Origin of the sequence: Comamonas sp. w2-DMI, assembly GCF_040187735.1 — a bacterium.
GTDB lineage: Bacteria > Pseudomonadota > Gammaproteobacteria > Burkholderiales > Burkholderiaceae_C > Comamonas > Comamonas terrae.
Genome location: NZ_JBANEL010000020.1, coordinates 1 through 56,720, shown reverse-complemented (window position 1 = coordinate 56,720; position 56,720 = coordinate 1). Strand labels below are relative to the sequence as shown.

Here is a 56,720-nt window from a genome sequence, read left to right as displayed (position 1 = left end):
AGCGGGCGCGAGGTGCCGGTCGAAGTCAGCGTCTCGTTCGAACACCACAACAACGGCGACACCACCACCGTTTTCGCCCGCGACCTGACCAGCCGCAAGAAGGCCGAGGCGCAGCGCGGCGCCCTGGAGTCGCAGCTGCGCGAATCCCACAAGATGCAGGCCGTGGGCACCATGGCCGGCGGTATCGCCCACGACTTCAACAACATCGTGGGCGCCATCCTCGGCAACGTCGAACTGGCCAAGGCCGACTGCAGCGACAACCCGGCAGCGCTGGAAAGCCTGCGCGAAATCGAGAAGGCCGGCCGCCGCGCGCGCGACCTGGTGCGCCAGATCCTGACCTTCAGCCGCAACGATGCGCCCGAGCGCCGCATCGTGCAGGTCAGCGAGGTCATGCAGGACACGGCCCGCCTGCTGCGCGTGACCCTGCCGCCGGCCATCGAGCTGCAGATACGCATGACCGTGCCCGTGCCGCCGCTGCTGGCCGACCCGACCCAGGTCGAGCAGGCGCTGTTCAACCTGTGCAACAACGCCATGCATGCGCTGGGCGAGGCCCGCGGCCTGATCCAGATGGAAGCCCATCTGACCCAACCCGAAGCCCATGCCTGCGCGCGCCTGGGCCTGCCCCATGCCAGCTACATCACGCTCTCGGTACAGGACAACGGCCCGGGCATGGACGTGGCCACGCAGCAGCGCATCTTCGAGCCCTTCTTCACCACCAAGCCGGTCGGCCAGGGCACAGGCCTGGGCCTGTCGGTCGTGCATGGCGTGATGCGGACCCACGGCGGCGCCGTGGACGTGTTCAGCGTTCCGGGCCAGGGCAGCCGCTTCACGCTGTACTTTCCGCTGGTCGACACCGAGATGCCCGCCTCGCTGGGCGGCATCCCTGCCTCCCATGCGCGCCATCCCGCTGCGGATCTCGCTCCGGCGGCAGCACTGCCGGCAGGAGCAGCCACCCCGGATGCGGCCCGGCACATCATGTATGTGGACGACGACCAGGCACTGGTATTCCTCGTGACGCGACTGCTGCGCCGGCGCGGCTATACCGTCAGCGGCTTCACCGATCCACACGAGGCACTGGCCCGGCTGCAGACCGATCCGTCCGGCGTCCACCTGCTCGTGACGGACTACAACATGCCCGGCTACAGCGGCGTGGACCTGGTGCGCGAGGCCCTGCAGGCCCAGCCGGCGCTGCCCGTGGCCCTGGCCTCGGGCTATGTCACGGCGGAGATCGAGCAGGCCGCGCTGAGCGCCGGCGCACGCGCACTGATACACAAGCCCAACGATGTGGAGGAGCTTTGCGCCACCGTCCACCGGCTGCTGCATGAATGAGATTCCAGAGGGTCTGGTCTGCCGGCATGAAGACGAGGATCTGCTGGTGCTGGAAAAGCCCGCGGGCCTGCTGTGCGTGCCGGGCCGCGGCCACGACAAGCAGGATTGCCTGAGCGCGCGTGCCCTGCGGCGCTGGCCCGATGCACTCGTCGTGCACCGGCTGGACCAGGCCACTTCCGGCCTGGTGGTGATGGCGCGCGGCCTGCACAGCCAACGCCTGCTGAGCCAGGCCTTTGCGCAGCGGCAGGTGGAAAAGCGCTATGCCGCCGTGGTTGCCGGCCGGCTCGACCCGCTGGCCGGCCAGGTATCCCTGCCGGCGGCAAGCCTTCCCTACTTCGCGGAGCAAGCACGGCCAGAGCCTGCGCCGCGGCGCGGCATGGCGCGTCCCCCGGAAGGCCGCATACCCGCCGACCCCGTACCCGCCGGCTGGCAAGTAGTTGATCTACCGATTGCCGCCGATTGGGAGCGGCGTCCGCTGCGCATCATCGACGCGCGGCTGGGCAAGCCCAGCCGAACCCTGTGGCAGGCCGTGGCGCAGGAAACCTGGAACTCGCATGCCTGCACGCGGGTGCTGCTCAGCCCCGTCACGGGCCGCACGCACCAGTTGCGGGTGCATATGGCAGCACTCGGCCATCCCATTCTGGGCGACGCCCTCTATGGCGATGAAAACAGCTCCGGCTGGGCTCCCCGCCTGCTGCTGCATGCCTGCCACCTCGCGCTGCGGCATCCCGGCACGCAGGAGCTGCTCCATTTCGAGTCGCCGGCGCCTTTTTGAGGAATGTCTAGACAGGCTTCGTCATTTCGTCGCAAAACCGCAACAAAATCAAGCTGCAAGACGCTCGAAACACTTGCAACCCTGCAGATCGTCAGGCCAATTGCGGCATCGTGCACCGCCCTGTTTCTGCAGGCTTTTCCTTTTGACATCAAAGCGCTGCCAGCGCAGGCCCAGATGGCCCGGCGTGCTATGCAGTGCGTAGCGAAAAGCGCGTAAAAAAACCAGCCCCGGGATACCCTGTTGCCAACGGTAACCGCTGGTTTAATCTGGCAGCCTTCGCAAAGCCCGGCCCCAATTTCGCGGCGGGCTGCGCTTTTTCCGAACACTTACGCATTTGAAGGAAGTCCTCATGAGCATTCCGTTCCGCATGCATACCGTCGTCGCGGCCATCGGCCTGGCAGGTGCTGCATTGCTCTCCAGCGCCCATGCCCAAGTCAAGATCGCCATGGTGGTTCCTACGACCGGCCCTCTGACCCAGTATGGCGACATGGTCAAGGAAGGTGTGAACACCGCCGTGGAAATGGCCAATGCCGCCGGCGGCATCAACGGCAAGAAGATCGAGCTGGTGGCCGTGGACGACGCCTGCGAACCCAAGCAGGGCCCCGTGGCCGCCAACCGCGTGGTCAACAGCAAGATCGGCTACGTGATCGGCCCCGTGTGCTCGGGCGCCTCGATTGCCGCGGCGCCCATCTACAACAACGAAGGCGTGGTCGTGGTGACCCCCTCGGCCACCTCGCCCGCGCTGACCGACGGCAAGAACTACCACTTCATCTTCCGCACCATCGGCCGCGATGACCAGCAAGGCCCCGCCGCTGCCAAGTTCATCATCGAGAAGATCAAGCCCAAGAAGGTTGCCGTGCTGCACGACAAGCAGTCGTACGGCCAGGGCATCGCCTCCTCCGTGCGCGACGACCTGAAGAAGGCCAACGTGCCCGTGGCCCTGTTCGAAGGCATCAATGCCGGCGATAGCGACTACTCCGCGGTGATCACCAAGCTCAAGAGCGCCGGCGTGGACTTCGTCTACTACGGCGGCTACCACCCCGAAATGGGCCTGTTGCTGCGCCAGGCCGCCGAGCAGGGCCTGAAGGTCCGCATGATGGGCCCCGAAGGCGTGGGCAACCCTGAAGTCAACGCCATCGCCGGCCCCGCCGTCGAAGGCATGCTGGTGACCCTGCCCGCAGACTTCTCGGCCAACCCCAAGAATGCCGCCGTGGTCAAGGCCTTCAAGGACAAGAAGCGCAATCCCTCCGGCGCCTTCCAGCTGACCTCGTTCGCCGCCACCCAGGTGCTGCTCGACAGCATCAAGGCTGCAGGCGACAACCCCGCCAAGGTGGCCGACCACATGCACAAGAGCACGTTCGAAACCGTGCTGGGCCCCGTGGCCTGGAACCAGCAAGGCGACCTGAAGTCCTTCGACTTCCAGGTGTTCGAATGGCACAAGGACGGCAGCAAGTCCGTCGCCAACAAGTAATCCACCTCACTCTTCCGGGGTGCGTCGGGCCAAGGCCCGGCGCCCCCGGTTGTTTGCTATTTGGCCCTCGGGCCTTTTCCTGTTTACGGGTGGCATTGCATGTCTGACTTAGTACCCCAGCTGATACAACAGCTATTCAACGGGCTCTCACTCGGAGCCATTTACGCCCTGATCGCCATTGGCTACACCATGGTCTACGGCATCATCGGCATGATCAATTTCGCGCATGGCGACATCTACATGATCGGCGCCTACATCGGTTTGGTCACCCTCTCCGCGGTCGGCACCCAGAGCGGGCTGCCGGTCTGGGCCATCATCGGCCTCATGCTCGTGGTCTCTGTCTTCATCACCGGCGTCTATGGCCTGGTGGTGGAACAGGTGGCCTACAAGCCCGTGCGCAAGAGTCCCCGCCTGGTGGCGCTGATCTCCGCCATCGGCATGTCCATCTTCCTGCAAAACTGGGTGGCCCTGGGCCAGGGTGCGCGCGACATGGCCGTGCCTTCGCTGATTCCCGGCGCCCTGCGCTTCGGCACCGAAGGCGGCTTCGAGGTCTATGTGCCCTATTCGCGCATCCTGATCATCGTGGTCACCGTGGTGCTGATGGTGCTGCTGACGCTCTACATCAAGCGCTCGCGCATGGGCCGCGCCTCGCGCGCCTGCGCCCAGGACATGCACATGGCCAATCTGCTGGGCATCGACACCAACAAGGTGATCTCCTTCACCTTCGTGCTGGGCGCCATGCTGGCGGCCGTGGGCGGCGTGCTGATCGCGCTGGCCGTGGGCAAGCTCAATCCCTTCATCGGCTTTCTGGCGGGCATCAAGGCCTTCACGGCAGCCGTGCTCGGCGGCATCGGCTCCATTCCCGGCGCCATGCTGGGCGGCGTGATCCTGGGCGTGGCGGAAACCTTCGCCGCAGCCTATATCTCCTCGGAATACAAGGACATCGTGGCCTTCGGCCTGCTGGTGATGATCCTGATGTTCCGTCCCACCGGCCTGCTGGGCAAACCTGAAGTGGAGAAGGTCTGATGAAATACAGCTTTTCCGCTTCTTTGCGCGATGCGCTGATTTCCACGGTCATGACAGCCATCGTGGTCGCGCCCATCTTCAGCCTGCACCTGGAGCGCGCCGGCGGGCGCACCGTCGTGGTGCCCGACTGGCGCATGACGGCCTGGGCCTGCCTGGCCGTCTTCATCGTGCAGATGCTCAAGCCCCTGCTCGCCGGCAGGCTGCCCAGGGTCGAGCTGCCGGCCCTGCCGGACGTGAAGCCGGCCACCCGCAACGTCATGATCTTCGTGGCGCTGATGCTGGCGGCCTCGTGGCCCTTCTTCGCGGGCCGCAATGCCGTGGACATCGCGACGCTGGCCATGATCTACGTGATGCTGGGTCTGGGTCTGAACGTGGTCGTGGGCTTTGCCGGCCTGCTGGATCTGGGCTTCGTGGGCTTTTATGCCGTGGGTGCCTATACCTACGCGCTGCTGTACCACTGGGCCGGCTGGTCCTTCTGGGAAGCACTGCCGCTTGCCGGCCTGGCCTCGGCGACGTTCGGCTTCGCGCTGGGCTTTCCCGTGCTGCGCCTGCGCGGCGACTACCTGGCCATCGTGACGCTGGGCTTCGGCGAAATCATCCGCCTGCTGCTGACCAACCTGACCGGCTTCACGGGCGGCCCGGACGGCATCTCCAGCATTCCCAAGCCTTCGGTGTTCGGGCTGGAAATGGCACGCTCGCCCTCGGTCGAGGGCGGCACCACCTTCCACCAGTTCTTCGGCCTGGAATTCAATTCCATGCACATGGTGATCTTCCTGTACCTGATGGCTCTTCTGCTGGCCATGGTGACGCTGTTCATCAGCAACCGCCTGATCCGCATGCCCATCGGCCGGGCCTGGGAGGCGCTGCGCGAGGACGAGATCGCCTGCCGCTCGCTGGGCCTGAACCCCATGAAGATCAAGCTCTCGGCCTTCACGCTGGGCGCCATGTTCGCGGGCTTCGGCGGCGCCTTCTTCGCGGCGCGCCAGGGCATCGTCAACCCCGAGTCGTTCACCTTCATCGAGTCGGCGCTGATCCTGGCCATCGTGGTGCTGGGCGGCATGGGATCGCAGCTGGGCGTGATCCTCGCGGCCATCATCCTCACCACCCTGCCCGAGCTGGCCCGCGAGTTCTCCGAATACCGCATGCTGATCTTCGGCCTGGTCATGATTCTGATGATGATCTGGCGCCCGCAGGGCCTGCTGCCCATGAAGCGCCATCATGTGGAGGTGAAGTGATGAACCGCTGCTTCGCTCTCATTTTGATAATTACAACCGAAGACTGGGCAAGCGCATGAGCGAGTATTTGCTAGAAGTCAAAGACCTGTGCATGCGCTTTGGCGGCCTGCTGGCCGTGGACAACGTGGGCTTCAACGTGCGTCCGCAGGAAGTGTTTGCCATCATCGGCCCCAACGGCGCCGGCAAGACCACGGTGTTCAACTGCATCAGCGGTTTCTACCAGCCCTCGGGCGGCTCCGTCGTCCTGGACGGCAGGAGCATCGCCGGGCAGAGCAGCCACCAGGTGGCCAACCACGGCGTGGTGCGCACCTTCCAGAACGTGCGCCTGTTCAAGCACATGACCGTGCTGGAGAACCTGCTGGTGGCCCAGCATCGCCAGTCGCGCTCCACGCTGCTCGGCGGCCTGTTCAACACGGCGGGCTATCGCCGCTCGGAAGAGGAGAAGATCGAGAACGCGCTCAAGTGGCTGGACGTCATGGGCCTGCGCTCCTTCGTCAACCGCGAAGCCGGCAACCTGGCCTACGGCCACCAGCGCCGCCTGGAGATCGCGCGCTGCATGATCACCAAGCCGCGCGTGCTCATGCTCGACGAGCCGGCCGCCGGCCTGAATCCGCAGGAGAAAAAGGACCTGCAGGGCCTGATCGACCAGCTGCGCCGCGACTACGGCGTGGCCGTGCTGCTGATCGAGCACGACATGGGCCTGGTCATGGGGGTGTCCGAGCGCATCCTGGTCATGGAATACGGCAAGCCCATCGCAACGGGCGTGCCCGATGCCATCCGCAACGATGAACGGGTCATCAAGGCCTATCTGGGAGAAGCCTGATGACGGCCATGCTGCAAGTACAGAACCTGTCCACCCACTACGGCGCCATCTGCGCCGTGGACAACGCCAGCCTGCAAGTGAACCAGGGCGAGATCGTCTCGCTGATCGGCTCCAACGGCGCCGGCAAGACCTCGCTGCTGATGACCATCTGCGGCACGCCGCGCGCCAGCGGCGGCAAGGTCTTCTACGAGGGCGAGGACATCACGCATATGTCCACGCACCACATCATGCGCAAGGGCATCGCGGTCTCGCCCGAGGGGCGCCGCATCTTCTCGGACCTCACGGTCACCGAGAACCTGCAGATGGGCGGCTTCTTCCTCGACAAGGCGGCGATCGAGGCCGGCATCGAGCATGTGTTCGGCCTGTTCCCGCGCCTGCGCGAACGCGCCGGCCAGCGTGCCGGCACCATGTCCGGCGGCGAGCAGCAGATGCTGGCCATCGGCCGCGCGCTCATGAGCAAGCCGCGCCTGCTGCTGCTGGACGAGCCCACGCTGGGCCTGGCCCCGCTGGTCATTGCGCAGATCTTCGAGATCATCCAGACCATCCGCGCTGCAGGCGTCACGGTGTTCCTCGTCGAGCAGAATGCCAACCGCGCCCTGCAGATCGCCGACCGCGGCTATGTGCTGGAGACCGGCAAGGTGGTGCTCGAGGACACGGGCGCCAACCTGCTGACCAACGACGCGGTGCGCCGCGCCTACCTGGGCGCCTGACGCCGCCCCTCGCGGAAAAGCCCCTGCAGCTTGCGGCTGCAGGGGCTTTTTTTCAACGCCGGGCCGCCCCAGGATCAAAAGCGCCCCCTTGAGGGCGGTGAACATCCGAAGCGTGGGAGCGTGGGGCCATTTTCCATGCCGCCACCGCGTGCCGGAGCAAGCCCGTCAGCGCCGGCGCCGCACCCGGCTGAGCCTCCAGGGTTGTTCCCATACGCAGAAGCACGTGCATGGGGTGGCCAGCAAACGACCGTAAGATTCCCGCATGACCAAGCATCTGACGATTTTGACTGGCGGCTCGCGCGGCATGGGCCTGGCCATGGGCCAGCAGCTGCTGCGCCAGGGCCACATCCTGCTGAGCATTGCCCGCAGGAGCAGCGAAACCCTGGCCGCGAGCGCCGGCAGCCCGGCGCAGCTGATCCAGTGGCAGCAGGACCTGGCCCAGAGCGCCGCGGCCGCCCAGCGCCTGGGCACCTGGCTGCGCACATTGCAGGCCAATGACTGGGCCAGCATCACCCTGATCAACAATGCCGGCGTGATCCCGCAGATCGCGCCGCTGTCGCAGCTGCCGGCCGCCGACCTGATCAATGCGCTGCGCGTGGGCCTGGAAGCGCCCATGGCCATGACCGGCGCCTTCCTGGCCGCCACGGCCGACTGGAAGGCCGAGCGCAAGGTGCTCAACATCTCTTCGGGCCTGGGCCGCCGGCCCATGGCTTCGCAGGCCAGCTATTGCACGGCCAAGGCCGGCATGGACCAGTACAGCCGCTGCGTCGCGCTTGAGGAAGCCGCCAAGCCCCACGGCGCGCGCATCTGCTCGCTGGCGCCCGGCGTCATCGATACCGATATGCAGGTGCAGCTGCGCAGCGCCGACCAGAGCGATTTTCCGGACGTCGGCAATTTCGCCCAGCTCAAGGCCACCGGCAAGCTCACCTCGCCCGAGGAAGCTGCTGCACGCGTGCTGGCCTGGCTGGAGCGGCCCGATTTCGGCGAACAGGTCGTCGCCGATGTACGCCAGCCCTGAGCTTTTGCAGCCGCTACGGATGGAATAGCTGCCGGCGCCCGACTCGCAAGCGCTGGCGGCCTGTTTCATCAAGAATCCTCATTCACCCCGCGCCCTGTGCCTTCCCGGTACGCTGATCGCACGCATGGCTGCTTTGCCCGATAGGAACGGCTGCCATCGCGCCGGCAGCCTTGGCAAGGTCCGGGACGTGGCAGAATGGTCCGCATGCTGTGCATGCACATCTTGCAACAACAGCTTCAAGCCATCGCGCCCGTGGGCCGCAACCGCAGCCAGACCCGATCGGTCTGCTGCTCGCTGGCGCAGCAGCCACCCTGCTGCGCACCGCGCGCGATGGATGGTGCAGACATGCCGGTACCGCATGCTGCCTCCCCGGTAAAGACAAATACCCATTGATGGCGGAACCACCCTCCCCGATCATCGAAAAGCCCACCTTCCGTGACCCCCAGGCCTGCCATGCGCAACGCACGACAGGCTTTTTGCAGTGACGGGCCGCCGCGCCAAAAGCCGGCTTGCCGCGACTGCGCCCCCGAATCGTCCCTGGAGTTTCTTTTTCATGTTTCGCCAACTGATCACCTGCACGGCCATGGCCGCCACGCTGGGCCTGAGCTTTTCCGCGGCCGCGCAAGGCCCGGCCACCGACTACCCCAACAAGCCCGTGCGCCTGATCGTGCCCTTCCCGCCCGGCGGCGGCACCGACATCCTCTCGCGTGTGATCTCCAACAAGCTCACCGAAGTCAGCCACTGGACCGTGGTGCCCGACAACCGCGCCGGCGCGGGCGGCACCATCGGCATCACCGAGGCCGTGAAAGCGGCGCCCACGGGCTACGACATGGTCATGGGCCAGAAGGACAACGTGGTCCTCGGCCCCTATCTGTACAAGAACCTGCCCTGGAACCCCACCAAGGACCTGACGCCCGTGGCCCATGTGGCCTACACCCCCATCGTGATCGCCACGGCCGCCAACTCGCCCTACAAGACGCTGGCCGACGTGGTGGCCGCCGCCAGGAAGGCGCCCGCCAAGATCACCTACGGCTCGCCGGGCAACGGCACCAGCATCCATCTGGCCGGCGTGATGCTGGAAAAGGCTGCGGGCATCCAGCTCACGCACGTGCCCTACAAGGGCTCCAACCCGGCCATGATGGACGCGCTGGCGGGCAACGTGGACCTTCTGGTGTCCTCCGTGCCTTCGGCCATCGGCCAGATCAAGTCCGGCAAGCTGCGTGCCATCGCGGTGACCTCCGCGGCCCGCTCCACCTCGCTGCCCGATGTGCCGACCCTGGCCGAATCCGGTCTCAAGGGCTTCAACGTCAGCACCTGGTACGGCCTGTTCATGCCCAGGGGCACGCCGGCGCCCGTCGTCAACAAAGTCAATGCCGAAGTGAACAAGCTGCTGGCCATGCCTGAAGTACGGGAAGCCATCCAGACCCAGGGCGCCGAGCCCCAGGCCATGAGCGTGGAAGCCTTCGACAAATTCTTCCAGGCCGACTTCAAGGCCAACAAGGCGATCGTGGAAGCCTCTGGCGCGAAGATTGAGTGACCCCCTGAGCGGCTCTTGCTCGGTGTCTCTTTGTTGGAGCGAGCCCGTTTTAAAGGCTGTGCTCTGTGCAATAAAAAAGACCTCCTCGGAGGTCTTTTTGATTTGATGGGGAACGCTTATTCGCGGACCACGAGCACGGGAATGCGCACGGCGCCCAGCACGCGCTGGGTCACGCTGCCCAGCATCAGCTTTTCCAGGCCGCGGCGGCCCTGGGAGCCCATGACGATGAGATCGGCGCCGCTGCTTTCCATCACGCGCACGATGCCGTCGTGCACCGCATGGCCTTCGCCGACAACGGTGGAAACGGCCACGCCCGCCTCGTCCATCAGGGCCTTGACGGCATCCAGCGCGGTATTGGCTTCGGCCGTGGCCGCGCTCAGGTACTGGGATTGGCCGTAGGCGAAATCGGCGCCCACGCCGGTGAACGGATAGGGATCGATCACATAGACCGCCGTCACCGCGCTGCCAAAGACCTTGGCCAGCTCGGCCGCCTTGCGGGCCGCCAGCAGCGAGGGCTTGGAGCCATCCACCGGAACCAGGATGTGCTTGAACATGGACATGTTTTCTCCTTCGATAGCATGGCGGCATCACCGGGAACAGAAATCTGCGCCATCCGCCGCCGGTTCAATGAAGCTCAGTCTGAACCCCATCATGCCTCAGCATCTTGATGCACATCAACCTTGCCGTCGAAGAAAGCCCGCATCCGGCACGGGGCAGCGCCTAGCTCCGCTTCAGGCCGCGTCCACCACCTCGGCGCCCTGGAAATTGCCGCGCCGGTAGGTCAGCACCAGGGTATCGCGCACGCCGCCGGCCTGCGCCGGCTGGATGGGCGTGGTCTCGTGGATCATGCGCGCATCGTCCAGCAGCATCACCGACCAGGGTTCGGTCAGCGTGAAGCGCATGCCGCTCGGGCCCGTGGCTTCGAAGACGCGGGTCTCGCCGCCCTTCACGCCCTGGCGGGCGACCAGGATCACCGCCACCAGGTCCACGCCGTCGCGGTGCGCGCCTTCGGGCGTGGGCCGGCCTATGCCATCCGTGGTGTCGATACGGAACTGGTGCGACTCCACAAACCAGCGCTCGTGGCCGCCGTCGGCGCAGAACACCTGATCAGCCAGCCCGGCCAGCTTTTCCAGCAGCCGGGCCCAGACCGGGCTTTGCGTCGTGGCGTCGGGCATGGGATCGAACATGCGCTGCATGCCGCCGTGCAGGGCGTTGTATTCCACGGGCTGCCAATGGGCACGGTGGGGCACCTGCTGCAGCGATCCGGCCTGGGCCACGAAACAGGAATGGCGCCGGCGCCGGTAGCGTCCGCCATCCTTGAGAAAGGCATCGGGCGGCAGGCTCTGCCAGTCGGCATCCAGCGCATGCAGCTGGTCCAGGTCGGCACCGATCCAGTGCGCGAAGTCCTGCGGCGCCAGCACGGCATAGCCGCTGTCGCGCAGGGACTGGGCTGCCCGGTCCGCAGCGATGTAGGGAGGTGGAAACATGATTTGCGCCATAAGGCCGGCAAGCTTACTCCCGGCGCGCTGCGCCGGGGCCTGATCGGACATCAATATTTGCGCAAGGCTGCAGCAACCAATTTGCATCGATGGCCGTGCAGCGAGGCGGCATGGGCCGCCCGAAGCGGCCCGTGCGCAAGCCTTGCGGCCTCAGACCAGCGGCAGGCCCACGTAGTTTTCGGCCAGCGAAGTGGCGCCGGCCCGGGAGTGGACGATATAGTCCAGTTCGGCCTCCTGCACCCTGGTGTTGAACTCGCCCTCGCCGGGGAAGTTGTGCAGCATGGAGGTCATCCACCACGAGAAGCGCTCGGCCTTCCAGACCCGACGCAGGCATTGCTCGGAGTAGCGGTCTATGCCTTCGCTGCTCCTGTCCTGGTAGAACTCGGCAAACGCGCGCGACAGATAGCCCACGTCGGAGGCGGCCAGATTCAGGCCCTTGGCGCCCGTGGGCGGCACGATGTGGGCCGCGTCGCCGGCCAGGAACATGCGGCCGAAGCGCATGGGCTCGGTCACGAAGCTGCGCAGCGGCGCAATGCTTTTCTCCAGCGAGGGGCCGGTCACCAGGTGGGCGCGGGCCTCGGGGTCCAGGCGCTTCTTGAGCTCTTCCCAGAAGGCCTCGTCGCTCCAGTCCTCGACCTTGTCGGTCAGCGGCACCTGCAGGTAGTAGCGGCTGCGCGTGGCACTGCGCTGGCTGCACAGCGCAAAGCCGCGCTCGGTGTTGGCATAGATCAGTTCGTGCGAGACCGGTGGCGTGTCCGACAGCAGGCCCAGCCAGCCGAAGGGGTAGACCTTCTCGAAGGTCTTGACCTTGTCCTGGGGCGCGCTGGCGCGGCAGATGCCGTGAAAGCCGTCGCAGCCGGCGATGAAATCGCATGCGATCTCGTGCACCTGGCCGTCTTTCTCGTAACGCACCTTGGGGTGTTCGCTCTCGAAGTCGACAGGCTGCACGTTCTGTGCCTCGTACACCGTGGTCAGGCCTTCGGCGGCGCGCACTTGCATCAGGTCGCGCGTCACCTCGGTCTGGCCGTAGACCATGACGCGCTTGCCGCCCGTCAGGCCGTGCAGGTCGATGCGGTGGCGCTTGCCCTTGAACAGCAGCTCGATGCCGTCGTGCGGCAGGCCTTCCTCGTTCATGCGGGCATCGGCGCCGGCCTGCCGCAGCAGGTCCATGGTCACCTGCTCCAGCACGCCGGCGCGGATGCGGCCGAGCACGTAATCGGCACTGCGCTGCTCCACGATGATGTTGTCTATGCCGGCCTTGTAGAGCAGCTGGCCCAGCAGCAGGCCCGAGGGACCTGCACCGATGATGGCGACTTTGGTGCGCATGGTGTCTGTATCTCCTTGTTCTCCGTCAACAGGTGCCGCATCTGCGTTGGAATGCGACCCATGGCCCAAGCCTAGTTTTGTGCTGCGTCAAACAGGAGAGCCATCGCATGCAATTGCGCGATAATCGCGCAAAGCAGCCGGCAATCGCACAAAATGCGCACCCATGCCCGGCCACACTCCCGGCCTCCACCACCTTCCGCCCGCTTTTCCGCAACCTCCATGCCCTCCGCCAGCCTGCCCCCCATCGCCGCCGCCGACTACATTGCGGGCCTGGCCAAGGGCCTGGCCGTGCTGGAGAGCTTCGACACCGAGCGCCAGCGCCTGAACGCCACCATGGCCGCCGAGCGCGCCGGCATCACGCGCGCCGCGGCGCGCCGGCACCTGCTCACGCTGGCCCATCTCGGCTATCTGGAAACCGACGGCAGCCACTACTGGCTGGCGCCCAAGGTGCTGCAGCTGTCGGGCGCCTATCTGGCCTCCGCGCGGCTGCCGCGCATCGTGCAGCCGGTGCTGCACCGGCTGGCCGCGCAGACCGGGCTTTCGTATTCCTGCGTGGTGCGCGAAGGGCGCGAAGTCGTCATCGTGGCGCGCAGCGCCGTGCACGAACAGGGCGAACGCCTCATGGCCCACGGCCTGCACCTGGGCACAAGGCTGCCGGCCCATGCCACCTCCACGGGCCGCGTGCTGCTGGCGGCGCTGGCGCCCGCGGACCTGGACGAATGGCTGCAGACCCATGACCTGCCCCGGCTCACCGCCCATACGGTGACGGATATGGCAGCGCTCAAGGCCGTGCTCGAAGAGGTGCGCAGGCTTGACTACTGCGTGGCGCAGGAGGAGCACGAACTCGCCATCCAGGCCCTGGCCGTGCCGCTGCGCGACATGCAGGGCAACACCGTGGCCGCGCTCAACGTGGTGACCTCCTCGCGCCGCATGACGGCGGCCAGCCTGCACAAGGACATCCTGCCGCTGCTGCAGGAAGGTGCCAGAACCCTGCGCCCGCTGATCTGAAGTGCTATCGATCCGGAATCTGTCTGCGCCTTGCCGCATTCAATTCCAAATACATATCGCGCTACAAAAAAGAGCTATCCGGTGCGAGATGCACCTTTTTTCATAGCATCACAAGCCACCACCGGCATCGCCCCTTTCGCCAGGAACATCGAGCAAGGGCCGGGCCGGCCGCGCCGTCCCGCCGCGGGAGCGCCCAGCCGAAGATGTCGTCCCCTCCGGGGGAAGCCGCGCAGCGGCTCAGGGGGATCAATTCGTTCCGCTCTCCACCGCGCACACCTGCAGGCTCAGCCGGCGCAGCAGCTCGGCCGTGCGGCGGATCAGCGGCGTGGCCTTTTTCTTGGCCGACTGCACCAGGCACAGCGTGCTCACGATATGCGGCGACTTGATCGGCACGCCGACCAGCGAGGCATCCATGTCGTGGCCGCGCATGGCGCTGTCGGTCAGTGCGGCATAGCCATAGCCGCCGCGCACCAGGTCGAGGATGGCCGGCACGCTGGACACTTCCCAGACCACATTGAGCTTGACCTGCGACAGCGTGGCCTGGGCCTCCATGAGCTTGCGGAAGATCTGGCCACGCTGGGGCATGATCAGCGGGAACTCGTCCAGGTGCGAGAACGGCACGCTGCTGTGCCCGCCCAGCTTGCTGGCCGGGCCGATCAGGCACAGGCGCTCCTCCAGCACCGGCGCCACCTCGATGTGCGGATGCGGCTCGGGCGTGTAGACGAGGCCCAGGTCCATGCGGCCCGACGTCAGCCACTCGGTGATGTTCACGGAAAAGCCCTCGACCACGGCCAGGCGCGCCTTGGGCATGTCGCGGCTGAAGCCGTCGATCAGCGGCAGCGTCAGCCGCCGCGCCAGGCTGGGCGGCAGGCCCACGGTGATGCGGCCCACGGGCTCGTCGCGCTGGCTGCCCAGGTCTTCCTTGGCCAGGGCCACGCGCTGCATGATGGCGTGGCCGTGCTCGAGCAGGCGGCGCCCCGCATCGGTCAGCGTCACGCCGCGGCCGGTGCGGATCAGCAGCGTCTCGCGCAGCTCGGTCTCCAGCGCACGCACCTGGCGGCTCAGCGCGGGCTGGGCCGTGTCCAGCAAGACCGCGGCCTTGCTGAAGCTGCCGGTTTCGGCCACATGGACAAAGGTTTCTATCTGCTGAAGATTCATCGCGCACCACACAAAGCAAGCTATGCCATTTTGCTATAGCTGTTAGCCTGGGGCCGCGCTAGGTGAATTGCGACCGGATGTCACAATCCGTTCGACCGGCGCCAGGGCCAATGCGTCGGCAACAGACATTCAATATGCGCGAGCGCCCTGCCGCAACGGCCGGCCAACGCGCGAACCTCAACGACAGACAGATGGACCGCTCGCGGTCCCGGGAGACAAAAACATGAGCCAACGCTCGTTCCAGATGAACCGCCGCCAGGCAGCGCTTGCCCTCGCCTCCATGGCCGCAGGCTGCGCCATGCCCGCTTTTGCGCAGGCCGATGCCGCCAAGTGGCCCACCAAGGCCTCGCGCATCATCAACCCCTTCCCCGTGGGCGGCGGCCCGGACGGCCTCTCGCGCCTCGTGGCCGACAAGCTGGGCCGCGCCTGGGGCCAGCCCGTGGTGGTGGAAAACCGCCCCGGCGGCAACGGCTTCATCGCCATCGAAGCCTTCAAGCGCGGCGCCACCGACGGCACGGACATGATCCAGCTGGACAACGTGCACATCGCGGCCTACCCCCACCTGTTCAAGAAGCTGCCGTACAACCTGGACAAGGATTTCGACATCCTGATGCCGCTGTTCCGCAACTACTTCTTCGTCTGCGTGCCGGTGGACAGCCCGTACAAGACCATGGCCGACCTGATCGCCGACGCCAAGGCCCACCCCGGCAAGCTCAACTACGGCTCCTGGTCCGTGGGCAACCCGGTGCACCTGGGATCGGCCCTGCTGGAGAGCATGACCGGCACCAAGATGGAGCACGTGATCTACAAGGAAACCAGCCAGCTCTACCAGGGCGTGGCCACCGGCCAGCTCAGCTTTGCGCTGGGCTCGCTTGGCACGGCCGGTCCGCTGGTGCGCGGCGGCAAGCTGCGCTTTCTGGCCGTGGCGGCGCCCAAGCGCATCGAGGGCTACGAGAACGTGCCCACGGTCTCCGAATCGGGCGGCCCTGCCGGCTATGCCGTGACCGGCTGGAATGCCCTGGCCGTGCGCCCCGGCACGCCCGCCGCCGTGCAGGAAAAGATCCGCAACGACGTGCGCCAGGCACTGACCGGCCAGGACGTGAAGGAGAAGTTCGCGGCCTTCGGCTATGAGAGCTTCACCCCCACGCCCGCCGAATTCAAGCAGTTCATGGCCGATGAAAGCAAGCGCTTTGGCGATGTGATCAAGAAGGCCGGCCTGGCACTGGACTGAGCGTCCCGGCCATCCGCCAGCAGCCGCCTTCGGGCGGCTGTTTTTTTGATGCCGCATCCGGCCTCCCGGCGGGCACGGTGCGGCCTCCGGCTCAGTCGCCCTCTATCAGCAGGGCCGCCAGCCGCTGCTGGATCCACAGCGCCGTGCCGTCCAGCACGGCGCCCTGCAGGCTCAGCATGCGCACCGCCAATGGCGGCAGGCGCAGCTCCGGACAATCCAGCGCCACGATGCGCGGCTCGATGTCGGGCGTCTGCGCGATGTTGCGCGGCAGAATGCCCCAGCCTATGCCGTCGGCCAGCATGTCGGCCATCACGTAAAAGCTGTCCGAGCGCCAGATGCGCGGGCTGATCACCAGGTCCTCCACGCCCTCGATGTGCATGACCAGCTGGCGATGCGCCGCCAGGTCCTCGCGGGTGACCGGGCCATGGCTTGTGGCCGCCAGCGCATGGCTGCGCGCCACGAACACCATCTGCGGCACCCCGGCCACATAGCGCTGGGCAAACTGCGCATCGGCCGGGCCGCGGTCGAACTGGAAGGCCAGCTCGGCGCGGCGCGTCTGCACATCGCGCGCCACTTCGGCCGCCGTGCCGTTGAGCAGCGTCAGCTCCAGCGCCGGGAACTGCTGGGCCAGCTCGCGCAGCAGCCGCGCAAACGGCGGATACGGCAACGCCTCGTCGAGCGACACGCACAGCCTGGCAGCCTGCCCCGCGGCCAGCCCGCGCGCGCGCAGGTCCAGCGCCTGCGCCTGGTTGAGCAAGGCGCGCGCCTCCAGCAGCATGACCTCGCCCGCAGGCGTGAGGTGCACCGAGCGCCCCACGCGATGGAACAGCGCCAATCCCAGATCAGCCTCCAGCAGCCCCATGGCCATGCTGACCGCCGACTGCGCACGGCCCAGCCGGCGGGCCGCCTGGGTCATGGAGCCGCAGTCGGCCACGGCGACAAATTGGTTCAGGCGTTCAAGCGTCCATTCCATTCATCAATTTTATTGACTGATCTGAACTTCCCGCAAATCAAAAATTGATCGATTATCGGAAGACATCTCCCACGATTACTGCTGCGGAGAGGATTCCCATGGACATCACACCTGCTTTTCCCCCTCCATCCCCCGCCCCGGCCGCCAGCCGCTGGCTGGTGCTGGGCATCGTATCGGCTGCGCTGCTGCTCATCGTCATCGACATGACCGTGCTCTACACCGCCCTGCCGCGCCTGACCCACGACCTGGCGGCCACCGCCTCGGCCAAGCTCTGGATCATCAACAGCTACTCGCTCGTGGTCTCGGGCCTGCTGCTGGGCATGGGCACGCTGGGCGACCGCCTCGGCCACAAGCGCCTGTTCATGGCCGGCCTTGCAGTGTTCGGCGCGGCATCGCTGGCTGCGGCCTTTGCGCCCGGCACCGGCGTGCTGATTGCAGCCCGGGCGCTGCTGGGCGTGGGCGCGGCCATGATGATGCCGGCCACGCTGTCGCTGATACGGCTCACCTTCATCGACGACCGGGAGCGTGCGCTGGCCATCGGCATCTGGGCCTCGGTGGCCTCGGGCGGAGCGGCCTTCGGCCCCGTGGTCGGCGGCGCGCTGCTCGCGCATTTCTGGTGGGGGTCGGTGTTCCTGATCAATGTGCCCATCGTGCTCGTCGCCCTGCTGCTGGCCTGGCGCTGGATTCCCGCCAGCCGCGGCAACCGGGAACACCCCTGGGACCTGAGAGCCTGCATCCAGGCGATGCTGGGCCTGATGGCCGGCACCTATGCGCTCAAGGAACTGGGCAAGCAGTCGCCCGACTGGCTGCTGGCCGCCATCGCACTGCTCACGGGCATTGCCTTTCTCGCCATCTTCGTGCGCCGCCAGCGCCGCAGCAGCCACCCGCTGCTGGATCTGGCGCTGTTCGGCAACAAGGCTTTCAGCACCGCCGTGACAGCGGCCCTGGTGGCATCGGCCGCGCTGCTGGGCATGGAGCTGGTGTTCAGCCAGCGCCTGCAGCTGGTGCTGGGCCTGAGCCCCCTGCAGGCCGGCTGGGCCGTGCTGCCGCTGCCGATCGCGGCCTTTGTCGCAGGCCCTGTCGCCGGGCGCCTGCTGCCGCGCTGGGGCAGTGCTCGGCTGCTGAGCCTGGCCTTGCTGGCCTCCGGCCTGGGCATGGGCGGCTATCTGGCGCTGCACCAGGCACCCGTCCTGTGGCAGGCCCTGAGCCTGACGGTGCTGGGCGCCGGCATCGGCGCGACCATGACGGCCGCTTCGGCCACCTTGCTGATGAGCGCCCCAGCCGAACGCGCCGGCATGGCCGCCTCGGTGGAAGAAGTTTCCTACGAACTGGGCGGTGCCCTGGGCGTAACGGTCATGGGCAGCCTGCTGTCGGCCGTCTATGCGCGCACCCTCGTTGTGCCCGCCACTGGCACCCCTGTGCCGTCCACGGTGCGCGACAGCCTGGACGAAGCCCTGCTGGCCGCCGAAGCCCTGAGGGGCGATGCCGCAAGCGACCTGGTGCAGGCCGCCAGCACCGCCTTCGACCACGGCTTTGCCGCCGTGCTGCTGCTGGCTACAGCCCTGCTGCTGGCCGCCGCCTGGGCCGTGCGGCAGCGCATGCGCCCCTGAACCATTCTGAACAACCACCAAGAATCATTCATGAACACATCCATTCAACTCAGACCTCTGGAGCGCGAGGACCTTCGCTTCGTGCATCTGCTGGACAACAACGCCAGCGTGATGCGCTACTGGTTCGAGGAGCCCTACGCCACTTTCGACGAACTGACCAGCCTCTACGACGCCCACGTCCACGACCAGGGCGAACGCCGCTTCGTGGTCGAGCACGGCAGCGAGCGCGCCGGCCTGGTGGAACTGGTGGAGATCGACCTGATCCACCGCCGCGCCGAGTTCCAGATCATCGTCGCGCCCGACCAGCAAGGCAAAGGCATTGCGGCCCATGCCACGCGCCAGGCCCTGGACTACGGCTTTCGCGTGCTGAACCTGCACAAGATCTATCTGTATGTGGACAAGGAAAACGCCAAGGCCATCCACATCTACACCAAGATCGGCTTTCGCCCCGAAGGCGAACTGGTGGACGAATTCTTTTCCAACGGCCAGTACCGCAGCGTGATCCGCATGTACATGCTGCAGGCGCCCTATCTGCAGCGCATGGCATGAGGCCGTGCTTCCTCGACAGGCGCGCAGACAAAGGCCTGCGGGATGCAAATCCACGCAGGCCTTTTCACGGATGCGGACTCAGCGCTTTTCGAACGGGTATTTCTCGGTATCCACCTCGCCCTGGGCCTGCAGCGCATAGCGGTCGCCGGCAATGGCTTCGGGCTTGAAGAGCTCGTCGAGTTCGGCCAGCACGGCCGCATCGAGCCTGACGCCACCGCCGCGCACATCCTCCAGCAGATGGTCGACGCTGGTCGTGCCGGGCAGCGCAATCACATGCTCGCCCTGGTGCAGCACCCAGGCAATGGCCAGCTCCGCCATCGTGCAGCCCGCCTTTTCGGCAATGGCCTGCATGGGGGCCAACAGCCGGAGGTTGCGCGCATAGGCCTCGGGCGCGAAGCGCGGCATGGAGGCACGGATGTCGCCCTTGACCAGGCCGTCCACGCCCTGCAGCTTGCCGCTGAGGAAACCCCGGCCCATGGGGCTGAAGGCCACATAGGCAATGCCCAGCTCCTTGCAGGCAGCCAGCGTGCCCAGCTCGGCATTGCGCGACCACAGCGAATATTCGCTTTGCAGCGCGGCAATCGGATGCTCGCGGTGCGCGCGCCGCAGCGCCTCGGTGCCGACTTCGGACAGGCCCAGCGCGCGAATCTTGCCCTCTTCCTTCAGGCGCGCCATCTCGCCGACCGACTCCTCGATGGGCACGCGCTGGTCCCAGCGGTGCAGGTAGTACAGGTCGATCACGTCCGTGCCCAGGCGCTGAAGGCTGTCCTCGCAGTTCCTGCGCAAGGTCCTGGGATGGCCGTCGATCACGCGGCGCATCACGCCGTCCTCGCCGCGCACGCCGGCCATGCCGCCCTTGCTGGCCAGGGTGATGCGGCTGCGATGGGGCTTGAGCACCGGCCCGACCAGCGACTCGCTAGCGCCAAAGCCATAGAGCGCGGCCGTATCGAACAGCGTCACGCCCGCATCCAGCGCCGCATGCAGCACGGCATGCGACTGCTCGGTGGAGACGGGACTGCCGTAGGCATGGCAGAAATTCATGCAGCCCAGGGCTACGTTGGCGACGGTGAAGGGTCCGATATGGCGGTTTTCCATGGCGTGCTCCGCAGACTGGCCTGGCATCACACGGCCAATCCGAATCAAATGAAAAAGCCCGCTACCGCTTGTACGGCGGGCGCGGGCAGCTATGGTTTCGGTAGTCTACCGAAATCAGGCAGCGTTGAGCTGCTGCTCCAGCTCGTGCAGCACCTTATAGCAGTTGAACACCTTCTGCACGCTGGAGTTGGGCTCGCGGCCCTCGCGGATGGCGGCGAAGAATTCGCGGTCCTGCAGCTCGATGCCGTTCATGGACACATCGACCTGGGACACATCGATCTTCTCTTCCTTGCCGTTGTACAGGTCGTCGTAGCGGGCGATGTAGGTGCCCGTGTCGCCGATGTAGCGGAAGAACGTGCCCAGCGGGCCGTCGTTGTTGAACGACAGCGAGAGCGTGCAGATGGCGCCGTTGGCGGCCTTGAGCTGGATGCTCATGTCCATGGCGATGCCCAGGTCCTTGTGGATGGGGCCCTGGATGGCGTTGGCCTTCACGATGGGGCTGCCGGCCTGGTAGGCGAACAGGTCCACGGTGTGGGCGGCATGGTGCCACAGCAGGTGGTCGGTCCAGCTGCGCGGCTGGCCCAGCGCATTCATGTTGGTGCGGCGGAAGAAATAGGTCTGCACATCCATCTGCTGGATGTGGAATTCGCCAGCCTCGATCTTCTTGTGCACCCACTGGTGGCTGGGGTTGAAGCGGCGGGTATGGCCCACCATGGCCACCAGGCCGGTCTGCTTCTGCAGCGCCAGCACTTGCTCGGCTTCCTTGAGACTGTCGGCCAGCGGAATCTCCACCTGCACGTGCTTGCCGGCCTTCATGCACTGGATGGCCTGGGCTGCGTGCATCTGCGTGGGCGTGCACAGGATGACGGCGTCCACTTCGGGCAGTGCCAGGCTGTCGGCCAGGTCCGTGCTCACGTGCCGGATGCCGTACTTGTCGGCCACTTCACGGGTTTTTTCCAGGTCGCGGCTGACGAGGGATACGACTTCCACGCCGTCGATGTTCTTGATGCCGTCCAGGTGCTTGATGCCGAAGGCACCGGCGCCCGCCAGGGCAACTTTGATGGTCTTGCTCATGATTTCTTTCTCCATAGAGCCGCCTCAGGGAGGCGAAGGCCCCTGTTCCTCAGGGAACCGGGGCAGTGATTGCGCGAAGCGATGAACGTGGGGGCACGCTCATTGGTTCTCCAAGATCAGGTGGCCGACGGCCGTGTTGGATGCAGGCACGTGATAGAAGCGATGCGCCACTTTAGGCAGGGGCGCGGGGCTGTCCACGTCGGACATGGCGCCGCGCGCAATCAGCCACATCACGAGCTCGATGCCCTCCGAGCCGGCTTCGCGCACATAGTCGATATGCGGCATCTGCGCCAGGCCAGAGGGGTTCTCGATCAGCAGGTCCAGGAACCTGTTGTCCCATTCCTTGTTGATCAGGCCGGCGCGCGCACCCTGCAGCTGGTGGCTCATGCCGCCCGTGCCCCAGATGTGGACATTCAGGTCTTCGTCGTAGCTTTCCACGGCCTTGCGGATGGCGCGGCCCAGGTTGAAGCAGCGCTGGCCCGAAGGCACGGGATACTGCACCACGTTGACGGCGAACGGAATCACCGGGCAGGGCCAGGCGCCGGTCTTGGGGTCCTGCTCGCCGCACATCAGCGACAGCGGCACCGTCAGGCCATGGTCCACGTCCATCTGGTTGACGATGGTGAGATCGAAGTCCTGCTGGATCACGCTCTGGGCGACATGGCTGGCCAGCTCGGGGTGGCCCACCACCGGCGGCACGGGGCGCGGGCCCCAGCCTTCGTCGGCGGGCTGGTACCGGGCCGCGGTGCCGATGGCAAACGTGGGGATGCAGTCCAGGCTGAACGCGGTCGCATGGTCGTTGTAGACCAGGAAGATCACGTCGGGCTTGTTGTCCTTCATCCACTGGCGCGAAAAGTCATAGCCCTTGAACAGCGGCTGCCAGTAAGGCTCCTGGGTCTTGCCCAGGTCCATGGCCGCGCCGATGGCCGGCACATGCGAGGTATAGACGGATGCGGTGATGCGGGCCATGGGTTCAGTCTTCCTTCTTCTGTTGTCCGGCCTTGCCGGCAGTACCTTGTGGCTGGCGGTGCGCCTGCGCGTCGCCGTCCTCGCCCACAAAGCGGTTGCCATCGGCCGAGCGGCCGCCGCCCATCATCATGGCGCGGTACTCGTCCTCGGTCATGCCGGTCATGGAGCCCGCCATCTGCTGGAAGCTCTTGCCGTCGGTGGCGCCGATCTTGGCCAGGAAATAGATGTTGCCGCCCGTGCGCATGCACCAGTTCAGGTCGCGCGCCAGCACGGCCTGCTTCTGCTCCTCGGTCATCGGCCATTCGTCGAGATAGGCGCGCTCGTCGGCCTTGAAGCGCTCGCGGTTCTCGGCCTTCATCAGCGACATGCAGAACTGGTTGAGCCAATAGCCTTTGCGGCTTTGCTCGGCATCGAAAATGATGGTGCCGGGCACGTCCAGATAGGGTTTCTCGAGGGCCATGGTCAGACCTCCTCGGGCCAGTACAGGCGCATGGGATTGTCGACCAGCAGCTTCTTTTGCAGCTCGGCCGTGGGCGCGATGTGGGGGATGAAGTCGACCAGCAGGCCATCATCGGGCATGTGGTCCTTGAGGTTGGGATGCGGCCAGTCGGTGCCCCATAGCACGCGATCGGGGAACTCCTCGACCACGCGGCGCGCGAACGGCACCACGTCGCGGTAGGCGTTCTGCTCGCCATCGAGCGCCCTGGGGCCGGTCACCGTCAGGCGCTCGGGGCAGCTCACCTTGCTCCACACATTCTGGTGCTCGCGCATGAACTTCAGGAACAGCGCGAACTCCGCGCTGTCCACGCCCTTGCTGACGTCGGGGCGGCCCATGTGGTCCACGACCACGGTGGTAGGCAGCGCGGTGAAGAAGTCCCACAGCTCGGGCAGGTCCACGGCCTCGAAGTAGATGACCACGTGCCAGCCGAGCTTGGCGATGCGGCCCGCGATCTCCATCAGCTCGTCCTTGGGCGTGAAGTCCACCAGGCGCTTGACGAAGTTGAAGCGCACGCCGCGCACGCCGGCGGCGTGCAGCGCCTGCAGCTCCTCGTCGGTCACGCTGCGCCTGACGGTGGCCACGCCGCGCGCCTTGCCGTCCGACGACAGGCAGGCATCGACCATGGCACGGTTGTCGGCGCCGTGGCAGGTGGCCTGCACGATCACGTTGCGCGCAAAGCCCAGGTGGTCGCGCAGCGCGAACAGCTGCGCCTTGCTGGCATCGCAGGGCGTGTACTTGCGCTCGGGCGCGAACGGGAACTCGTCGCCGGGGCCGAACACGTGGCAGTGCGCATCGACGGCGCCTGCGGGCAGCTGGAACCTGGGCTTGCTGGGGCCGGCGTACCAGTCCAGCCAGCCGGGGGTTTTTTCAAATTGGCTCATTTGTCTTTTCCTCAACGGTTCTTGAGATGCCCGCCATGCGTCAAAGCAGCGCGGCACAACTCAGGGATGCCAAGCAAGAGCCGCCTCGCAGCGAGGGCATCGTCCCCCTCCCGCGAAGCGAGAGAGGGCGTCGTGCAACAGGCGGAAGACGCGAAAGCGGCTCAGGGGGTGTTAATCGATATACCGCAGACCGGCCTTTTCCAGCCCTTCGCGCATCTTGTAGTAGTCCAGGCCCAGAGTGCCGGCGGCAAAGATCTCGCGCTTGCCGCCTTCGTTGGCCTCGCGCTTGAGCGCGGTTTCCAGCGTCTTGGCGGCGATGGCGCGCGGCACGCAGACCACGCCGTCATCGTCGGCCACGATCACGTCGCCGGGCGTGACATAGGCGCCCGCACAGACGATGGGAATGTTCACCGAGCCCGGCGTGGCCTTGATGGTGCCCTTGGAGGACACGTAGCGGCTCCAGACCGGGAAATGCATTTCTCGCAGCACCTTGGTGTCGCGCACGCCGGCCTCGATGATCAGCGCGCGCGCGCCGCGCGCCTTGAAGCTGGTGGCCAGCAGGTCGCCGAAATAGCCGTCGCTGCATTCGGCCGTGACGGTGGCGACCACGATGTCGCCGGGCTGGATCTGCTCTGCGGCCACATGCATCATCCAGTTGTCGCCAGGCTGCAGCAGCACGGTGACGGCCGTGCCGGACACCTGCACGTCCTGCTGGATCGGGCGCATATAGGGCTTCATCAGTCCCACGCGGCCCATGGCCTCGTGCACCGTGGCCGAGCCGAGGGCGGCCAGTGCATCGGCAACGGCGCTGTCGGTGCGCTGGATGTTGCGGTAAACGACTCCGAGTTCGTACATATCAAACCTCCTGGACAGGCCTGCGCCGCAGGCCCGAAGAATGCAAAAACATGAGCAGCTTGCGCTTGATGACAGCCAGATTTCTATGGATTCACACTGAAATCGATGCGGGCAAAGCGCAGCCAGCTCCTGTTTCGATAGTGATGGATTACAGGCCCTTGGCCTTCAGCGCCTTGTCCAGGCGCGTGAACACGCGGCGCGCGTTGCCTTCGTAGACCATGTGCTTTTCCTCGGCCGTCAGGTTCTGCGTGGCCTCGATGTAGCGCTTGGTGTCGTCGTAGTAGTGGCCGGTCTGCGGGTCGATGCCGCGCACGGCGCCGATCATCTCACTGGCGAACAGGATGTTCTTGGTCGGGATGACCTCGGTCAGCAGGTTGATGCCCGGCTGGTGGTAGACGCAGGTGTCGAAGAAGATGTTGTTCAGCAGGTGCTCCTCGAGCAGCGGCTTCTTCAGCTCCTGCGCCAGGCCGCGGAAACGGCCCCAGTGGTAGGGCACGGCGCCGCCGCCGTGGGGGATCAGGAACTTCAGCGTCGGGAAGTCCTTGAACAGGTCGCTGGTCAGGCACTGCATGAAGGCCGTGGTGTCGGCGTTCAGGTAATGGCTGCCCGTGGTGTGAAAGCAGGCATTGCAGCTGGTGGAGACGTGGATCATCGCGGGGATGTCGTACTCCACCATCTTTTCGTAGATGGGATACCAGCTCTTGTCGGACAGCGGCGGCGAGGTCCAGTGGCCGCCCGAGGGATCGGGGTTGAGGTTGATGCCCACGTTGCCGTACTGCTCCACGCACTTCACGAGTTCGGGAATGCAGGTCCTGGGATCCACGCCCGGCGACTGCGGCAGCATGGCGGCGGGGATGAAGTTGTCGGGGAACAGCTGGCTGACGCGGTAGCACAGCTCGTTGCAGATCGCGGCCCAGGTGCTGGAGGTCTGGAAGTCGCCGATATGGTGGGCCATGAACGAGGCGCGCGGGCTGAAGATGGTCAGGTCCGAGCCGCGCTGCTTCATCAGCTTGAGCTGGTTGTTCTCGATGGTCTCGCGGATTTCGTCGTCGCTGATCTTCAGGTCCGAAGCCTGGGGTGCCTTGCTCGAATCCTTGAGGCCGGCGATCTGCAGGTCGCGCCAGACGCCCAGCGCCGCAGGCGCCGTGGTGTAGTGGCCGTGTACGTCAATAATCATGAATGAACCCCTCTCGAAGGTTGGAAATCAACGGTTGACAGAGATGGCCGGCCATCCGGGCCGGCCCCATTTTGCAAAATCAGTCGGCCGCCCTGGGACTGGCCAGCTGCTTGATGACCAGGGCCGCCGTGGCGATCAGGCCGGGAATGGCCACCACGGAGAAGATCTGGCTGAAGCCCAGCTGGCGTGCCGTCAGCTCGGCCACCAGGAAGGAGCCCGCGATGCCACCGAAGCGGCCGATGCCCAGCATCCAGGCCACGCCGGTGGCCCGGCCGCTGGTGGGGTAAAAGGCCGCGGCCAGCGCCGGCATGGACGACTGGGCGGTGTTCATGATGGTGCCGGCCACGAACACCGAGACCACCAGCCAGCCCAGGCTGCCCGCTTCCTGGCCGATCCACCAGATCGACACGGCCGTCAGCGCGTAGCCGATGGCGATGATGCGGTTGGCGTTGAAGCGGTCCATCAGCCAGCCGAAGAACACCGCGCCCACGCCGCCCAGCGGGAACAGCGCGGCCACCAGCGTCGCGGTCTTGGGGTCCAGCCCGCCCTCCTTGAACAGCACAGGCATCCAGTTCATCAGCGCGTAGAAGATGACCAGGCCCATGAAGTAGGCAATCCACAGCATGACCGAACCCACGCGGTATTGGCTGGACAGCACCACGCCCATGCCGCTCTTGCCCTCCACGGCCGCCTTGTTCTCCGTCATCACGAAGCGCTGCACGTTCTGCACGGCATGGCCGGCAATGCGCGCCAGCGGCTTGCGGATGCGGTCCGCCGCATAGCCCTTGGCCACCATGTAGCGCACGGACTCGGGCAGCAGCAATAGCAGCAGCACGGCCAGCACCAGCGGTGCCAGGCCGCCCAGGTGCAGCACGCTGCGCCAGCCGAAATGCGGAATCATCCACGCCGCCAGAAAACCGCCGAAGGCCGCGCCCAGCGGAAAGCCGCAGAACATGGCGTTGGTGAGCATGGCGCGGCGCGAATCGGGGCAGTACTCGCTCATCAGCGTCACGGCATTGGGCATGGCGGCGCCCAGGCCCAGGCCGGTCACGAAGCGCAGCGCGGTCAGCGTCTGGATGTCATGCGAATAGCCCGAAGCCAGGCAGGCGATGGCAAACACCAGCACCGACCCCACGAGCACGGCCTTGCGGCCGAAGCGGTCGGCCAGCGGGCCCGAGCCCATGGCGCCACCGGCCAGGCCGAACAGCGCGGCGCTCAGCACCGGCGCCAGGTCGGGCTTGGCCACGCCCCATTCGGTGATCAGCGAAGGCGCGATATAGCCGATGGCCGAGGTATCGAAGCCGTCCAGCAGCACGATGAAAAAGCACAGGGCGAAGATCACCCATTGGAATCCGGAAAACGGATGGTCGTTCAGCACGGTCTGCACATTGGCGACCGTGGCGTCCGTTGCCGGGGAAATGGTTTGCGAAGTCATATTGGTATCTCGGTTGCCTCTCTTTGTCGCCTCGCGCTCCTGTTTCGTGGCCGGTACGGCGCCTTTTCAAGAGATGCTCGATACGCGTGCCATGCCAGGGCTTGTATCCGCCCCTTGTATGGATTCAATGGTGAAGTTCTGTTGCCGAATGCAGCCTGTGCCGCCCGGCCCGCCGTCAGGCAGGCTCCATGCCCTGGCGGCGCTTGGCCTCGTCCGCGCCGGGCGAAGCCATGAAGGCCAGCAGGCGGCGCACGGCATCGGCATGGGCCGAGCCTGCCACCACGCCGCCGGAGAAAACCGTGTCGATGGCCACTGCCTGCGGCAGCGGTCCGACGATCGCAATGCCTTCGACATGGATCAGTTCGCTCAGCTGCTGAAAGCCCAGGGCCACCTCGCCCGTGGCAATCAGCGAGCCCACGGGCACGCCGGGGCGGGCCTGCACGATGCGCGGCCTGATCTGCTCGGCAATGCCCCAGCGCTCGAAAAGCTTTTGCAGCGCCACGCCGCTGGGCCCGGTGGAATAGCCGATGCGGGGCGCGGCCAGCACCGCGGCGCGCAAGGCCTGTTCCGTGGAGATATCGGGCAAGACTGCGCCGCCGGGCACTGCGACGGCGGTGCTGGACAGCACCAGAGCCACCCTGCTGCCGGCCACCACGCGGCCGCTGTCTTCCAGTTGGGCCATGGCATCGGCGGCCAGGAACACCACATCGAACGCCTCCTCGCCCGCCTGCACGCGCCTGGCTGCATCCACCCCGCCCACCGATTCGATGGCCACCGGCTCGCCGCCCTGCGCCTGCCAGGCCGCCGCCAGCTCCGCCAGCACCTGGCGCGTGGCCATGGAAGAAATGCCCTTGAGGGCAAAGGCAGTGCTGGAAGTCTCGGTCTGGGGCATGGCTGTCACATCATCAAAACGAATGACAGCTATTTTGAATAGGCATGCAGCCCTGGAACACCCAGGCACGCCGCTAGCTGCTATGCCTCATGTGAATATCTGAGAAACTACGTATAGCAACAAATACTAGCTAAAGAAATGGCTTCAAACACTTCCATTACAAAGGATAGAAGCTATCTTTTTTGAACATCAAAGCATCTTTGATTGCAAAAACACAACAAAAAACTACTGGTAAACCCTAGATCAATGGCTTGAGATATCTTTTCAGCCGCGCAAATGAAAACGCCCTGCCGCATGCCGGCAGGGCGTTGTTCGACGGGACGGCAGATGCCAGGCATCTGCGCACCGAAGCATCAATCGCGATGGTGGCCGTGGCTTCCGCCATGGCCGCCTCCATGTCCATGGCCGCGTCCGTGGCCCCGGTCATGGCGGTCCCAGTCGCCCCGGCCATGGCCTCGGCCCTCGTGGAAATGCGGCCCCGGGCGATCCCAGCCCGGACGCGGCCCTGGTCCCCCTCTGTGCCAGTGCGGCGGCGGATTGCGCAGGAAATAAACGGGCTGGCCGCAAGCGTGATAGCGCCCGCAGTAGCGGCGCCAGTGGCGCGAATGCTCTGGCGGCACCCACATGTAGACCGGCTGCTGCGGCACCACGACGGCCGGCGGCGCGATCAGCATGGGCTGCTGGTACAGCAGCGCGGGCGGCGCATTGCCGATATCCACGCGCCCATACACACCCGGTGCCAATTGTCCAGAGACCGAGCCGCTGATATAGGCCTGAGCCTGGGCCAGGCCGGCAGCGCATGCGAGCGTGACGGCTGCCGCTGTACGAAGCGAAGAACGTAGAAAAGCCATGCAAGTCCCAATTTCTTTTGATGAAGATGCTCACGCCTGCGCGTACACCACAAACGGGTACCGGTGTGCAGAGGCACCGGCCGTTCCGCCTCCCGGTTCATGGGAACAGGGCCCATGCATCCATATGATGTCTTTTTCAACGGTTTTGCGTTCTCGCGGGATGACAGGCACAAGGTAACAAAACACAATCCGGCCGGAGTTTGACAGTTCCAACAGGCACTTCTTCGTACCGGGCCGTGACCGGCAGCCCAAGCAGGGCTCCCTAGATAGTTTTCAATCCTGCCGACATGCTATGCAGCCTCGTCGTAGCCTTTCGGGTTGTTGCTCTGCCAACGCCATGCATCCGTGCACATGCGCTGCATGCCGAACTGGGCTTCCCAGCCCAGCAGTTCGCGCGCCTTGTCTGTCTGCGCAAAGCAGGTGGCCACGTCGCCGGGGCGCCTGGGCACCAGCGCATAGGGCACGGGCCTGTGGCTGGCCTGCTCGAACTCGCGCACCACTTCCAGCACGCTGTAGCCCCGGCCCGTGCCGAGGTTGACCACCAGGTGCTCGGGCGTGGACTGCCGCTGCTGGCGCTCCAGCGCCTTCACATGGCCGCGCGCCAGATCCACGACATGGATGTAGTCGCGCACGCCCGTGCCGTCCGGCGTCGGGTAGTCGCTGCCGAAGACCTGCAGGCGCTCGCGCCGGCCCACCGCCACCTGGGCCACGAACGGCAGCAGGTTGTTGGGAATGTCCGCAGGATCCTCGCCAATCAGCCCGCTTTCGTGGGCACCGATCGGATTGAAATAGCGCAGCACCGTCAGCGCCCAGGAGGAATCCGAATGGAACAGGTCCGACAGGATTTCCTCGACCATCAGCTTGCTGCGACCATAGGGATTGGTGACGGACAGCGGATGCTGCTCGTCCAGCGGCAGGTACTGCGGCGTGCCGTAGACCGTGGCCGAAGAGCTGAACACCAGACGCTTGACGCCCGTGGCCTGCATCGCACGCAGCAGCACCAGCGTGCCGTTGACGTTGTTGTCGAAGTAGTCGATGGGCTGGGCCACCGACTCCCCCACCGCCTTCTTGCCCGCAAAGTGCACCACGCCGTCCACCGCATGCTCGCGCAGCACGCGCTCCAGCAGCGGCTGGTCCCGCACATCTCCTTGCACCACCGGGATCTGGCGGCCCGTGATCCTCTCGACCCGCTGCATGGCCACAGGGCTGCTGTTGCTGAAGTTGTCCAGCACCACGACCTCATGCCCGGCCGCAAGCAGTTCCACTGCGGTATGGCTGCCGATATAGCCGGCACCGCCGGTCAACAGAACTTTCATGTTCATTCCTTCAAGAAGGCTTCAGCGCTCGCGCAGTTTCAGAAATACACCATTTTCCGCGCGAATGACCAAGCATCCGCGAATAGCAGGCACAGATCCTGCTGTCAGAAACAGCTCGATTCAAACACTCTGCCAGCCCACAAAACTCGAATAGGGTGAAGTGCGTCGAAGGCGTCCAGAAACGGATCTATAAGCATTTGCCGTGCAATCAATTGGCAGATTGCTATCCGACTGGACACAGGAATGCACATTCTGCCCGGCAAAAAAACCAGGAGATGGAAACAAACGCAAAGTTTTTCTCAAGATATTGAAATGGTTTGTTGATGGATAGGTGCCGCGGCGCTCCTGCCGCAGGTTTCAGAATTTTGGGCTGAGCATTCACAGGCAGCTGTCCACCAGACAGCCTGGCTTCAAAAAAACCAATGGCCAGTCAGGCATCTCCCCCGAACAGATCCCGGGTGTAGACCTTGCCTTTGACATCGGCCAGCTCGTCCACCATGCGGTTGGCCACGATCACATCGCTTGTCCGCTTGAATTCGTCCAAGTCCCTGGTCACGCGGGAATCGAGGAAGTGCGGCGCATCCAAAGCCGGCTCGTACACCAACACGGTAATGCCACTGGCCCTGAGCCGCTTCATCACCCCCTGGACGGACGAGGCGCGGAAATTGTCCGAGCCGGCTTTCATCACCAGGCGGTAGATGCCCACCACGGCCGGATTGCGGTTCAGGATGTCGCCCGCCACAAAGTCCTTGCGCGTGCCGTTGGACTTCACGATCGCATGGATGAGGTGCTGCGGAACGTCCGCATAGTCGGCCAGCAGCTGCCGGGTGTCCTTGGGCAGGCAGTAGCCGCCATAGCCGAAGGAAGGATTGTTGTAGTGGCTGCCGATGCGTGGGTCCAGGCAGACGCCCTCGATGATCTGGCGCGTATCCAGCCCGTGCACCGCCGCATAGGTATCCAGCTCGTTGAAGTAGGCCACGCGCATGGCCAGATAGGTATTGGCGAAGAGCTTGATGGCCTCGGCCTCGGAGCTGTCCGTCAGCAATACCGGTGCTCTTTTATCCACCGCGCTTTCGAGCACCAGGTCCGCCAGAAAGCGGGCACGTTCGGAACGCTCTCCCACCACGATGCGGCTGGGGTGGAGGTTGTCATGCAGTGCCTTGCCCTCCCGCAGGAATTCCGGCGCGTAGAGAATGTTCTCATGCGCCATTTCCTTCTTGAGCTGCCGGGTGAATCCCACGGGAACGGTGGACTTGATGACGATGACGGCCCTTGGATTGATTTGCCTGATATCGCTGACCACGGACTTGAGGGAGCGGGTATCGAAGCATCGGCACCGGGGGTCGTAATCCGTGGGCGTTGCGACGATGACATATTGCGCGTCTTTATAGGCTTCCTGTTTATCCAGGGTGGCACGGAATTTCAGTTTCTTGTGCGCCAGAAAATATTGGATATCGGCATCCGCCAGCGGAGATTGCCTGCAGTTCAGCAGTTCCACCTTGCGCGCATCGATATCCAGGGCCGTCACTTCGTTGAATTGCGACAGCAGCATAGCGTTGGACAGCCCCACATACCCTATTCCGACAACAGCGATCTTTGTCATTCAGCACCTTTATGCAAAGACTCAGGCCTTCGGGCGGACAAGCCTCTCGGTGCTTATCCGCCAGGCCATGAGGTCTCCGGCAAGGGCTGTTCCAGCTCGGACAACCGAGCTGCATCGGTGCGCCGTTTTCAAAATTGCGGCAAGGAATGGTCAAGACCGGCATTGAAATGCCTACGCATATGTTCCCGCGCTTCGGCAGCGGATCTGCATGGGCCATGCTTGGCATGCCTTTGCCGGCTTCCTGAAGAAGATGCATGGGGCAAAGCTGCTTTGCGGCGAGCTGTTCCGGACACCGGAAATACAAAACCCGCCGCAGCGGGTTGGGATATCAGCAGTTGCCTTTCTTGGCCTGGCCCGGAGGACAGCCGTGCGGATGCGGCTTTTTGTATCCATCATCGTAGTAACCGTCCTGGTAGACGGCACAACCGCTGAGAAGCAAGGCCACTGCGGCCAGGGAGAGCATTTTTTTCATGGCGGGCATCCTTTGCTGAACGAAGGGTAAGTCTATGAGCCCGCCTGGAAAATCTTTGTGAATCATTGTTCCGGTGTTCCGCGCACAACGGCGCTGAAGATTGTCGATGCATGCCGTGGCCGTGGTGCCTGTGTCTGCCATGGCCATGAGGTTGAAGTCCATGCGGGTGGCAGCGATGGTGCCCGGTCCGGGGCCCGCAGCCATATGCAAGGAAGCGAGAGCATGGATCGCGGTAGCGGTATTCGTATCCATGCTCACGGGCATGACAACCGGCCATGGTCAGCACGACAGTTCAGAGCAACAAGCCTATGAAGAGCCGTCACCTGTGCCGTTCCCCATTTGCAAGCCTGGCCAGGGCTGCGGGATAGGCCTCGAAATCACAACCTCATGCTTCACAGGGCCCGGCAGCTAGTTCACGCCGCCCTCAGCACCTTGGCAAGATCGGCCAGGCGGTAGGGCTTGTGTACGAACACGAACTGGCTGATGGTTTCGTGCTCGTGGCGCAGTGCAGAAAGCGGGTAGCCCGAAGTCAGGATGACTTTGATGCCCGGGTATTCCGCCCGGATCAAGCGCGCCAGCGCGAGTCCGCTGATGCCCTGGGGCATGGCGATATCGGTGAAGACGATGTCGATATCGGTGCGCCTGCGCAGAATCTCGATCGCTTCGGTGGCATTGCCTGCGGCAGCGGTCTCGTATCCGATGCTTCTGAACATCTCCGATGCGAGCGCCAGTACATCCGGTTCGTCATCGACCAGCAGGACTGTCTCGGACTTCGAAACGTCCGGCAGGCGCAGCGCCTGCATCGGTTCCGCCGTGGGAAAGTAGAGGTCGACCGTTGTCCCTTTGCCTTCTTTGCTGGTGATGACCACATCGCCGCCCGATTGGGTGACGAATCCATACACCTGGCTGAGCCCGAGCCCCGTGCCCTTGCCTGGCGGCTTGGTGGTAAAGAAGGGCTCGAACGCCTGCGCCATGACTTGCGCGGACATGCCGATGCCAATATCCGAGACGGACACCCGCACATAGTGCCCGGCAGGAAGGATCGAGGTCACTTCGCTGCCCGATGCAATGTTGTCGGTGGCGATGGTCACGGCTCCGCCTGAGGGCATTGCGTCCATGGCGTTCACGACCAGATTGAGAAGATTGGTCTCGAACCCGGCCACATCCACAAGAGCGAAAGCATTGCGGGCCCGAAGTCTCAAATCGATGAGCGTCAGGTGGCCGCTGGCGCGTGCGAGCATCGGCTCGAAATCGCGCACCAGAGCATTGAGGTCGTGCACCTGCGCCTGCAGCGGCTGCTGCCACGCAAACGAAAGCAGCTGCTGGGTGAGCGAGGCTCCGCGGTCGACCGCCCGGCGCATGCCCTCCATGACCCGGGTATCCATATGCGTGCGCGACTGCATGGCCAGCACTTCCAGTCCATTGGACAGCACGGCCAGCAAGTTATTGAAGTCGTGCGCCAGGCCGCCCGTCAGCCTTCCGATGGCTTCCATCTTCTGAGCGTGGAACAGCGCGGCCTTGGCTTTTTCAAGCGCCGCCGCAGCTTCCTTGCGCTGGGTGATGTCCTGGGTGATCTTCGCAAAACCGAGCAGAGTTCCTGCCTCGTCGCGAATGGCATCCACCACGATGTGGGCCCAGAAGCGGCTGCCATTCTTGCGCACGCGCCAGCCTTCCCGTTCGACACGGCCCTCCTTGGCAGCCGTTGCCAGAACGAGCGCCGGCTCCCCGGCCGCACAATCTTCCGGCGTATAGAAACAGGAGAAATGCCGGCCGATGATTTCCGCGCGGCTATAGCCTTTGATGCGCTGCGCACCGGCATTCCAGGACGTCACGATGCCGGCCGGCGAAAGCATGTAGATCGCGTAATCCGTCACCCCCTGGACCAGGAGGCGGAACTGCTCCTCTGTTTCAATCGGGGTATCTTGGGTCTTCTGAATAGATCTCATATCGCTCGCAAGGTTGTAGCGCCGAGTGCCTGGCTTGCGCGCATGGGCACTCGAACTTGGGACGCCATGAGATTGATATGTGCATCATAAAGTGTGCCCTTCCCAGGCACCACCGGGGAAAGCTACGGCAATTGCCCCCTTGCAAGGCATGGAATGCAGCAGCGGGCCGAGCTCCAGGCAAGGAGCGCGGCCCGCTGCGGAGATGGTGCAGGAATGTGCGGCCTTCAGAGGCCGCCCGATCCTTCGTGCCGGGAATGCCGGCTTCAGGCGGCCCTTGCTTTCCCCTGCATGCAGCCGCTTATTTGGGGGCGTTTTCCTGTTCCTGCAGCATGCGCCACATGACCTTGCCGCTGCCGCTCTTGGGCAGCGCGGGCACGAACAGCACCGAGCGCGGCGCCTTGTAGACGGCCATGTTGTCGCGGCACCATTGGACGATTTCCTCTTCCGTGGTGTTTTCATGGCCGGCGCGCAGCACGACCACGGCCTTGACGGATTCGCCGCGATAGGCGTCCCTGGTCGAGATCACGCAGGCTTCCTGGATGGCCGGATGGCGGAACATCAGCGCCTCGACTTCGGCAGGCCAGACCTTGAAGCCGCTGGCGTTGATCATGCGCTTCAGGCGGTCCGTGATGAAGAAGTAGCCGTCCTCGTCCACGCGGCCCAGGTCGCCGGTGCGGAAGAACCGCTTGCCGCCGATCTCCATGAAGGCCTGGGCCGTGGCATCGGGGCGCTGCCAGTAGCCTTCGAAAATCTCGGGGCCGTGCACCACGATCTCGCCCTGCTCGCCCTGGGGCACCTCCTCGCCGGTGTCGGGGTTGACCACGCGCGCATCGGTGCTCATGAAGGGAATGCCCAGGCATTGCTGCTTGGGGCGGTCCGGCGGGTTGCTGTGCGTGGGCGCCGCCGTTTCGGTCAGGCCGTAGCCTTCGCAAAAGCGCAAGCCGTACTGCTCCAGCAGGCGTTGGGCCACGGCCTGGGGCATGGCCGCGCCGCCGCCGCCGATGTACTTGAGGCTGGACAGGTCGAAGGAGGCGAAATTGGGACTGCCCAGCAGGTCGATGACCATGGTGGGGATATTGGTCCAGCTGGTGACCTGGTAGTGGGAGATCAGGCGGCCGGCCAGCTCGCGGTCCCAGCGCGGCATGACGACGATGGTGGCGCCCATGTAGATGGCCGCATGCAGCACCGAGACCATGCCGGTGATGTGGAACATCGGCACCACGGCCAGCACCACGCTTTCGCTGGTGCCCGTGCCCCAGTAGCTGCCGGCCACGGCATTGTGGTTGATGCTGCGGTGCAGGTGGATGCAGCCCTTGGGCTGGCCCGTGGTGCCGCTGGTATAAGGCAGCACGGCCATGTCGTCGCGGCCCGCCGTGTGCGCGGGCGGCGCGTCGGTGCAGGCCAGCGCCTCGGTCCACGCATGGACGGTGCCGCCCTGCAGCTGCGCGGGCTCGCGCTCGGACAGCAGCCAGTTGCGCCAGCTCTCGGGCGGCGCATCGGGGCCTTGCACGCCGGCATCGAAGGCATCGGTGAACTGCGTGACCACCATGTGCTCAAGCCCCTGGCCTACGGGCAGGCCGTTGCTGGCCTTGGCCAGCTCGGGTGCCAGGTCCGCCGTGGTGATGGCCACCTTGGCGCCGGCATCCGTGATGTAGTGCTTGAGTTCCTCGGCCATGTTCATGGGGTTGACGGGAACCACCACGGCATTGGCGCGGAAGATGGCGTAATGCGCGAGCACCAGCTGCTGCGTGTTCTGCATGAGCAAAATGACGCGGTCGCCCTTTTGCACGCCCAGCCTGTGCAGGTAGGCCGCCATGCGCTCGGTGCCGTCGCACAGCTCCTTGTAGCTTGTGGAGCGGCCCATGAACACCAGCGCGGTCTTGTCGGGGTAGCGGCGCGCATTGATGGCCAGGTTTTCCCAGACGCTGGTGGCGGGAACGGTGATCGAGTGGGGCAGACGGGTGGGCCAGTAAGCGTAGTGGGCAGGTGTTGTGGCGGACATGGCGGGTGCAGGATAAGTAAAAAACACGACAAATCGCGGATCAGCCATCAAGGCTAGGCCCTGCGCCTGCAGGAGGCATCCGGGATGCCCCCAACACCTGGTCGCCAAGGTGACGTTCGGCCTGCAGTCTCTTTGGGGCCGCAGGCCTTTTCCAGCATGCGCTGAACGCTATGATTTTCACAGCATCCCCACGCTGTGGCCGCTGCGCTTACCATGGCGGCATGCCCCACGAATCACGCCTGCAGATCTCCCTGCGCACGCTGCTTGCCAGCCGGCGCACGGCCGCCCTGGCCGTACAGCCGCTGGCCGCGCCGGTGCAAGCCGCCGCCCTGCCCGCCCCCTGGCTGTCCATGGTGCCCTGGGCGTGGTGCGCGCAGTTTTCCTGCTTTGTCATCCATGTGAGCGGCCTGGCCGCCCACACCCGGGCCATGGAGCAGCACCCCGCGGTCAGCCTGCTGGTGACGGCGGCCGAAGAGCCCGGCCAGGGCGTGCATGCGCTGGAGCGCGCCAGCATCCAGGGCGTGGCATCCACCCCGCCGCAAGACAGCGTGCTCTGGCAAGGCATGCGCACCGCCTACCTGCAGCGCTTTCCCGAGGCCGAGCCCATGACCCTGCTCGGAGACTTCCGCTTCATCTGCATCACTCCCACGCTGGCACGCCATGTGGCCGGCTTCGGCGCGGCGCGCGATGTTTCGGCGCACGAGCTGATCGAGGCGCTGGCTACGCCGCCAGCCATGCTCCCGCCAGCATGAGGCCCAGGCCCGTGCTGACGCATGCGCCGTAGCGCACCCCTCCCGAGGCAAATGCCAGCACCGACTTGGCCGCGACCGTGGCCGCCAATGTCGCCAGCACACCCCAGCGGGCCATCGCCAGCGGCAGGCTGCCCGAAGCATGGAGCTGCGCCAGTCCGGCAGCGGCAGCATGTGCCTCCGCCAGGGCCACCACGGCGCTGCCGACCAGCACACCGGCATTGCCGAACAGGTGCTGCAGCCACGCAGCGAGCAGCAGCACCAGCGCCATGATGGCGGCGATGGCCAGGGCCTGGGAAAGCCGGAAGGCACGGGCAGAATCCGTCTGCGCTTGTGCGGCCTCCTTTGCTGCCGTCTCCTTCGGGCCCGGCTGCAGCCAGCCTTGGCGCAGGCCCGCCACCGCCGCCAGCAGCAGGCCTGCCGCGGCGGCAGCCAGCGGCCAGGCCATGGACCGCAGCAAGGGCATGGAAGCAGCGGCCAATAGGGCTGCCAGGAGGCCCAGGGATGCCAGTTGGGCCAGCATGGCCGCAGCCACGGTGGCCGAAAGCTGTGCGGGCTGCCCCCGGGCCCGCTGGCCCAGGCTGGCGACGGCGGCCGTCGACGACACCAGGCCCGAGAAAAACCCCGTGACCAGCAAACCCCAGCGAGGCCCCAGCGCCCGCGTCAGCACCTGCCCCAGCATGCCTACGGCCATGACCAGGACCACCACCCGCCACAAGGTGGCCGGTTGCAGCACGTTCCAGGGATCGATGGGACGAGCCGGCAACAATGGCATCACCACCAGCGCGGCTGCGGCCAGCAGCAGGCCGTCGTGCAGCTCCTGTTCGCGCAGCAGCACGCGGCTCCAGCGGGTCAGGCGCTCCTTGGCATGGACCAGGATGGCGCACAGCACGCCCAGGCCGGCCGCAAGCACGGGACTCTGGTGCGAGAGCGCGCCCAGGGTGAGCGAGAGCAATAGCGTCACTTCGCCCGTCAACCCCGGATCCCGCCGCGAGGAACGCCAATAGGCGACGACGGCCAGGCCGCCCAGGACCAGGAGCGTCGCGGCAAAGGGCCACATGCCCAGGCTCCAGGCCGCGCATCCCAGCAGCGCCGTCAGCGCATGGGTGCGGATGCCGGCCATGGAGCGGCGTGCCGATTCGCGGCGTTCGCTCACCACGCCGATCAGCAGGCCCAGCGCCAGAGAGGCGATCCAGTGGTCCAGCGCTTCCCACGGCAGTTCCATGGCCCGCTCCTAGATGGGGTGCATCGCGCCCTCTTGCGGCACCGTCACCTCGCAGGCATTCCAGCCAGGCTCCAGCCGCAGGGCTGCCGCCAAGGCCTGGGAGGCCACCGCTTCGCCGTGCACCACGAAGGCCTGGCGCGGCGGCTGATGCATGGCCCGCGCCCAGTCCAGCAGCGCCTTCTGGTCGGCATGGGCCGAGAAGCCGCCCAAGGTATGCACGGAGGCGCGCACTTCGATATCGTCGCCCAGCAGGCGTACAAGCCGGTCTCCGTCCACCAGGCGGCGGCCCAGCGTGCCCTCGGCCTGGAAGCCCGCGATGATGACCGCGCATTCGCGCCGGCCCAGATTGTTGTGCAGGTGATGCAGGACGCGGCCCGCATCGCACATCCCGCTGGCCGAAATGATGACTGCGCCGGACTGCACGCGGTTGAGGCGGATGGAGTCCTGCACATCGCTGATGAAATGCACGCGCAGCAGCTGTGACGAGTGCCGGGCCCGCGCCAGCAGTTCGCGCGCCTCCTGGTCGAACAGCTCGAAATGCCGGGCGGTGATTTCCGTGGCGGCCACGGCCATGGGAGAGTCGACGAAAATGTCCAGCGGAGCCAGCCGGCCGCAGGCAGCCTGCTGGAGGAAGTGGTACAGGATCTCCTGGGTGCGCCCCACGGAAAAGGCGGGAATCACCACATTGCCCCGGGCAACGGTCCGGTTGACCACATCGACCAGTTCATCCAGCGTGGCCGGCATGTCCTTGTGCAGCCGGTCTCCGTAGGTGGACTCGATCAACAGCACGTCTGCCGCGTCTATGGGTGTCGGATCCCGCAGGATGGGACGCCCGGGCTGTCCCAGGTCACCGCTGGCCACCATCTTGCGTGTACCGCCCTGTCCGTCAGCCAGCCAGATTTCCGCAATGGCCGAGCCCAGGATATGCCCGGCATCGCGAAAGCGCACCCGTACACCTTCGGCCGGAGAAAACTCCTCGTCATAGGCCACGCCGCGCATCTGCTGCAGGCAGCGCTCCACGTCGCGCTGCGTATAAAGCGGCGGCAGCACCGGAGCATGGCTTCGGCGGCCTTTCCCGCGCTCCCTGGATTTGGCATCGCGCTTTTGTGCGCGGTCGAACTCCACTTCCTGGATGTGCGCGCTGTCCTTGAGCAGCACATCCGCCAGATCCACCGTGGCGGGCGTGGCATACACCGGTCCGGCGAAACCATGCTCGGCCAGGCGCGGAAGCAGGCCGCAATGGTCGATGTGGGCATGCGTCAGCAGTACGAAGTCGATGCGCCGCGGGTCGAACGGGAACGGCCGGTAGTTGCGCTCGCGCGCCTCGCGGCTGCCCTGCACCATGCCGCAGTCGATCAGAAAGCGGCAGCCCTGTGCCTGTACCAGGAAACAGGAGCCGGTGACCTGCCGGGCCGCGCCATGGAATGTGATGTGCATGCAGCCATGCTATAGCCGGTCACCGCAGGAAGCTGCAGAAAAACGTGCGGGACTTGACGCGCGTCAATGCTGCAGCTGCTGCCAGACCTTGTCCAGCCGCTTGGCGCTGACCGGGTACGGCGTGCGCAGCTCCTGAGCGAAGAAGCTCACGCGCAGTTCCTCCAGCATCCAGCGGTATTCCTGCATGCGCGCGTCCACCTGGCCCTTGCGCTCGGCCACCAGGCGCCAGTAGCGCTGCTCCAGCGGCTGCAGTTCCTTGAGCTTGGCCGCGTCGCGCGCGGGGTCGGCGCGGTACTTGTCCAGCCGCGTGGTGATGGCCTTCAGATAACGTGCGTAATGGCCCAGCTGCGCCCACGGCGCCACGGCGACGAAGTTCCGGGGCATGAGCTTTTGCAGCTGCTCGCCCGCGTCCCGGGTCGCTTCGGGCGCGTTCTTGGTGTCCTTGATCTTGCGCGCGGCGGCCGCGTACTCGGTCAGGATGGTCGCGGCCATGCGCGCCACCTCGTTGGCGATCAGCGTCAGGCGCCCGCGCCCGTCCTGCACGCGCTGCTTGAAGTCGGCCTCGTTGGCCGGCAGCGGCTCCTGCAGGAAGGCCCGGTCGATGGCCACGTCGATGATCTGGCTGCGCAGCTCCTCCTGCGTGCCCAGCGGCATATAGGCCACGGCCATTTTCTGCAGGTCGGGAATGTTCTTTTCCAGGTACTTGAGCGCATCGCGGATCTGCAGCGCGAACAGCCGGCGCAGGCCCACGCGGTGCCGGGCGGCGGCCACCTCGGGCTCGTCGAAGACCTCGATGCCCACCGCATCGCCGTGGTCGATCAGCGCCGGAAAGCCGATCAGCGTCTGGCTGCCCTTCCTGATCTCCATGAGCTCGGGCAACTCGCCAAAGCTCCATTCCTTGTAGCGCGCATCGGCAGGCTGAGCCTTGGGCGCGGAAGCGGCCGCTTCCTTTTCAGGAGCAGGCTTCGCTTTCCTGTTGGCAATCTCAGGTACTTCTTTTCCTGAATCTTTTGCAGGAGCCGCGCCGTCAGCTATCTTTAATGAAGCAAGCGCCTGGAAAGCGCCGCGCGCCCTGGCGCCCAGCTCGGCCTTGAGCGCACCGAGGTTGCGGCCCTGGCCGAGCTGGCGGCCGTGCTCGTCGGTGATGCGGAAGTTCATGAACAGGTGCGGGCTGAGCATGTCCAGCTTGAAGTCGGCGCGCTTGACGTCCAGCGAAGTCTCGTCGCGCACCTGCTTGAGCAGCGCGTCGATCAGGCTGCCCTGGGCCCAGCGCTCGGGCGCAGTGAACAGCTCGGCCAGGCGCGCCGCGCTCTCGGGCAGCGGCACGAAGCGGCTGCGCGGGCGCTGGGGCAGGCTCTTGAGCAGGGCCTGGATCTTGTCCTTGAGCATGCCGGGCACCAGCCATTCGGCGCGCTCCTCCGCGACCTGGTTGAGCACGAACAGCGGCACCGTGACGGTGATGCCGTCGCGCGCATCGCCGGGGCTGTGCAGGTAGGCGGCCGTGCAGTCCACGCCGCCGAGCCGGACGGTCTTGGGGAAGTTGTCCGTTGTGATGCCCGCGGCCTCGTGCCGCATCAGCTCGTCGCGCGACAGGCGCAGCAGGTCAGGATGGTCCTTGCAGGCGGTGCGGAACCATTGGTCGAAGGTGGCGCCGCTGAACACGTCGCGCGGAATCTGCTGGTCGTAGAAGGCGAAGATCAGCTCGTCGTCCACCAGCACGTCCTGGCGGCGGCTCTTGTGCTCCAGTTCCTCCACCTTGCGCACCATCTTGAGGTTGGCGGGCAGGAAATGCCATTTGGTTTCCCACTCGCCTTCGACCAGCGCCTGCCGGATGAAGAGATTGCGCGCCTCGTGCGGGTCCACGCGGCCGTAGCTCACGCGGCGGCCGTTGTAGACCACCAGCCCGTAGAGCGTGGCGCGCTCGTAGGCAATCACGTCGGCCTGCTTCTTGCTCCAGTGCGGATCCAGCAGCTGCTTTCTGAGCAGATGGCCACCCACCTCCTCCAGCCACTGCGGCTCGATGGCGGCGATGCCGCGGCCGTACAGGCGCGAAGTCTCGACCTGCTCGGCCGCGACGATCCAGCGGCCCGGCTTCTTGGACAGGTGCGCGCCCGGGTGCGGATGGAACTTGATGCCGTGCGCGCCCAGGTAGGCTTCGCTTTCCTCGCCCTTGTACCCCACGTTGCCCAGCAGGCCTGCCAGCATGGACAGGTGCACGGCGTCATAGCCCGCGGCCTCGTTGTTGAGCAGCCATTTCTGCTCCTTGACCACGGTCAGCAGCTGCGAATGGATGTCGCGCCACTCGCGCACGCGGCGGATGTTGATGAAGTTCTGGCGCAGCAGCTGCTCCCACTGGCGGTTGCTGATCTTGTGCGTGGCTTCCTCGGCTTCGGCGGGATTGAACAGCGCCAGGCGCTCCTCGGCCGAGCCTTCCACCTGCGCGCCCGTAGCTCCGCTCATGCGCTGGCTCACGGGCAGAAAGGCCGCATTGCGGATCTGCCTGGGCGCCGGCGCGCTCTGCGCCGCCATTTCCTTGCGGCTCCTGGCCACGACCTTGCCGCCACGCGCATCCGACAGCCACTTCCACAGCCGCAGATAGCCGCTGAACTCGCTCTTTTCGTCGTCGAACTTGGCATGCGCCTGGTCGGCCTGCTGCTGGGCCTCCAGCGGGCGGTCGCGCACGTCCTGCACGGACAGGGCCGAGGCAATGATCAGCACCTCGGCCAGCGCGCCGCGCGAGCGCGCCTCGACGATCATGCGCGCCACGCGCGGGTCCAGCGGCAGGCGCGCCAGCTCCTTGCCCATGGACAGCAAATTGCCGCGCTCGTCCACGGCGCCCAGCTCGGCCAGCAGCTGGTAGCCGTCGGCAATCGCGCGGCCCGAAGGCGCTTCGAGGAAGGGAAAGTTCACCACGTCGCCCAGGCCCAGCGACTTCATGCGCAGGATCACGCCGGCCAGCGAGCTGCGCAGGATTTCGGGGTCGGTGAACTTGGGCCGGCTGTTGAAGTCGGCCTCGTCATACAGGCGTATGCAGATGCCGTTGGCCACGCGGCCGCAGCGGCCCGCGCGCTGGTTGGCCGCGGCCTGGCTGATGGGCTCGACCAGCAGCTGCTCCACTTTGCTTCTAAAAGAATAGCGCTTGACGCGTGCCGTGCCTGCGTCGATGACGTATCTGATGCCGGGAACGGTGAGCGAGGTCTCGGCCACGTTGGTGGCCAGCACGATGCGCCGGCCCGTGTGGCCGTCGAAGATGCGATCCTGCTCGGCCTGCGACAGGCGCGAGAACAGCGGCAGCACCTCGGCGCTCCTGAGCACGGGCGAATGCTGCAAATGCTTGCGCAAATGGTCGGCCGCCTCGCGGATCTCGCGCTCGCCCGGCAGGAAGACCAGGATGTCGCCGCCCCTGCCGCCGGCCCACAGCTCGTCCACGCCGTCGGCAATCGCGTCGTTGAGGTCGAAGTCCTTTTTTTCCTCGAAGGGCTTGTAGCGCATCTCCACCGGGTAGGTGCGGCCCGAGACCATGATGACCGGCGCCGGCACCAGATCGTCGACCCCACGCTCCCCCATTCCATGGGGGCCGCCGCCCCCCGAGGGGGCTTCGCCGGCCTTGGGGCGGCCCGGCGCCCGGCGAGGCCCTGCAAAGTGCCTGGCAAAGCGTTCGGCATCGATGGTGGCCGAGGTCACGATCACCTTGAGGTCCGGACGCCGGGGCAGGATCTGCTTGATGTAGCCCAGCAGGAAGTCGATGTTGAGGCTGCGCTCGTGCGCCTCGTCGATGATCAGGGTGTCGTAGGCCCTGAGCAGCGGATCGGTCTGGGTCTCGGCCAGCAATATGCCGTCCGTCATCAGCTTGACCGAAGCGCCCTTTTGCAGCGTGTCCTGGAAGCGCACCTTGTAGCCCACGACTTCGCCCAGCGGCGTGTTGAGCTCCTCGGCAATGCGCTTGGCCACGCTGGAGGCCGCAATGCGGCGCGGCTGGGTGTGGCCGATCAGGTGGCCGCGCACCTGGCCGTTCTCGTCGGGCACCGCATTGACCTTGCCGCGGCCCAGCGCCAGGGCGATCTTGGGCAGCTGCGTGGTCTTGCCCGAGCCCGTCTCCCCGCAGACGATGATGACCTGATGGCGGTCCATGGCCTCCATGATCTCGTCGCGGCGGCTGGATACGGGAAGTTGCTCGGGGAAGGTGATCTGCAAAGACATAAGGGCTGGGATTATCCCAGCCCTTGCATGGCTCTGCGCTTAGCGCGTGTTTGGGTCTTAAAGCGACTCAGCGGCGGCCATGCTCCCAGCCGCCGCGGTGCAACATCCAGCGGCCGTCGGAACCATGGGTCCAGCCCGGCTGGCGGTAGCTGAAGCCCGGGCGCGGGCGCTCATAGTGGCCGGGCCGCCAGACATGGCGCCCGCCCGACCAGTCCCAGAAGCCGCCGATCCAGACTGCGCCCGCGAATGGAGCAACCGGAATGGTTTCCACATAGGGCGCCGGCGGCGCCACCTCGGCCGTCACCACGCCCTCGTCGTAGTAGCCGCCGGCACCATATGCGGGCCCGACGGGCGCCACCACGCATCCCGACAGCGCTGCGGCGGCAATCAGCGCAGCCAGCGCCGGCGCTGCTTGCCGGAAAGCCGGTTGAAGCAATGACTCTGTGGACATGGCAGGACTCCTTGATGTGGTGCGTCATGCAGACGCGACAGAACCATTGAAGCACCGCGATGCTTTGCGCAGAGTCGGACTCCGGCCAGACTTTTGTAGCTTTACAAGCGGTTGCTCGCGCGCGATGCCGCCCTCGCCTGCCTTGCGCCCGCCCCCATGCCGGGAGCCCTGGCAGGCACGGCTCCATCCGGGGCCTCGCCGCTGGAGACTGTTGACGATAGTAAGATGCCGCAAGCCCGAAACGGCAAGCTTGGCTATTGCCTGCAACTTTCTTCAGTCCATCACAAATGAATTGTTCACAGTGCGGCAATCCCCTGGCCGCAACCGCCAAATTCTGCAACCGCTGCGGTGCCGCCCGGTCTTCTTCAGCCATGCCGCAGGAGCCGGCCCCGCCCGGCGGTGCCGCGGCCCATGCCGGCGAAAAGACCTGCAGCCATTGCGATGCGCCGTGCAAGCCCCACGCCAGGTTCTGCCCCCGGTGCGGGACGGCGTTCGCCCCCGCGGCCCCTGGCGGGCCGGCAGCCGACATTCCGCCCTCCGCGGCCACAGGTGCAACGGCACCGTCCGTGGCGGCGCCAGGACCTGCCCGCGTGGAGCCCGGCATGGGCATGGACCTGGGCGCCCGGGCACCTTACAGTCCGCCGGCTTTCCCGGCCGAACCCGCCGCCGGCGGCCGCCCCTGGATCAAATGGGCCGTGATCGCCGTGCTGCTGATTGCCGTGGGCGCCGGCGTGCTGCTCGCGCAGAAAATGGGCAGCTTCTCGCACCCGGCCAACATGGCCAGCCCGGCCCCCGGCGGCCCGGCCGGCGCAGCCGCCACCGACAAGGACGGGATTTCGCAGGAGGACAAGGCCCGCGCCGATGCCTTGGTCGGCCCGCAAAACCGCGACACCGCAGCGCCTGCTGTGCCGGATGCCGCGGCACCGGCTTCCGGCGATACGGCGGTGGGTGCGCCTCCCACGACGCAGCTGCCGCCGCCCCAGGCGGAGCCCTCGCCCCGGCCCGACGCGGCGGCAACGGCGGCTGTCGCTGCCCAGCAGCCGGCCGCCGCGCCCCCCAGCCGGCCCGCGGTGCAAAACAAGCCCGGTGCGCGCCCGCAAAACCGTTCCCAGCCCACGCTGGACGACCTGCTCGATTGAGCACAATTCCTCTCACACGTGCCAGGCGGCGGGCTCGCCGCCCTCCTGGCATATCCGACACCAGCGCCGACCAGCGACCTATGCGATACCTCAAACTGACACTGATCTCCTGTGCCGCCGTACTGGCCAGCGGCTGTGCAACCCTGGAAGACGCTTCCAGCTCCTTCAGCTGCATGCTGTCGCGGGCCACCAATTCGGCCAATGCGCAAAGCTGCGGCGGCCCGGCCGCGGGCGACAGCCATGCGCCATCGGATCGCTTCGGCAGGCTGCAGTCCGTCCTGGACCAGGAGGCCCAGCGCGCCCGCGCGGCGCAGGTGCAGGCCGTGAGCGCCATGCAGGGCCTGCCGCCGGGCCAGCGCGCCATCGCCGGCGGCGTGCGCATGGCCGACGTGAGCATCACCGACAGCCAGAGCGGCCAGACCCGCAGAATGCGCGCGCTGGAATCCGTCAGCGTCGACATGCCGCTGGCCGCCAAGGGCCGGCCCGAGTACACGCGCGCCATGGACACGCTCAAGAACCTGGCCAATGAGCTGGCCAACAACCGCGGCGCCTCCAGCATCGTGGTCGACCAGGCCGAGGCCGACGTGCGCGCCAACCGCGTCAACACCTCCACCGGCACCACCCAGACCAGCAGCGGCAAGCCCGTGTCCGTGCTCAAGAACATCGACCGCACGCTGCCCGCAGGCACGGAGCGCTACACCATCCAGGCAGGCGAGATCCGCGGCCAGCTCTAGCCGCAGCCAAGGCGCCTCGGCGGCGCCTCCATTGCATCACCACTTCATTCACTCACGACAGGACGGTACATGAGACCCGATCAATCTCTGGGCGATATCCGCATCACCACCCTGGCGCGCGCAGGCGAAGGCCTGACCCAGTGGCGCCCCATGCTGGTGGGCTTTCTCACCTTGCTGCTGACTTTTCTGGTCTTCCTGGCCGCCCAGGGGCTGGGCAGTGCGATAGGCGGCGTCACCGGCGGCATCGCGCGCCTGGTGCTGAGCCTGGCCGCTGCCGTGGTCATGATGGGCGGCATCTCCGCCGTGGGCGTAATGCTCATGGACAAGGCCAGGGAAATGCCGGTGCGCACCATCGGCGAAGCCTTTGCCTTCGGCCTGGCCTGCATCCCCAAGTTCCTGCTCTTCGCGGTGCTGCTGCTGGCGGCCGTCCTGGCCTTCCTGCTCGTGGCGGCCGTGGTGTACTTCGTCTGCAAGTTGCCCGTGATCGGCGCCATCCTGGCCTTTGTCGCGCACCCGGTCCTGGTGCTGGCGGCCGCAGCGGCGCTGGTGGCCCTGATCTGGGTGATCTATCCGCTGTTCGCTCCTGCCATCTGGAGCGGGCTGGGCTTCAAGGCCGCCCTGGCCAGTATGCTGGGCATTGCCCGGCGCCGGCTGGTGGAAGTGGTCCTGCTCGAGCTGGTGCTGTACTTCATCATCGGCGTGATCTGTGTGCTGCTGTTCGCGGGCCTGCTGCCGGCCAGCTTCTCGCTGACCACCATGGGTGCGGCCATCATCGGCGGCGGCCAGGCCGCGTCCCTGGCCGCAGCGGGATACGGCGCCAGCGCCTTCATGGGCAACACCGCCGTGATGGGCCTGGTTTCGGGCCTGGGCGTGCTGTACTGCGTGGTGGGGGCGCTCATGGCGCAGGTCATGATCATGGGCATGAACCTGGTCTACCTGCAGGCCCAGGAGGGCCTGGATGCCTCCGATGCAGAAGGTGCGCTGGACGATCTCATCGGCAATGTGCGCAAGCATGCCGAGGAAGCCAAGGACCGTGCCATGGCGGCCGCCGAACAGGTCAAGGCCCGCGCCGCCAAGGCACAGGAGTCCCCGGCCCAGCCGGCGCAGGATGCCGAGGCACCGCAGGCCGTCAGCCCGGATCGCCAGGCATCGGCCGGAACGCCCGATACGGCGGCCCAGCTGCAAGCCCAGGCTCTGGCGCAGGAGCAGGCGGCGCAGGAACGCCAGCGTGAAGCCCAGGCACATGCGCAAGCCGAACGCCAGCGCGCCGAAGCCGCAGCCCAGGAAGCCGCACGCCTGAAGGCGCAGGAAGAACTGGCCCGCGAAGCAGCCCGGCAGGAAGCGCAACGCCAGGCCGAGCGGCGCGCGGCCGAACAGGAAGCAGCCCGCCGGCAGGCCGAGAACGAAGCAAAGGCCCGCGCCGAAGCCGAAGCACGGGCCCAGGCAGCCAAGCCGCAGCTGCTGGCCTGCCCGAGCTGTCATGAGGCCGTGGCGCCCGACGACAGGTTCTGCGCCCACTGCGGCCACAAGCTCGTGTAAGCAGCACACCGTACAAGGCTGCGCCAGCCTGGACGCCGCTCCCCCTTTCCGGGTGAGCGGCGTCCTTTTTTGAGGGACCGGATTTTCTGCGCGCCGCCTATGCCCATCACGCCCTTTTTTGCGATTCCCCCCGCTATCATGATTGGTGCACTCATTCCTTCCAGGCGATGCCCGCCGGCTCTCCAGAACCTTGGCCCCCCATGACCATGAACACCTCGCCCCTCCAGCTGCCGACCTATGACGATGTGGCTGCGGCCGCCGAACGCTTGAAGGGCGTGGCCCACCGCACGCCCGTGCTCACCAGCCGCACCATCGATGAAAAACTGGGCGCCCAGCTGTTCTTCAAGTGCGAGAACCTGCAGCGCGTCGGCGCCTTCAAGCTGCGCGGCGCCTACAACGCCCTGGCCCGGTTCAGCCCCGAGCAGCGCAGGCACGGCGCACTGGCCTTTTCATCGGGCAACCACGCGCAGGCCATCGCACTGGCCGCGCAGATCCTGGACATGCCCGCCCTCATCGTCATGCCCGAGGACGCGCCCGCATCCAAGATGGCGGCCACGCGCGGCTATGGCGCCCAGGTCGTGACCTACAACCGCTTCACCGAAGACCGCGAAGCCATTGCAGCCAAGCTCGCCGGCGAGCGCGGCATGACGCTGGTACCGCCCTACAACCACCGCGACGTGATCGCCGGCCAGGGTACGGCGGCCAAGGAGCTGCTGGAGGACGTTCCGGGCCTGGACTATCTGTTCGTCTGCACGGGCGGTGGCGGCCTGCTGTCGGGCTGCCTGCTGTCGGCCCGCGCGCTGGCGCCGCAGTGCAAGGTCTACGGCGTGGAGCCCGAGGCCGGCAACGACGTGCAGCAGTCGCTGCGCGCCGGCCACATCGTCAGGATCGATACCCCCCATACCATCGCCGACGGTGCCCAGACCCAGGCCCCCGGCGACATCACGTTCGCGCTGATACGGCAATATGTGCAGGACATAGTCACAGTTTCCGATGAACAACTGGTGCAGGCCCTGCGCTTTTACGCGGAACGTATGAAAATCGTGGTCGAGCCCACGGGAGCGCTTTCGCTGGCCGGCGCCCTGCACGGCGGCATCAAGCTCTCGGGCGCCCGTGTGGGCATCGTGATCAGCGGCGGCAACGTGGACCTGGAACGGTACGCGCGCTTTCTGGCCGACTGATCCCCTGCCCCGGTCCCGGCGGCATGGCCGCCGCGTAGTGACCTGAACAACGCAAATACATAGAACATGAGCACTTTGCACCTGATCGACCATCCGCTGGTCCAACACAAACTCACGCTGATGCGCCGCAAGGAAGCCAGCACCAACAGCTTCCGCCGCATGCTGGGCGAGCTGTCCACGCTGATGGCCTACGAGATCACGCGCGACATGCCGCTCTCGGACATCGAGATCGAGACCCCGCTGGAAACCATGACCGGCAAGGTCATCGACGGCAAGAAGCTGGTGCTGGTCTCCATCCTGCGCGCAGGCAACGGCTTCCTGGACGGCATGCTCAACGTGGTGCCGGGCGCGCGCATCGGCCATATCGGCCTGTACCGCGACCCCGAGACGCTCAAGCCCGTCGAGTACTATTTCAAGATGCCCGAGAACATGAGCGAGCGCGACGCCATCGTCGTCGATCCCATGCTGGCCACGGGCAACTCGGCCGTCGCCGCCGTGCAGCAGCTCAAGGACAAGTGCAATCCCAAGTCCATCAAGTTCATGTGCCTGCTGGCCGCTCCCGAAGGCGTGAAGACGCTGCAGGCCGCCCACCCCGACGTGGACATCTACACGGCTGCCGTGGACCGCGAGCTCAACGAGCATGGCTACATCCTGCCCGGCCTGGGCGATGCGGGCGACCGCATCTTCGGCACCAAGTAAACCGCCCGCTCCTCGACGCAAAAAAGGCCTGTCGCCGCAAGGTGCCAGGCCTTTTTCATTGACGAGGATTCACTCCCTCGCGCTCACTGCTTCAGTGCGATGTTGTTGAGCTTGTCCAGCCGCTGCGGCCAGGAACCCTCCCTGGCCGACTGCAGCAGAATGCGCGTCCAGGCGATCCAGGCATCCCACTGCACGCGCTTGTCCCAGGCATTGCCCCAGGCGCTGAAGCACTGCAGCGCGCTTTCGGCCGCCAGCGCCGCCTCGGCGTCGCGGCCTGCACCCAGGTAAAGCTGGGCCAGCACCATCTGCGGCTCGCCCACCCAGGGGTTCAGGCGCACGGCCTGCTCCAGCGTGGCGATTGCGGCATCGGCATCCACCAGGGGCTGGTCGAGCTGGACCACGGACCAGTACAGTGCCACGGCAGCCGCTTCCGCCCCCGCATCCAGCGCCTGGCTGCACTGGCCGAATACCGGCGGCAGCGGCAGTCGCTCCCGCAGGCCCGGGTGCTGCAGCGCCAGGCCCAGCCCCGCGATCTGGCCGAGCATGCGGCTGCTGGGGCGCATGGGCCCCGGCCATAGCGACGCTGCCCAGTGCACGCTCTGCTGGCGCGTGCCGTCCACATGGGGGAACCGCGAATAAATGTCCTCCTGCCAGCTGAACCACTGCTCCATGCTGTCGGCCATGCTGACGATGGCGAAGGCTGCCACTTCATGAGGCGTGAGCGTGATGGTCTGGCGCGGCTCGGGGCCGTTCCTGTGCAGCGTCATGCTGCCGTCGGCCGCAAGCTCGCCGGCCAGCAGCTTCTGCACGAACTGCGTGCGGCTCATGGTGCAGAACAGGTAGACCAGATGCTCGGCCGCTTCCCCGATCAGGGCCTGCATGCGGCCGCGCTCGCTGCCCGCATCGAACTTGACCAGGTCGACAAAGGCATTGCCGTACACGCTGTGCAGCAGGCCCAGCAGGCGTATGTCCCTGGGCTGGCGCCACAGGGCCAGCGAGCGGGCCACGCCTGCCAGATGGTGGCGGAAAGTGCCGGCCTTGTGCCAGTCCTGGCCCACGCCGCGCTCCAGCACCACGGGCAGCAGGGGCGCCAGGTCGGCGTCGCGCGCCAGCCATTCCTCGCCGAGCAAGGCCTGCGCGCGCTCGAACAGGTCGGCGTCCAGGCGGTTCCAGGGCATGTTCATGGTCTTACCAGGCAACGGTGTAGGCGCCCTTGAAGGTCTTGTCCACGAAGGCCTTGACTTCCGGCGACTGGTAGGCCTTCACGAAGGCCTGCAGGCCCTTGTCCTTTTCATGGCCGGCACGCGTGACGATGAGCACCGTCACATAGGGCGTGTTCACGTCCTCCAGCGCCAGTGAGTCGCCCTGCGGCGACAGGCCCGCGGCCACTGCATAGCTGCTGTTGACCGCGGCGGCATCCAGATCGTCGAGCGCGCGGGCGAGCTGGGCGGCTTCCAGTTCCACGAAGCGCAGCTTCCTGGGGTTGGCGGTGATGTCCAGCACGGAGGCGCGTGCGCCGGCATCGCCCTTGAGCGTGATCAGCCCCTGCTTGGCCAGCACCATGAGCGCGCGCGACCCGTTGGTGGGATCGTTGGGAATGCCCACGCGCGCGCCGCTCTTGAGCTCGTTCAGGTTCCCGACCTTCTTCGAGTACACGCCCATCTGCTGGTTCACGGCCTTGGCCACGGGCACAAGCTTGTAGCCGCGATCCTTGTTCTGGGCATCGAGGAACGGCTGGTGCTGGTAGATGTTGGCATCGATGTCGCCGGCCACCAGCGCGGCATTGGGCTGGATGAAGTCGCCGAACTCCACGAGCCTGACCTTGAGCCCCTGCCGGGCCGCGACCTGCCGCGCCACCTCGGCAATCTGGGCGTGAGGCCCCGAGGTCACGCCGATGGTCACCTTCAGCTCCTGGGCCTGGGCCAGCAGCGCGGCCGGCAGAAAAGCCGCGGCCGCCAGGGCTTTGACAAGAAAACGCTTGTGCACGATATGCATCCTTCCGGGGAAATTTCAGTCGAATCCGAGCCTCCGTACCGAGGCATTGCACCGGAAGTTAACGCAGAAACCATCTGCCCTTGCCCGAATGCCGCCTGTTTGCGGGCAAATGCCCATCGCGAAAAGGCATGGCGGGCCACGCGGCGCAAACAAAATAGCAGTCAGACAGCGTTCAAACGCTCAACCATCAAGCGCTGGCAGCTATCAAAACAATATCTCCCAAGCGGACATACCTGCAGGCCCGGCCTGCGGCATCCTCCCGTTGCGGTCCGCCCCGCGATCCGGCCCTACTCCCAGTCAGGGCACTCCGTTGCCGGACAATGACCGCATGTTCAAGTTCAACGCCCTCCAAGTCTCGTTCGCTGCATAGCTGCGTCCTTTCGATGGCAATCGGAAGGCGATGACCTTCCGGCACCCCACCCCGGCAGGCATGGTCTTCCGGGGTTTTGTTTTTTGGGTTTCCTCATGTTCACACGCACGTACGACAAGCTGATCGCCACGATTTCCGCCCGCCGGAACGTGGGATGCGTGCGCCCGCGTTCCGGCCGCCTCACTCCCTGCTGAGCCCGCTCCGGTGAATCCATGCCGGGGCGGCTCCCTCCTCCCCGATATGTGGACCCGCGAAGGGTCCGGAAAGAGTCACCATGAACCGCTCCAGCAACAACAGCCTCGGCCGCCCCGGCACGGGCCGCCCCGGCATCCGCAACATCGGCATCATTGCCCATGTGGACGCGGGCAAGACCACGACCAGCGAACGCATCCTCTTCTACACGGGCGAGAGCCACCGCATGGGCGAAGTGCACGACGGCGCCGCCCATATGGACTTCGATCCCGAGGAACGCCGGCGCGGCATCACCATCAACAGCGCCGCCACCACCGTGCACTGGCGCGGCGTGCAGATCAACCTGATCGACACGCCCGGCCACATCGACTTCAACATCGAGGTGGGGCGCGCGCTGCGCGTGCTCGACGGCGCCGTGGTGGTGCTCGACGGCGTGGCCGGCGTGGAGCCGCAGACCGAGACCAACTGGCGCCTGGCGGACCGCCACGAGGTGCCGCGCATTGCCTTCGTCAACAAGCTCGACCGCGTGGGCGCACGCTTCGACCAGGTGGTCGACAGCATGCGCGAGCGCCTGGGCGTGCAGGCCGTTCCCGTGCACCTGCCCATAGGCGCCGAGGCAGGGTTCCGCGGCGTCGTGGACCTGGTGCACATGCGCGCGCTGCTGTGGGAGCGCGACGATGCATCGCAGCCGGTGCAGGAGGCCGCCATCCCCGCCGAACTTCTGGAGCCCGCCCAGGCGGCCCGCGCGCGCCTGCTCGAAGCCGTGGTCGAGCAGGACGACGAGGCCCTGGAGGCCTGGTTGCGCGGCGAGGAGCCTTCGGTGGAATTGCTGCTGCGCTGCATCCGCGCGGGCGTGCGCAAGCGCGCATTCGTACCGGTGCTCGCGGGCTCGGCCTTCCGCAACCGCGGTGTCGAGCCGCTGCTGGACGCCGTGGTCGACTGGCTGCCCGCCCCCGGCGAGCGCGAAGGCACGACCACGGATCTCGCCGGCGAGCCCCTCGCCGCCCTGGCCTTCAAGGTGGTGGCCGACGAGCACGGCAGCATGGTCTTCGTGCGCCTGTATGCGGGCCGGCTGCGGCGCGGGGACAGCCTGCTCAACACCAGCACCGGGCGCATGGAACGTGCAGCCCGCCTCTATGAAGTGCATGCCGACAAGCATGTGGAACGCGACGAACTGGTGGCGGGCGAGATCGCGGGTGTGGTCGGTTTCAAGGACACTCTCACGGGCCACACCCTGAGCGACCCGAAGCACCCGGTGCAGCTGGAATCCATTGCCGTGCCGGAGCCGGTGATCCACCTGGCGCTGGAGCCGCGCACCAAGGCCGACCAGCAGGGCCTGTCCAGGGCGCTGCAGGCCATGCTGCGCGAAGACCCGAGCCTGCGCCTGCGCCAGGACGAAGAGTCCGGCCAGACCATTCTGTCCGGCATGGGCGAGCTGCAGCTGGAGGTTGCCGTGCACAAGCTGCACGAGCGCTTCGGCGTGGATGTGGTGGTGGGCCGCCCGCAGGTGGCCTACCGCGAAACCATTGCAAGGGAGGCGAAGCTGACGCATGTGCACAGGAAGCAGACCGGCGGCCCCGGCCAGTTCGCGCAGCTGACGCTGCGCCTGGAGCCTCTGGAGCGCGGCGCGGGCGTGCAATTTGAAAGCCGCATCGTCGGCGGCGCGATCCCGCGCGAGTTCATTCCCGCGGTGGAGGCCGGCATCCGGCGCATGGCCGAGGCCGGCCCGGCTTCGGGATACCCGGCCGTGGACTTCCGCGCCGTGCTGCTCGACGGAGCGTTCCACGAGCGCGACTCCTCGGCCATGGTCTTCGAGCTGGCCGCAGGCCATGCGCTGCGCGAGGCCTTCGCCAAGGCCGGGCCGCAGCTGCTGGAGCCGGTGATGGCCGTGGAGGTGATCACGCCCACCGAGTACCTGGGCGACGTGATCGGCGACCTGCACCGCCGCCGCGGCCAGGTGCGCGGGCATGAGCTGCGCGGCACGGCCACGGTGGTCGATGCACTGGTGCCACTCAAGGAAATGTTCGGCTACATCGGCACGCTGCGCGCGCTTTCATCGGGCCGCGCGCAGTACACCATGCAGTTCGACGGCTACCAGGTGGCGCCGCAGGCCGTGGCCGAGCTGCTGGCGGCTTGAACGAAAAAGGGTGCGCTCCCGAGGGGCTGCACCCTTTTTTCTTGCCGGGCCGTTCCGGCGCAGCCTAGAACCAGCGTGCCGCCAGCGGCATCAGCAGCGCCGCCAGCAGGACCTGCAGGCTCAGCGCCAGGCCGGCATAGGCTCCGGCATCGGCATTCACCTGCAGCGCCCGCGCGGCGCCAATGCCGTGCGACACCGTACCCAGGCCGAAGCCACGCGCCACCCATTCCACGTCGCTGGTACCGATACGCAGGATCCGGAACAGACTGCGCGCGGACAGTGCGCCTATCAGGCCCGTCAGCACTGCGAACACGGCGGCCAGCGCCGGAACGCCGCCGATCTTCTCCGCCACGCCCATGGCCACGGGCGCCGTGGCGGACTTGGGTGCCAGCGAGCGCAGCACTTCCGGCGGCAGGCCCACGGCCCAGCCCAGGCCCACGGCGACGATGGCGGCCGTGGCGCCTCCGGCCAGCGCCGCCACCAGAAAACGCCCCCAGTTGCGCTGCAGCTCCACGCGCCGCTCCCACAGCGGAAACCCCAGCGCGACAACGGCGGGCCCCAGCAGGAAGTGAATGAACTGGGCGCCGGCAAAATACGTGGGATACGGCACCTGCGTGACCAGCAGCGCCGTGCCCAGCACCACCACGGACCACAGCACCGGATTGGCCCAGGGTGCCTGGCCGGAGCGCACATACAGCGCATGCGCAACCACATAGACGGCCAGGGTGGCGGTGAGCCCGAACAGCGGCGCGGACGAAAGATAGACCCAGAGCTGGACAAAATCAGGCATCGCGGGCCCCCTCCTTCCTGGCTTCGGGCTGCCCGCGCATCAAGCCGCGCACCAGCAGCACCGTGACGGCCATGCCGGCCCAGGTGGACAGCGCGATGACCAGCATCAGCTTGAGCCCGTAGTCGCGCAGCAGATCCAGATGGGTGATCACGCCCACGCCTACCGGCACGAACAGCAGCGACAGATGCGACAGCAGATAGCTGGCCGCCGCATGCACCGGCTCGCGCACGCGATGGAACTGCAGCGAGATCACGAGCAGCAGCATGCCCACGACCGGCCCCGGGAACGGCAGATTGAACAGATGAGCCAGGGCTTCGCCGGTGAGCTGCAGCACCAGGAGCCAAGTCATTCCTTGCAATGCCTGCATGGGATCGGGACCTTTCAGGTTCGGGAAAATGGTTGCGGACGCCATGCGCTGCAAGCCATGCCCTTCGGCTTGCGTGCGCTCCAGGTAAGCCACCCTACCCCGAGTTCACCGGCTTCGGAAGCGCTATTTGCTGGAAGCCGGGTCTTCGGGCGCCAGGATGGAGCGCAGGCGGTTGCGCGCGCCGCCGCGGCCGACCAGGCTTTCATCCAGGCGCGATGCCAGGGCGTCGATATGCGCGATCATCAGCTGCTCCGCCCGCGCGTTGTCGCCCTCGGCCAGCGCATCGACGATGGCTGCGTGATCGTCATTGAAGACCTTGGCCTCGGTCTTCGACTGGTACAGCTCCGAAACCAGGGTCGTGCGCGCCGAGAGGTCGACCATCATGGAGGTCAGGAAGCGGTTGCCCAGGCACTCGGCCAGGCAGATATGGAAATCGGCCAGCAGCCAGCTGCGGGCTGCCGCATCGCCGCTGGCAATGGCCTCGCGCTCGTCCGCAATATGCTTGCGCAGGCGCTTCAGCGTCGCCTGCAGCGGCTTGCCCGCATCGCGCAGCATGCCAGGCTCCACAACGCGCCGCGCCGCATAGGTTTCACGCGCTTCATCGAACGAGGGCTCGGCGACATACCAGCCCACCCGTGGGCGGACCTCCACGAAACCGCGGGTCTGCAAGTGCATCAAGGCCTCTCGCACCAGGGTACGGCTGACCTGGAACAAGTCCGCGATGTCCTGCTCGCCCAGCCGCTCTCCCGGACGGAGCTTGGCGGTCAGAATCGACTCTATGAGGCGCTCGGCGATCTTGGCCTTGGTGATGACTGGAGTACCCATATTCGGTCGATTCTATGCGAGCGAGGTGCGGCCCCATCAACTGGACCGGGGCGCCGATGGATTTCTCCGCGCCGGCAACAGTGATAGCACGCAATGCCGGCAGTTGCTGAAGATCGGGAGCAGGCGCCCTTTTCGCCTGCGCACTGCCGGGCCCGGGTGCCCGAACCTGCGCGCCTTGCACATGCGCTAGGGAGAATACCTAGATTTTGTCCACATGACTTGTATACAAATTTTGAGAACAAGAATTATGATGAGGCGATGGAAGCTTCCACCACCAGTTTCATCGTCGAAAGCCTGACCAAGGCCATTGTCGAACACCGCCTCATGCCCGGCACCAAGCTGGCC

At 66.1% G+C, this 56,720-nt stretch carries 49 protein-coding genes and 2 pseudogenes (1 of these 51 running past the window's edge); 22 read left to right on the top strand and 29 right to left on the bottom strand.

Features of this window, described 5'->3' with window-relative positions; translation table 11 throughout:
- From V8Z74_RS19005 to V8Z74_RS18965, 9 genes are all read left to right on the top strand, one after another.
- Positions 1-1,329 carry the 3' portion of a PAS domain-containing hybrid sensor histidine kinase/response regulator gene (locus V8Z74_RS19005; RefSeq protein ID WP_349710655.1) on the top strand. 873 nt of this gene lie to the left of the window's left edge, so only the last 1,329 of its 2,202 coding nucleotides appear in the window; the start codon falls outside the window, past its left edge; its stop codon occupies positions 1,327-1,329.
- The gene (locus V8Z74_RS19000; RefSeq protein ID WP_349710654.1) at positions 1,322-2,104 is read left to right on the top strand and encodes an RluA family pseudouridine synthase; all 783 of its coding nucleotides are present in this window, start codon (positions 1,322-1,324) and stop codon (positions 2,102-2,104) included. The genes V8Z74_RS19005 and V8Z74_RS19000 overlap by 8 nt, the downstream gene beginning before the upstream one ends.
- Before the next feature lie 349 nt (positions 2,105-2,453).
- The gene (locus tag V8Z74_RS18995) at positions 2,454-3,575 is read left to right on the top strand and encodes a branched-chain amino acid ABC transporter substrate-binding protein (RefSeq protein WP_066478725.1); all 1,122 of its coding nucleotides are present in this window, start codon (positions 2,454-2,456) and stop codon (positions 3,573-3,575) included.
- Between the two features lie 99 nt (positions 3,576-3,674).
- Entirely contained in the window at positions 3,675-4,601 is a 927-nt protein-coding gene (livH, locus tag V8Z74_RS18990; RefSeq protein WP_066478727.1) for a high-affinity branched-chain amino acid ABC transporter permease LivH, read from the top strand.
- Positions 4,601-5,836 (top strand): high-affinity branched-chain amino acid ABC transporter permease LivM, encoded by a 1,236-nt coding sequence (locus V8Z74_RS18985; protein ID WP_066478729.1) that lies wholly within the window; start codon positions 4,601-4,603, stop codon positions 5,834-5,836. Before livH ends, V8Z74_RS18985 begins: the two co-directional genes overlap by 1 nt.
- A gap of 55 nt (positions 5,837-5,891) precedes the next feature.
- Complete coding sequence (gene livG / locus V8Z74_RS18980) at positions 5,892-6,659, top strand: high-affinity branched-chain amino acid ABC transporter ATP-binding protein LivG (protein ID WP_066478732.1); 768 nt, start codon at positions 5,892-5,894, stop codon at positions 6,657-6,659.
- Complete coding sequence (locus V8Z74_RS18975) at positions 6,659-7,369, top strand: ABC transporter ATP-binding protein (protein WP_502879581.1); 711 nt, start codon at positions 6,659-6,661, stop codon at positions 7,367-7,369. The genes livG and V8Z74_RS18975 overlap by 1 nt, the downstream gene beginning before the upstream one ends.
- Before the next feature lie 262 nt (positions 7,370-7,631).
- A complete protein-coding gene (locus tag V8Z74_RS18970; protein ID WP_349710651.1) occupies positions 7,632-8,387 on the top strand; it encodes an SDR family NAD(P)-dependent oxidoreductase in 756 nt (251 codons plus the stop codon).
- A 553-nt stretch (positions 8,388-8,940) separates the two neighbouring features.
- Positions 8,941-9,924 carry a Bug family tripartite tricarboxylate transporter substrate binding protein gene (locus tag V8Z74_RS18965; RefSeq protein WP_066483421.1) on the top strand — a complete coding sequence of 328 codons (984 nt, stop codon included), beginning with the start codon at positions 8,941-8,943 and terminating at the stop codon, positions 9,922-9,924.
- 116 nt (positions 9,925-10,040) lie between these two features.
- Here V8Z74_RS18965 and V8Z74_RS18960 read toward each other — a convergent pair whose 3' ends face one another.
- The 3 genes from V8Z74_RS18960 to pobA form a co-directional block, all read right to left on the bottom strand.
- Entirely contained in the window at positions 10,041-10,478 is a 438-nt protein-coding gene (locus V8Z74_RS18960; RefSeq protein WP_066483437.1) for a universal stress protein, read from the bottom strand.
- A 177-nt stretch (positions 10,479-10,655) separates the two neighbouring features.
- A complete protein-coding gene (locus tag V8Z74_RS18955) occupies positions 10,656-11,423 on the bottom strand; it encodes a 2OG-Fe dioxygenase family protein (RefSeq protein WP_349710649.1) in 768 nt (255 codons plus the stop codon).
- A gap of 150 nt (positions 11,424-11,573) precedes the next feature.
- Positions 11,574-12,749, bottom strand: coding sequence for a 4-hydroxybenzoate 3-monooxygenase (gene pobA, locus V8Z74_RS18950; RefSeq protein WP_066483407.1), 1,176 nt, complete (start codon positions 12,747-12,749; stop codon positions 11,574-11,576).
- Between the two features lie 219 nt (positions 12,750-12,968).
- Here pobA and V8Z74_RS18945 point away from each other — a divergent pair, with 219 nt between their 5' ends.
- The gene (locus tag V8Z74_RS18945; protein WP_349710647.1) at positions 12,969-13,757 is read left to right on the top strand and encodes an IclR family transcriptional regulator domain-containing protein; all 789 of its coding nucleotides are present in this window, start codon (positions 12,969-12,971) and stop codon (positions 13,755-13,757) included.
- A 246-nt stretch (positions 13,758-14,003) separates the two neighbouring features.
- Here the strand turns inward: V8Z74_RS18945 and V8Z74_RS18940 are convergent, their stop codons facing one another.
- Entirely contained in the window at positions 14,004-14,915 is a 912-nt protein-coding gene (locus tag V8Z74_RS18940; RefSeq protein ID WP_066483391.1) for a LysR family transcriptional regulator, read from the bottom strand.
- A 223-nt stretch (positions 14,916-15,138) separates the two neighbouring features.
- Here V8Z74_RS18940 and V8Z74_RS18935 point away from each other — a divergent pair, with 223 nt between their 5' ends.
- A complete protein-coding gene (locus V8Z74_RS18935) occupies positions 15,139-16,146 on the top strand; it encodes a Bug family tripartite tricarboxylate transporter substrate binding protein (RefSeq protein WP_066483388.1) in 1,008 nt (335 codons plus the stop codon).
- 91 nt (positions 16,147-16,237) lie between these two features.
- On the opposite strand, the gene V8Z74_RS18930 is transcribed toward V8Z74_RS18935, so the two are convergent.
- On the bottom strand, positions 16,238-17,119 hold the full coding sequence (locus V8Z74_RS18930; protein ID WP_349710645.1) for a LysR family transcriptional regulator: 882 nt from the start codon (positions 17,117-17,119) through the stop codon (positions 16,238-16,240).
- Between the two features lie 98 nt (positions 17,120-17,217).
- On the opposite strand from V8Z74_RS18930, the gene V8Z74_RS18925 reads away from it, so the two are divergent.
- Together V8Z74_RS18925 and speG are read left to right on the top strand one after the other, a co-directional pair.
- Positions 17,218-18,729, top strand: coding sequence for an MFS transporter (locus tag V8Z74_RS18925; protein ID WP_349710644.1), 1,512 nt, complete (start codon positions 17,218-17,220; stop codon positions 18,727-18,729).
- 30 nt (positions 18,730-18,759) lie between these two features.
- A complete protein-coding gene (gene speG / locus V8Z74_RS18920) occupies positions 18,760-19,278 on the top strand; it encodes a spermidine N1-acetyltransferase (protein ID WP_349710643.1) in 519 nt (172 codons plus the stop codon).
- Between the two features lie 78 nt (positions 19,279-19,356).
- Here speG and V8Z74_RS18915 read toward each other — a convergent pair whose 3' ends face one another.
- From V8Z74_RS18915 to V8Z74_RS18845, 15 genes are all read right to left on the bottom strand, one after another.
- Positions 19,357-20,373, bottom strand: a complete 1,017-nt coding sequence (locus V8Z74_RS18915) for an aldo/keto reductase (RefSeq protein ID WP_349710642.1) — start codon at positions 20,371-20,373, stop codon at positions 19,357-19,359.
- Between the two features lie 114 nt (positions 20,374-20,487).
- Positions 20,488-21,447, bottom strand: a complete 960-nt coding sequence (locus tag V8Z74_RS18910) for a Gfo/Idh/MocA family oxidoreductase (protein ID WP_066483434.1) — start codon at positions 21,445-21,447, stop codon at positions 20,488-20,490.
- A 99-nt stretch (positions 21,448-21,546) separates the two neighbouring features.
- Complete coding sequence (locus V8Z74_RS18905; RefSeq protein ID WP_349710641.1) at positions 21,547-22,416, bottom strand: class III extradiol dioxygenase subunit beta; 870 nt, start codon at positions 22,414-22,416, stop codon at positions 21,547-21,549.
- 4 nt (positions 22,417-22,420) lie between these two features.
- Positions 22,421-22,876, bottom strand: a complete 456-nt coding sequence (ligA, locus tag V8Z74_RS18900) for a protocatechuate 4,5-dioxygenase subunit alpha (protein ID WP_349710640.1) — start codon at positions 22,874-22,876, stop codon at positions 22,421-22,423.
- Between the two features lie 2 nt (positions 22,877-22,878).
- Positions 22,879-23,796 carry an amidohydrolase family protein gene (locus tag V8Z74_RS18895; protein ID WP_349710639.1) on the bottom strand — a complete coding sequence of 306 codons (918 nt, stop codon included), beginning with the start codon at positions 23,794-23,796 and terminating at the stop codon, positions 22,879-22,881.
- Positions 23,797-23,967: 171 nt separating this feature from the next.
- On the bottom strand, positions 23,968-24,651 hold the full coding sequence (gene ligK / locus V8Z74_RS18890; protein ID WP_066483364.1) for a 4-carboxy-4-hydroxy-2-oxoadipate aldolase/oxaloacetate decarboxylase: 684 nt from the start codon (positions 24,649-24,651) through the stop codon (positions 23,968-23,970).
- Positions 24,652-24,799: 148 nt separating this feature from the next.
- Positions 24,800-25,828 (bottom strand): amidohydrolase family protein, encoded by a 1,029-nt coding sequence (locus V8Z74_RS18885; protein ID WP_349710638.1) that lies wholly within the window; start codon positions 25,826-25,828, stop codon positions 24,800-24,802.
- Positions 25,829-25,907: 79 nt separating this feature from the next.
- The gene (locus V8Z74_RS18880) at positions 25,908-27,263 is read right to left on the bottom strand and encodes an MFS transporter (RefSeq protein ID WP_066483354.1); all 1,356 of its coding nucleotides are present in this window, start codon (positions 27,261-27,263) and stop codon (positions 25,908-25,910) included.
- A gap of 175 nt (positions 27,264-27,438) precedes the next feature.
- Entirely contained in the window at positions 27,439-28,155 is a 717-nt protein-coding gene (locus tag V8Z74_RS18875; RefSeq protein WP_349710637.1) for a substrate-binding domain-containing protein, read from the bottom strand.
- Between the two features lie 353 nt (positions 28,156-28,508).
- The gene (locus V8Z74_RS18870) at positions 28,509-29,006 is read right to left on the bottom strand and encodes a hypothetical protein (protein WP_349710636.1); all 498 of its coding nucleotides are present in this window, start codon (positions 29,004-29,006) and stop codon (positions 28,509-28,511) included.
- Positions 29,007-29,296: 290 nt separating this feature from the next.
- Positions 29,297-30,322: a UDP-glucose 4-epimerase GalE gene (gene galE, locus V8Z74_RS18865; RefSeq protein ID WP_349710634.1), complete on the bottom strand. Its 1,026-nt coding sequence runs from the start codon at positions 30,320-30,322 to the stop codon at positions 29,297-29,299.
- Positions 30,323-30,752: 430 nt separating this feature from the next.
- On the bottom strand, positions 30,753-31,925 hold the full coding sequence (locus V8Z74_RS18860; RefSeq protein WP_349710633.1) for a nucleotide sugar dehydrogenase: 1,173 nt from the start codon (positions 31,923-31,925) through the stop codon (positions 30,753-30,755).
- A 328-nt stretch (positions 31,926-32,253) separates the two neighbouring features.
- Positions 32,254-32,649, bottom strand: coding sequence for a hypothetical protein (locus V8Z74_RS18855; RefSeq protein ID WP_349710632.1), 396 nt, complete (start codon positions 32,647-32,649; stop codon positions 32,254-32,256).
- 161 nt (positions 32,650-32,810) lie between these two features.
- Entirely contained in the window at positions 32,811-34,343 is a 1,533-nt protein-coding gene (locus tag V8Z74_RS18850) for a PAS domain-containing hybrid sensor histidine kinase/response regulator family protein (protein ID WP_349710631.1), read from the bottom strand.
- 298 nt (positions 34,344-34,641) lie between these two features.
- Positions 34,642-36,345, bottom strand: a complete 1,704-nt coding sequence (locus V8Z74_RS18845; protein ID WP_349710630.1) for a long-chain fatty acid--CoA ligase — start codon at positions 36,343-36,345, stop codon at positions 34,642-34,644.
- A gap of 221 nt (positions 36,346-36,566) precedes the next feature.
- On the opposite strand from V8Z74_RS18845, the gene V8Z74_RS18840 reads away from it, so the two are divergent.
- The gene (locus V8Z74_RS18840; protein ID WP_349710629.1) at positions 36,567-37,097 is read left to right on the top strand and encodes a pyridoxamine 5'-phosphate oxidase; all 531 of its coding nucleotides are present in this window, start codon (positions 36,567-36,569) and stop codon (positions 37,095-37,097) included.
- Here the strand turns inward: V8Z74_RS18840 and V8Z74_RS18835 are convergent.
- The 4 genes from V8Z74_RS18835 to V8Z74_RS18820 all read right to left on the bottom strand — a co-directional run bounded on the left by V8Z74_RS18835 (position 37,066) and on the right by V8Z74_RS18820 (position 44,407).
- Entirely contained in the window at positions 37,066-38,319 is a 1,254-nt protein-coding gene (locus V8Z74_RS18835; RefSeq protein WP_349710628.1) for an MgtC/SapB family protein, read from the bottom strand. The genes V8Z74_RS18840 and V8Z74_RS18835 overlap by 32 nt on opposite strands.
- Positions 38,320-38,328: 9 nt before the next feature.
- On the bottom strand, positions 38,329-39,756 hold the full coding sequence (locus V8Z74_RS18830) for an MBL fold metallo-hydrolase RNA specificity domain-containing protein (RefSeq protein WP_349710627.1): 1,428 nt from the start codon (positions 39,754-39,756) through the stop codon (positions 38,329-38,331).
- A gap of 63 nt (positions 39,757-39,819) precedes the next feature.
- Positions 39,820-43,956, bottom strand: coding sequence for an ATP-dependent RNA helicase HrpA (gene hrpA, locus V8Z74_RS18825; RefSeq protein WP_349710626.1), 4,137 nt, complete (start codon positions 43,954-43,956; stop codon positions 39,820-39,822).
- A gap of 67 nt (positions 43,957-44,023) precedes the next feature.
- A complete protein-coding gene (locus V8Z74_RS18820) occupies positions 44,024-44,407 on the bottom strand; it encodes a YXWGXW repeat-containing protein (protein WP_066483313.1) in 384 nt (127 codons plus the stop codon).
- Between the two features lie 287 nt (positions 44,408-44,694).
- Here V8Z74_RS18820 and V8Z74_RS26295 point away from each other — a divergent pair.
- The 6 genes and pseudogenes from V8Z74_RS26295 to upp all read left to right on the top strand — a co-directional run.
- Positions 44,695-44,880: pseudogene (locus V8Z74_RS26295) on the top strand (double zinc ribbon domain-containing protein); the annotation flags it as partial.
- Between the two features lie 93 nt (positions 44,881-44,973).
- Positions 44,974-45,546: a hypothetical protein gene (locus V8Z74_RS18815; RefSeq protein ID WP_349710625.1), complete on the top strand. Its 573-nt coding sequence runs from the start codon at positions 44,974-44,976 to the stop codon at positions 45,544-45,546.
- 80 nt (positions 45,547-45,626) lie between these two features.
- Positions 45,627-46,280 carry a hypothetical protein gene (locus V8Z74_RS18810; protein WP_349710624.1) on the top strand — a complete coding sequence of 218 codons (654 nt, stop codon included), beginning with the start codon at positions 45,627-45,629 and terminating at the stop codon, positions 46,278-46,280.
- Positions 46,281-46,349: 69 nt separating this feature from the next.
- Positions 46,350-47,819, top strand: coding sequence for a zinc ribbon domain-containing protein (locus V8Z74_RS18805; RefSeq protein ID WP_349710623.1), 1,470 nt, complete (start codon positions 46,350-46,352; stop codon positions 47,817-47,819).
- Between the two features lie 200 nt (positions 47,820-48,019).
- The gene (locus V8Z74_RS18800; protein ID WP_349710622.1) at positions 48,020-49,000 is read left to right on the top strand and encodes a threo-3-hydroxy-L-aspartate ammonia-lyase; all 981 of its coding nucleotides are present in this window, start codon (positions 48,020-48,022) and stop codon (positions 48,998-49,000) included.
- 66 nt (positions 49,001-49,066) lie between these two features.
- Positions 49,067-49,699 carry a uracil phosphoribosyltransferase gene (gene upp / locus V8Z74_RS18795; protein ID WP_066483292.1) on the top strand — a complete coding sequence of 211 codons (633 nt, stop codon included), beginning with the start codon at positions 49,067-49,069 and terminating at the stop codon, positions 49,697-49,699.
- Positions 49,700-49,782: 83 nt separating this feature from the next.
- Here the strand turns inward: upp and V8Z74_RS18790 are convergent, their stop codons facing one another.
- Both V8Z74_RS18790 and V8Z74_RS18785 read right to left on the bottom strand, forming a co-directional pair.
- Positions 49,783-50,883: a DUF6817 domain-containing protein gene (locus V8Z74_RS18790; protein ID WP_349710621.1), complete on the bottom strand. Its 1,101-nt coding sequence runs from the start codon at positions 50,881-50,883 to the stop codon at positions 49,783-49,785.
- 4 nt (positions 50,884-50,887) lie between these two features.
- Positions 50,888-51,694 (bottom strand): MetQ/NlpA family ABC transporter substrate-binding protein, encoded by an 807-nt coding sequence (locus V8Z74_RS18785; RefSeq protein WP_066483283.1) that lies wholly within the window; start codon positions 51,692-51,694, stop codon positions 50,888-50,890.
- Positions 51,695-52,338: 644 nt separating this feature from the next.
- Here V8Z74_RS18785 and fusA point away from each other — a divergent pair.
- Positions 52,339-54,393, top strand: coding sequence for an elongation factor G (fusA, locus tag V8Z74_RS18780; protein ID WP_349710620.1), 2,055 nt, complete (start codon positions 52,339-52,341; stop codon positions 54,391-54,393).
- Between the two features lie 64 nt (positions 54,394-54,457).
- On the opposite strand, the gene V8Z74_RS18775 is transcribed toward fusA, so the two are convergent.
- From V8Z74_RS18775 to V8Z74_RS18765, 3 genes are all read right to left on the bottom strand, one after another.
- The gene (locus V8Z74_RS18775; RefSeq protein WP_349710618.1) at positions 54,458-55,183 is read right to left on the bottom strand and encodes an LrgB family protein; all 726 of its coding nucleotides are present in this window, start codon (positions 55,181-55,183) and stop codon (positions 54,458-54,460) included.
- Positions 55,176-55,550 carry a CidA/LrgA family protein gene (locus V8Z74_RS18770; protein ID WP_066483276.1) on the bottom strand — a complete coding sequence of 125 codons (375 nt, stop codon included), beginning with the start codon at positions 55,548-55,550 and terminating at the stop codon, positions 55,176-55,178. Before V8Z74_RS18770 ends, V8Z74_RS18775 begins: the two co-directional genes overlap by 8 nt.
- A gap of 123 nt (positions 55,551-55,673) precedes the next feature.
- Positions 55,674-56,375, bottom strand: a complete 702-nt coding sequence (locus V8Z74_RS18765; RefSeq protein ID WP_349710617.1) for a GntR family transcriptional regulator — start codon at positions 56,373-56,375, stop codon at positions 55,674-55,676.
- Between the two features lie 219 nt (positions 56,376-56,594).
- On the opposite strand from V8Z74_RS18765, the pseudogene V8Z74_RS18760 reads away from it, so the two are divergent.
- Positions 56,595-56,720: pseudogene (locus V8Z74_RS18760) on the top strand (GntR family transcriptional regulator); the annotation flags it as partial.

Bases quoted from the DNA above. Each gene is read 5' to 3' on its own strand.
- V8Z74_RS18910 (WP_066483434.1), bottom strand. From the start codon at position 21,447: ATGAGCAAGACCATCAAAGTTGCCCTGGCGGGCGCCGGTGCCTTCGGC.
- V8Z74_RS18850 (WP_349710631.1), bottom strand. From the start codon at position 34,343: ATGAGATCTATTCAGAAGACCCAAGATACCCCGATTGAAACAGAGGAG.
- V8Z74_RS18835 (WP_349710628.1), bottom strand. From the start codon at position 38,319: ATGGAACTGCCGTGGGAAGCGCTGGACCACTGGATCGCCTCTCTGGCG.
- V8Z74_RS18840 (WP_349710629.1), top strand. From the start codon at position 36,567: ATGCCCCACGAATCACGCCTGCAGATCTCCCTGCGCACGCTGCTTGCC.
- V8Z74_RS18860 (WP_349710633.1), bottom strand. From the start codon at position 31,925: ATGACAAAGATCGCTGTTGTCGGAATAGGGTATGTGGGGCTGTCCAAC.
- V8Z74_RS18970 (WP_349710651.1), top strand. From the start codon at position 7,632: ATGACCAAGCATCTGACGATTTTGACTGGCGGCTCGCGCGGCATGGGC.
- ligK (WP_066483364.1), bottom strand. From the start codon at position 24,651: ATGTACGAACTCGGAGTCGTTTACCGCAACATCCAGCGCACCGACAGC.
- V8Z74_RS18765 (WP_349710617.1), bottom strand. From the start codon at position 56,375: ATGGGTACTCCAGTCATCACCAAGGCCAAGATCGCCGAGCGCCTCATA.
- V8Z74_RS19000 (WP_349710654.1), top strand. From the start codon at position 1,322: ATGAATGAGATTCCAGAGGGTCTGGTCTGCCGGCATGAAGACGAGGAT.
- V8Z74_RS18785 (WP_066483283.1), bottom strand. From the start codon at position 51,694: ATGCATATCGTGCACAAGCGTTTTCTTGTCAAAGCCCTGGCGGCCGCG.
- V8Z74_RS18935 (WP_066483388.1), top strand. From the start codon at position 15,139: ATGAGCCAACGCTCGTTCCAGATGAACCGCCGCCAGGCAGCGCTTGCC.
- V8Z74_RS18875 (WP_349710637.1), bottom strand. From the start codon at position 28,155: ATGCCCCAGACCGAGACTTCCAGCACTGCCTTTGCCCTCAAGGGCATT.
- V8Z74_RS18830 (WP_349710627.1), bottom strand. From the start codon at position 39,756: ATGCACATCACATTCCATGGCGCGGCCCGGCAGGTCACCGGCTCCTGT.
- V8Z74_RS18930 (WP_349710645.1), bottom strand. From the start codon at position 17,119: ATGGAATGGACGCTTGAACGCCTGAACCAATTTGTCGCCGTGGCCGAC.
- V8Z74_RS18995 (WP_066478725.1), top strand. From the start codon at position 2,454: ATGAGCATTCCGTTCCGCATGCATACCGTCGTCGCGGCCATCGGCCTG.
- V8Z74_RS18820 (WP_066483313.1), bottom strand. From the start codon at position 44,407: ATGTCCACAGAGTCATTGCTTCAACCGGCTTTCCGGCAAGCAGCGCCG.
- galE (WP_349710634.1), bottom strand. From the start codon at position 30,322: ATGAAAGTTCTGTTGACCGGCGGTGCCGGCTATATCGGCAGCCATACC.
- V8Z74_RS18975 (WP_502879581.1), top strand. From the start codon at position 6,659: ATGACGGCCATGCTGCAAGTACAGAACCTGTCCACCCACTACGGCGCC.
- V8Z74_RS18880 (WP_066483354.1), bottom strand. From the start codon at position 27,263: ATGACTTCGCAAACCATTTCCCCGGCAACGGACGCCACGGTCGCCAAT.
- fusA (WP_349710620.1), top strand. From the start codon at position 52,339: ATGAACCGCTCCAGCAACAACAGCCTCGGCCGCCCCGGCACGGGCCGC.
- livG (WP_066478732.1), top strand. From the start codon at position 5,892: ATGAGCGAGTATTTGCTAGAAGTCAAAGACCTGTGCATGCGCTTTGGC.
- V8Z74_RS18855 (WP_349710632.1), bottom strand. From the start codon at position 32,649: ATGGATACGAATACCGCTACCGCGATCCATGCTCTCGCTTCCTTGCAT.
- hrpA (WP_349710626.1), bottom strand. From the start codon at position 43,956: ATGTCTTTGCAGATCACCTTCCCCGAGCAACTTCCCGTATCCAGCCGC.
- V8Z74_RS18845 (WP_349710630.1), bottom strand. From the start codon at position 36,345: ATGTCCGCCACAACACCTGCCCACTACGCTTACTGGCCCACCCGTCTG.
- V8Z74_RS18770 (WP_066483276.1), bottom strand. From the start codon at position 55,550: ATGCAGGCATTGCAAGGAATGACTTGGCTCCTGGTGCTGCAGCTCACC.
- V8Z74_RS18965 (WP_066483421.1), top strand. From the start codon at position 8,941: ATGTTTCGCCAACTGATCACCTGCACGGCCATGGCCGCCACGCTGGGC.
- V8Z74_RS18775 (WP_349710618.1), bottom strand. From the start codon at position 55,183: ATGCCTGATTTTGTCCAGCTCTGGGTCTATCTTTCGTCCGCGCCGCTG.
- V8Z74_RS18870 (WP_349710636.1), bottom strand. From the start codon at position 29,006: ATGGCTTTTCTACGTTCTTCGCTTCGTACAGCGGCAGCCGTCACGCTC.
- speG (WP_349710643.1), top strand. From the start codon at position 18,760: ATGAACACATCCATTCAACTCAGACCTCTGGAGCGCGAGGACCTTCGC.
- V8Z74_RS18805 (WP_349710623.1), top strand. From the start codon at position 46,350: ATGAGACCCGATCAATCTCTGGGCGATATCCGCATCACCACCCTGGCG.
- V8Z74_RS18960 (WP_066483437.1), bottom strand. From the start codon at position 10,478: ATGTTCAAGCACATCCTGGTTCCGGTGGATGGCTCCAAGCCCTCGCTG.
- upp (WP_066483292.1), top strand. From the start codon at position 49,067: ATGAGCACTTTGCACCTGATCGACCATCCGCTGGTCCAACACAAACTC.
- V8Z74_RS18985 (WP_066478729.1), top strand. From the start codon at position 4,601: ATGAAATACAGCTTTTCCGCTTCTTTGCGCGATGCGCTGATTTCCACG.
- V8Z74_RS18915 (WP_349710642.1), bottom strand. From the start codon at position 20,373: ATGGAAAACCGCCATATCGGACCCTTCACCGTCGCCAACGTAGCCCTG.
- V8Z74_RS18790 (WP_349710621.1), bottom strand. From the start codon at position 50,883: ATGAACATGCCCTGGAACCGCCTGGACGCCGACCTGTTCGAGCGCGCG.
- livH (WP_066478727.1), top strand. From the start codon at position 3,675: ATGTCTGACTTAGTACCCCAGCTGATACAACAGCTATTCAACGGGCTC.
- V8Z74_RS18895 (WP_349710639.1), bottom strand. From the start codon at position 23,796: ATGAGCCAATTTGAAAAAACCCCCGGCTGGCTGGACTGGTACGCCGGC.
- V8Z74_RS18940 (WP_066483391.1), bottom strand. From the start codon at position 14,915: ATGAATCTTCAGCAGATAGAAACCTTTGTCCATGTGGCCGAAACCGGC.
- V8Z74_RS18945 (WP_349710647.1), top strand. From the start codon at position 12,969: ATGCCCTCCGCCAGCCTGCCCCCCATCGCCGCCGCCGACTACATTGCG.
- V8Z74_RS18925 (WP_349710644.1), top strand. From the start codon at position 17,218: ATGGACATCACACCTGCTTTTCCCCCTCCATCCCCCGCCCCGGCCGCC.
- V8Z74_RS18810 (WP_349710624.1), top strand. From the start codon at position 45,627: ATGCGATACCTCAAACTGACACTGATCTCCTGTGCCGCCGTACTGGCC.
- V8Z74_RS18955 (WP_349710649.1), bottom strand. From the start codon at position 11,423: ATGGCGCAAATCATGTTTCCACCTCCCTACATCGCTGCGGACCGGGCA.
- V8Z74_RS18905 (WP_349710641.1), bottom strand. From the start codon at position 22,416: ATGGCCCGCATCACCGCATCCGTCTATACCTCGCATGTGCCGGCCATC.
- V8Z74_RS18800 (WP_349710622.1), top strand. From the start codon at position 48,020: ATGACCATGAACACCTCGCCCCTCCAGCTGCCGACCTATGACGATGTG.
- pobA (WP_066483407.1), bottom strand. From the start codon at position 12,749: ATGCGCACCAAAGTCGCCATCATCGGTGCAGGTCCCTCGGGCCTGCTG.
- V8Z74_RS18885 (WP_349710638.1), bottom strand. From the start codon at position 25,828: ATGATTATTGACGTACACGGCCACTACACCACGGCGCCTGCGGCGCTG.
- ligA (WP_349710640.1), bottom strand. From the start codon at position 22,876: ATGGCCCTCGAGAAACCCTATCTGGACGTGCCCGGCACCATCATTTTC.